The organism is Cellulomonas sp. NEAU-ZC6 (assembly GCF_056844425.1).
On record NZ_JBXFYH010000002.1, the window covers coordinates 524,005 to 581,348 of the forward strand.

Consider the following 57,344-nt stretch of genomic DNA (forward strand, 5'->3'; position numbering starts at 1 on the left):
CAAGAAGCGCGGCACCGCGGTGGTCCCGGAGCAGCTGCGCCGGCAGCTCGACCTCAAGGGCTCCGCCGCGGCGACCGTGGTGCTCACGCGCGTGGCGGGCCAGCAGCAGGTACTGGTGGTCGAGCCGGTCGGCGGCGTCGCGTGACCACGCCGGCCCGGCTCCCGTTCGCCAGCTCCGAGCGGTCCACCGTCGGCCTGGAGTGGGAGCTCGCGCTGGTCGACGCCGACTCCGGCGACCTGCGCCAGGTGGCGAGCACCGTGCTGGACGCCGTGCGGCCGCCCGGCGGCGGGGAGCACCCGGCCATCCGGCAGGAGCTGCTGCTGAACACCGTCGAGGTGGTCTCCGGCGTCTGCCGGACCGTCGGCGAGGCCGGGGCCGACCTGCAGCGCGCGATCGACGAGGTCCGCACCGTCACCGACCCGCTGCGCGTCGAGCTGATGAGCGCGGGCACCCACCCGTTCGCCCGCTGGACCCAGCAGAAGGTCACCGACAAGGAGCGGTACGCCACCCTGATCGACCGGACGCAGTGGTGGGGCCGGCAGATGCTGATCTACGGCGTGCACGTGCACGTCGGCATCGAGGACCGCGCCAAGGTGCTGCCGATCTCCCGGGCGCTGCTGACCTGCTTCGCGCACCTGCAGTCGCTGTCCGCGTCCAGCCCGTTCTGGGGCGGCAAGGACACCGGCTACGCGTCGAACCGGGCCCTGATGTTCCAGCAGCTGCCGACCGCCGGGCTGCCGTTCCAGTTCGAGCGCTGGGAGGAGCTGGAGGCCTACGTCGGCGACATGCTGCACACCGGCGTGATCGACGCGTTCGACGAGGTGCGCTGGGACGTCCGGCCGTCACCGCGGTTCGGCACGATCGAGACGCGGATCTGCGACGGGTCGCCCAGCCTGCTCGAGGTGACGGCGATGGCGGCGCTCACGCACTGCCTCGTCGAGCACTTCTCCACGCTGCTGGACCGGGGCGAGCCGCTGCCGACCATGCCGCCGTGGTTCGTGCAGGAGAACAAGTGGCGCTCCGCCCGCTACGGGATGGACGCGATCATCATCACGGACGCGGCCGGCGACGAGGAGCTCGTGACCGACGCGGTCGCCCGGCTGCTGGTGGACCTGGAGCCCGTCGCGGAGCGGCTGGCCTGCTCCGCCGAGCTCGACGCCGTGCGCGTCGTCCTGCGCAAGGGCGCGTCCTACCAGCGGCAGCGGGCCGTGGCCCGGCGGAACGCGGGCGAGCTCGACGCGGTCGTCGCGTCCCTGGTCGCCGAGATGCGGGCGGGCCGCCCGCTCTGAGGCCGGCCGCCGCTGGCCGCCTCCGGGCCGCCCCGGCTGCTCCGGGACGCGCCGGGAACCAGAGACGACGAGGCCCCCGGCGCACGCGCGCGGGGGCCTCGTCGTCGTTGATGGTGACCGGGCGGTATCGCACCGCCGTGGGTCACCACGTCTCGGGGGTCAGACCACCTGGGCCTGGGTCTTGCCGGCGCGGCTGGCGAGGAGCGCGGAGCGCTCGTCCTCCGACAGCCCGCCCCACACGCCGTACGGCTCGCGCACGGCCAGCGACTGCTCGCGGCACTCGTTCAGCACCGGGCAGCTCGCGCAGATCGCCTTGGCCGCCTCGGCGCGGCGGCGGCGCGCCGCGCCCCGCTCGCCCTCGGGGTGGAAGAACAGGTCCTGGTCGGCGTCGCGGCAGGCACCCTGGTACTGCCACTCCCAGAGCTCCATGACGGGTCCCGGGAGGCGGGAGATCTCGGCCATGTGGTCCTCCATCCGTTCGACGGCGGACGGCCGTCGGGCGTTCGTCCTGGTCGACAGCTCCACCGGTGCTCCCGGGACCTCGGTCCCTGGTGCTCCGTGGCGGCTGCACTGATGAGGACAGTACAACCGCGCCAGCAGTTGTTCAAGACCGTGTCGCGATCCGGTCGAAACGCGTCACCCATGCACCGCTGACCAGCGCTGGCGCGATTCGGTCGGCACCCTGGCGCGGTTCGGGACGATCCGGGCCACGGTCGCTGGCAACCGCGCCAGATCCTCGGCACAATCGACCCAGGCGCCAGGACGGCGGCCGACGACGAGACGGACGAGATGCAGCACACCGAGGACGACCGGCCCGCCGGCGACGCGGGCGACGCCGGCGACGACGAGCGGGTGGCGGGCGACGTCGACCTCGGCGAGCTCGACGGCCCGATCCTCACCGTGGCCGCCGTCGCCGCGCGGCTCGGGGTGGCGCCCGCGACGCTGCGCACCTGGGACCGCCGCTACGGGCTCGGGCCGTCGGAGCACACCGCGGGCGCGCACCGCCGGTACAGCGCGGTCGACCTCGCCCGCCTCATGACGATGCGCTCGCTCACGCTGGACGGGGTCCCGCCGTCGGACGCCGCCCGGCTCGCCCGCGAGGGCACGCCGGCGGCGGCGCCGGTCCTGGCGCCGGTGCGGCACCTGACCACCGTGCCCGACGCGCCCGAGCCCGACGCCACCGACGCGTCCGGGCCGGGAGGCGAGCACGAGGAGCCGGACGCGCCGGGGGAGCGCAGCCCCTCCGGCGCCGCGGCACCCGCGCTCCGGGCGGCGCCCGCCCCGGCGGCCACGACCTCGCGGCGCGACCGCCCCGCCAGCCCCACCACGGTGATCGACGCCGCCCTGCGCGCCGACGCGCCGGAGGTCGCCCGCCTGCTCGCCCTGGCGGCGGACGGCGACCTGGTCCGGTGGTGGTCCGACCTCGTGGCGCCCGCCCGGGCGGGCATCGCCTCGCGCACCGTGCTGGCCCGCCCGGGCGACGAGCCGGACGCCCTCGTGGTGGCCGCCGCGCTGGCCGTCCTGCGGCACCGGTCCGGCCGCGTGCCGGGCCACCCGTCGCGCCGCCGGATCGTGCTGCTGCTCGCGGCGCCGGGTGAACCCCGGCCGCTGTCCCTGCACGTGCTCGCGGGCGCGCTCGCCGACGCCGGCGTGGACGCGCGGGTCGTCGCGGGGCCCACGGGGCGGCACCGGCTGCTCGAGATCGCGGCGATGACGTCCCCCTCGGCGCTGGTGCTGTCCAGCGAGCTGCCCGCCCCCGACCTGGCCCTCGTCGCCGCGGTGGCGGAGCAGCACCCCGAGCTGCCGGTGTTCGTGATGGTCCCCGACGAGGCCGCCGCGGAGGTCCCGCTCGGGCGCCAGGTGCACCGCGTCCGGACGGTCCCGGGCCTGGTGCACGAGGTCGTCGCGGTCTGCCGCTGACACGAACTGTGACCCCCGGACGCTAACGTCGGGCCCGATCCGGCCGATACAGGAGGGAAGCCGGATCCGCCAGGGTCCTGGCACGGGCTGGAAGGCGGAGGTCGATGGCTGGCGTCGTGGTGTGCCACGGATCGACGGCGGTGCGGGAACGCATCGTCCTCACGGCACTCGGTGTGCCCTCGTTGGCACCGGTCCGCGCTGCGGCCTCCGTGGACGAGCTGGTCACGCTGGCGCGGCGGGTGCCGCCGACCATCGTGCTGCTGGACGCGCACCTGCCCTCCCCGGGGCCGGTCGAGGCGATCCGCCGGCTGCGCGCCGTGCCGTCGCAGTCGACGGTGGTGATGCTGGCCGTGCCGGGCGACGAGATCGCGCTGGACCGGGCCATCGCCCTGGGTGCCCGCGGCTACCTCGCCCCGGACGTCGGTCGCGCCGAGCTGGCCGCGGTGGCCGCGCACATCCTCGCCAGCCCCGCGCTGCCGTCGGGCGCCGGCGGCGTCGCCGTGCAGGACGGTCTCGTGGCGCACGGCGCGGTGGCCAGCGCCCCCACGCCCGTGGTGACCCGGACCGAGCTGCCCGCGCAGAGCACCGGCGGCACCGAGGTGTCGCTGACCAAGCGCGAGGTCGAGGTGCTGGTCGGCATGAGCAACGGGCGGTCCAACGCCCAGATCGGCCAGGAGCTGTTCCTGTCCGAGGACACGATCAAGACCCACGCCCGCCGGCTGTTCCGCAAGCTCGGCGCCGCCGACCGCGCGCAGGCCGTGGCGATCGGGCTCCGGCGCGGCCTCATCCGCTGACGCGGGGGTCGCGCAGGTCACGTCACCGGCCGCCGAGAGGCGCGAGAGGTGGCCGTATCATCGGGGGATGACCGACCTGGGTACCCCTGGATCCGCCGCGCCTGCCGACCCGTTCGGCTTCATCGGTCTCACCTACGACGACGTCCTCCTGCTCCCGGGCGAGACCGACGTCATCCCGAGCGAGGTCGACACCACGACCCGCCTCACGCGTGAGATCTCCCTGTCGATCCCGCTCGTGTCCGCCGCCATGGACACCGTCACCGAGTCGCGGATGGCCATCGCGCTCGCCCGCCAGGGCGGGATCGGCGTGCTGCACCGCAACCTGTCGATCGAGGCGCAGGCCCACCAGGTCGACCTGGTGAAGCGCTCCGAGTCCGGCATGGTGTCCGACCCCGTGACCGTGGGCCCGGACGCGACGCTCGCCGAGCTCGACGCCCTGTGCGCGAAGTACCGCGTGTCCGGCCTGCCGGTCGTCGACGCGGACCGCCGCCTGCTCGGCATCATCACCAACCGCGACCTGCGGTTCGTGCCCCCGGGCGAGTTCGACACCCGGCGGGTGCGCGACGAGATGACGTCGATGCCGCTCGTCACCGGCCCCGTCGGGATCTCCAACGCCGACGCCGCCGCGCTGCTCGGCAAGCACAAGGTCGAGAAGCTGCCGCTGGTGGACGAGGCGGGCCGCCTGCAGGGCCTCATCACCGTCAAGGACTTCGTGAAGTCCGAGCAGTACCCGATGGCCACCAAGGACGCGAGCGGCCGCCTGGTCGTCGCCGCGGCCGTGGGGTTCTTCGGCGACGCCTGGGACCGCGTCACCGCGCTGGTCGAGGCCGGCGTGGACGCGCTCGTCGTCGACACCGCCAACGGGCACGCCCGCCTGATGCTCGACATGGTGCGACGGATCAAGTCCGACCCCGCCACGAAGCACGTCCAGGTGATCGGCGGCAACATCGCCACCCGGGCCGGCGCGCAGGCGCTGGTCGACGCGGGCGTGGACGCGGTCAAGGTCGGTGTCGGCCCCGGCTCCATCTGCACCACCCGCGTGGTCGCCGGCGTCGGCGTCCCGCAGGTCACCGCCGTGTACGAGGCGTCGCTCGCCGCGAAGCCGGCCGGCGTGCCGGTCATCGCCGACGGCGGCCTGCAGTACTCCGGCGACATCGCCAAGGCCCTCGTCGCCGGCGCGGACAGCGTCATGGTCGGCGGCCTGATCGCGGGCTGCGACGAGTCGCCCGGCGACCTGGTGTTCGTCAACGGCAAGCAGTTCAAGCGCTACCGGGGCATGGCCTCGCTCGGCGCGATGCAGAGCCGCGGCGACCGCCGGTCGTACTCCAAGGACCGCTACTTCCAGGGCAACCTCAGCGACGACGAGATCATCACCGAGGGCATCGAGGGCCAGGTGCCCTACCGCGGCCCGCTGTCCGCGGTCGCGCACCAGCTGGTCGGCGGGCTGCACCAGTCGATGTTCTACGTCGGCGCGCACACCGTCCCCGAGCTGCAGGCGCGCGGGAAGTTCGTCCGGATCACGCCGGCGGGGCTCAAGGAGAGCCACCCGCACGACGTCCAGATGATCTCGGAGTCCCCGAACTACTCCGTGCGCTGACCTCGGCACGAGCGACGGGCCCGGCGCGATCGCACCGGGCCCGTCGTCGTCCCTGCCCGAGCCCCGTCCGGTGCGCGCGCGCCGCGGCACCGCGAGGTCGTCGGGCGCGTGGCGACGAGGTCGTCACACGACGACGAGGTCGTCACTCGTGAGTGACGACCTCGTGCGCGCGCGCTGACCTCGCGGTCGCGGGCGGTCGCGGGCGGTCGCGGGCCGGTCGCGGCCCGGTCAGTCGCGGAAGGTCTCGATCCGCGCGCCGAGCTCGACCAGGCGCTCCTGCAGCCCCTCGTAGCCGCGGGCGATGATGTCGACGTTGCGCAGGACGCTCTCGCCCTTGGCCGCGAGCATCGCGAGCAGGATGACGACCGCCGGGCGCAGGGCGGGCGGGCAGGACACCTCCGCGCCGGACCAGCGGGTGGGTCCGGACACCTGCAGCCGGTGCGCGTCGAGCAGCCGCACGTCGGCGCCGAGCCGGGTCAGGTCGGTCAGGTGGATGGCCCGGCCCTCGTAGACCCAGTCGTGCACCAGGGTGCTGCCGGTCGCGCACGCGGCGATCACCGCGAAGAACGGCAGGTTGTCGATGTTCAGCCCGGGGAACGGCATCGGGTGGATCTTGTCCAGCGGTGCCCGCAGGTCGCTGGGGTGCACGGTGATGTCCACCAGCCGGGTGCGGCCGTTGTGCGCCGTGTACTCCTCGGACAGCGTGTACCGCAGGCCCATCTCGGACAGCGTCGCCAGCTCGATCTCCATGAACTCGACCGGGACCCGCCCGACCGTGATCTCGGAGCCGGTGACGATGCCCGCGGTGAGCAGGCTCATCGCCTCGACCGGGTCCTCGGACACCGCGTACTCCACGTCGGCGTCGATCTGCGCCTTGCCGTGCACCCGCAGGGTGGTGGTGCCGATGCCCTCGACGCGGACGCCGAGCAGCTCCAGGTAGAAGCAGAGGTCCTGCACCATGTAGTTGGGGCTGGCGTTGCGGATCGTCGTGACGCCGTCGCGGCGGGCCGCGGCCATCAGGGCGTTCTCGGTGACCGTGTCGCCGCGCTCCGTCAGCACGATCGACAGGTTCTCGGTGCCCGGGTCGGTGACGCGCGCCAGGTAGCGGCCGCCGCTGGCCGTCACGGACAGGCCGAACGGGCGCAGCGCGATCATGTGCGGCTCGACGGTCCGGCTGCCGAGGTCGCAGCCGCCGGCGTAGGGCAGGCGGAACTCGGACTGCTGCCCCAGCAGGGGGCCGAAGAACATGATGATCGACCGGGTGCGCCGGGCGGCGTCGACGTCGATGGCCTCGAGGTCGAGGTCCTTCGGCACGACGATCTCCAGGTCGCGGCCGTCCGCCGACCAGGTGGCGCGGACGCCGACCGAGCGCAGCACGTCGACGATCCGGTCCACCTCGACGATGCGCGCGACGTTCTTCAGCCGCGTCGTGCCGCGGTTGAGCAGCGAGGCGCACAGCAGCGCCACGGCGCCGTTCTTCGAGGTGTTCACGTCCAGCCGGCCGCTCAGGCGCGCGCCGCCCTGCACCCGCAGGTGGGTGTGCTGCGGGCCGCCGAGGGTCACGATCGGGGAGTCGAGCGCGGCGCCGATCCGGGTGAGCATGTCGAGGCTGACGTTCTGCGCGCCCTGCTCGATGCGGTGCACGGCGGACTGGCTGGTGCCGAGGAGCTCGGCGAGCTGGGTCTGCGTCAGGCCGCGGTGGCGGCGCGCGGACCGCACGAGCGAGCCGACGTGGGCGAGCTGCTCGGGGAGGGTGGGCGTCACGGTGGGGAGGGACGAGGTCGCCGTCGGGACGGTTCCGGTCGTCGGGGTCGTGGTCACGTAGACGACGCTAACTCATCCATGAGATATCTGCTCGGCCCAAGATGCGGAGATCGTGTGTCCTCGCGAGCACGGCGCCCCCGACGCAACTCACGGACGGGATAGCGCCCCAGGTCAGCAGGCGATCCCGTCACGCCCAGCGATCCCCCGGCCACCAGGTGGGCTCAGGCGATGAGCGCGTCCTGCACGGGCACCCCGGCGAACCGGCGGTCCCGCTCGGGGTCGTGCGCGATCGCGACCGGCTCGGGCTGCGCCGGGACGTCGAGGAGCGTGGCCACCGGCACCGTGGGCACGTCGGACATCGTGGGCGCCGGCACCGCCGCGCGCGCACCGCGGCTCGGCCACGTCGCCTCCGCGCCGGGCCCGGTGTGCCCGCGCTCGGCCCGCCAGGCGTTGAACGCCTCCGCCCAGGCCCGGTGCGCGGTCACCTGGTAGTCGTGCAGCGAGACCAGGTCCAGGTCGCCCAGGTGCGGGAACCGCCCGACGATCCGGTCGAGCACGTCGAGGGTCGCCACCACGTCGACGTCGGCGGTGTGCAGGCTGCCGGTGTCGACCACCTGGTACACCCCGCACAGGTCGACCAGCTTGCGCTTGCCCTTGCGGAACCGGTCCTCGGCGCGGTCCAGCACCAGCGGGTCGATGACCGGCTGCACGGCGCCGCCGAGCCGGTCCTCGACCGTCGGCAGGCCGTGCCGGCGCAGCTCCGCCTCCAGCAGGCACAGGTCGTACGAGGCGTTGTACGCCACGACCGGCGTGCCGTCGCGCATCGCCTCGGCGATCGCGGCCGCGATCTCGTCCAGGGCCGGTCCGGGCTGCACGCCGTGCTCCCGCGCGTGCTCGGTGCTGATGCCGTGGATCGCGCTGGCGCCCTCCGGGATCTCGACGCCGGGGTCGATCAGCCAGGTCCGCACGTGCGTGCCCTCGCGGTCCCGGCGGACCAGGGCCGCGGTGACGATGCGGTCGTGGTCCACGTCCACGCCGGTGGTCTCGGTGTCGAACCCCAGCAGCGGGCCGTCCGTCCAGGTCATGCGGCGCTCCTCCCCACGCGGCCAGCATCGCACCGGCCACCGACGTGCCCCGGGAGGTGGCCCGGCGTGCCCGGGATGCGCCGCCGGCGCCGCGGGGCGAGGGTGGACGAGGCCCCGCCGACCGCGGGGCGCACCCGAGCAGAAGGAGTCGTCATGGCCCGCCTGACCGGCCGCACCGTCGCGTTCCTGACCAGCAGCAAGGGCATCGAGGAGCCCGAGCTCACGACCCCGTGGCAGACGGTGGTCGACGAGGGCGGCACCCCGGTGCTGGTCTCCGCCGAGCCCGGCACCGTGCGCACCGTGAACAACGACCTCGACCCGGGCGGCGAGTACCCGGTCGACCGCACGCTGGACCAGGTGTCCGCGGACGAGGTCGACGCCCTGGTGATCCCCGGCGGCACCGTGAACGCCGACACCCTGCGCACCCAGGACGGCGCCCAGGCCCTCGTCACGGCCGTGCTCGGCGCCGGCAAGCCGGTCGCCGCGATCTGCCACGGGCCGTGGACGCTGATCGAGGCCGGCGTGGTGGACGGCGTGACCCTCACCTCCTACCCGTCGCTCGCGACCGACCTGCGCAACGCGGGCGCCACCTGGGTCGACCAGGAGGTCGTGGTGTCGCAGGCCGCGGGCGCCACCCTGATCACGTCGCGGAACCCGCAGGACCTGCCGGCGTTCAGCGCGGCCGTCGTGGACGCCGTGGCCGGCTGACCACGCAGCGGACCGACGCGGGCCCCGTCGCGACCGGCGGCAGGGGCCCGCGCCGGTAGCCTGTCCCGGTGAGCAACGAGATCGAGATCGGCCGCGGCAAGCGGGGACGGCGCGCATTCTCCTTCGACGACGTCGCCGTCGTCCCCTCCCGGCGCACCCGGGACCCCGAGGAGGTGTCGGTCGGCTGGCAGATCGACGCCTACCACTTCGAGCTGCCCGTGCTGGCCGCGCCGATGGACTCCGTGATGAGCCCGGCGACCGCCGTCGCCCTGGGCCGCGCGGGCGGGCTCGGCGTCCTGGACCTCGAAGGCCTGTGGACCCGGTACGACGACCCGGAGCCGCTGCTGGCGCAGGTCGCGCAGCTGCCCGACGCCGAGGCGACCGCGCGGATGCAGGAGATCTACGCCGCGCCGATCCGGCCCGAGCTGATCCGCCGCCGCATCGGCGAGATCCGCGAGGCCGGGGTGACCGCCGCCGGCGCGCTGTCGCCGCAGCGCACGCAGGAGTTCTGGAAGGACGTCGTCGAGGCCGGGGTCGACCTGTTCGTCATCCGCGGCACCACCGTGTCGGCCGAGCACGTCTCGGGCCGGGCGGAGCCGCTCAACCTCAAGCGGTTCATCTACGAGCTCGACGTCCCGGTGATCGTCGGCGGCGCGTCCACCTACACCGCCGCCCTGCACCTCATGCGGACCGGCGCGGCGGGCGTGCTGGTGGGCTTCGGCGGCGGCGCGGCGCACACCACGCGCGTCTCGCTCGGCATCCACGCCCCGATGGCCACGGCCGTCGCGGACGTCGCCGCCGCGCGCCGCGACTACCTGGACGAGTCGGGCGGCCGGTACGTGCACGTGATCGCGGACGGCGGCGTGGGCCGGTCCGGGGACCTGGTCAAGGCCATCGCCTGCGGTGCGGACGCGGTCATGCTGGGTGCCGCGCTGGCCCGGGCCACGGACGCGCCCGGGCAGGGCTGGCACTGGGGCCCCGAGGCGCACCACCCGCACCTGCCGCGCGGCGAGCGGGTGCACGTCGGCCAGGCCGGCACGCTGCAGCAGGTGCTGTTCGGGCCCGGGCACACCGCCGACGGCACGCTCAACCTGATCGGTGCGCTGCGCCGGGCGATGGCCACCACCGGCTACTCGGACCTCAAGGAGTTCCAGCGGGTGGAGATCGTGGTCTCCCCGTACCAGCCGCGCTGACGCCGGCCGCCGCTCCGAGGGCCGCTCTCCCCACCCGGGGGAGGGCGGCCCTCGGCGCTCCCGGGTGGGTGCCGGCGCACGCCGATGTTTGTTTGAGCGTGGTTTCAAGTCCGGATCGCTTTGGATGCTTGCGTTTCGCCGGGTGCACAGGGCATGCTGGGAACCGCAGCACCCCAGCGTCGGGGACCCCGGCGCAGCCACGACCACGGAGCCGACGTGTACGCAACGGAGCGCCAGCAGCAGATCCTCGCCGCAGCGCGGCGGGACGGGCGCGTGGACGTCGCCTCCCTCGCCACCACCCTGGACGTCACGCCGGAGACGGTGCGCCGCGACCTCACCGTGCTCGAGCGGCACGGTCTCGTCCGCCGGGTGCACGGCGGTGCGATCCCGGTCGAGCAGCTCGGGTTCGAGCCCGGGCTCGCCCAGCGCGAGGGCCTGCTGTCGGGGGAGAAGGACCGGATCGCGAAGGCCGCCCTCGAGGAGCTGCCCGACGGCGGCGCGATCGTGCTCGACGCCGGCACCACGACCGTCCGGCTGGCCGAGCTGCTGCCCACGGACCGCGAGCTGACCGTCGTCACGCACGCGCTGCCGGTCGCCACCGTCCTCGCCACCCGGCCCGGGATCACCCTGCACCTGGTCGGCGGGACCGTGCGCGGCCGCACGCTCGCCTCCGTCGGCACCTGGGCCCTGCGGGCGCTCGCGGACATCCACGTGGACGTCACGTTCCTCGGCACCAACGGGCTCAGCGTCGAGCACGGGCTCACCACGCCGGACCTGGCCGAGGCGGCCGTGAAGCGGGCGCTGGTCAAGGCGGCCCGGCGCACGGTCGTCCTGGCCGACCACACCAAGCTCGGCCGCGCGGACTTCGCGCACGTCGCCGCGCTGGACGAGGTCGACACGCTGGTCACCGACTCCGGCGTGCAGCCCGAGCTCGCGGACGAGGTCGAGGCCGCCGGACCGCGGGTGGTGCGCGCATGATCGTGACGCTCACGCCCAACCCCAGCCTGGACCGGGCCCTGCACCTGGAGCGCCTGGCGCCCGGCGAGGTCAACCGCGCCGCCGCCACCCACCTGCACCCCGGCGGCAAGGGGATCAACGTGTCCCGGGCGCTCGCGGCCCACGCCATCGCCTCCCGCGCGGTGCTGCCGTCCGGGGGCCCCGACGGCGCCCAGGTCGTCGCGCTGCTCGCCGCGCAGGGCGTCGACGCCCGGCCCGTGCCGGTCGCGGGGGACACCCGGTCCAACATCACGCTGACCGAGTCCAGCGGGGCGACCACGAAGATCAACGCCCCGGGCCCGGCGCTCGACGCGGAGGAGGTCGCCGCGCTGCTGGGCGCGGTCGAGGCCGAGGTCGCCGCCGGCGCGGTCGCGGTGGTCGCCGCCGGCAGCCTGCCCGCCGGCGTGGACGACGACTTCTTCACCCGCGTGGCCGACCTCGGTGCCCGGCACGGCGTGCCGGTGGTGCTGGACACCTCGGGGGCGCCGTTCGCGGCCGCCGTGCGGCACGGCGGCCTGGCCCTGGTGAAGCCGAACGACGAGGAGCTGGCCGAGCTGGCCGGGCACGAGCTGGTCACGGTCGGCGACGTGCTGGCGGCGGCGTCCGCGGTCCGGGCGGCCGGCACGGCCGCCGTGCTGATCAGCCTCGGCCCGCACGGGGCGCTGCTGGTCGCCGAGGGCGGCTCCTGGTGGGCCGGCGGTCCCGCGCTCGTGCCCGTGTCCACGGTCGGCGCGGGGGACTCCACCCTCGCCGGCTACCTGTCCGGCGCGGGGGACCCCCCCGAGCGCCTGCGCCGCGCGGTCGCCTGGGGCCGCGCCGCCGTCCTGCTGCCCGGCAGCGCCGTGCCCCGCCCGTCCGACGTCCGCACCACCGAGGTCGACGTCGTCGCCGACCCCGATCCCTCCCTCGCCCTCAAGGAGCTGTGACATGAGCCAGCCGCTGACCTCCGCCGACCTCGTCGGCGTCGACGTCGTCGCCCGTGACCGGGACGACGCCACCGCCCAGCTGATCGCCCTGCTCGCCGCCGCGGGCCGCGTCACCGACGCCGAGGGCTTCCACGCCGACGTCCGGGCCCGCGAGGCCCAGATGGCCACCGGCATGCCCGGCGGCGTCGGCCTGCCGCACGCGCGGTCCGAGCACGTGACCGCCCCGAGCCTGGCGGTCGGCAAGCTGCACGACCCGGTCGACTGGGGTGCCCCGGACGGGCCCGCGCGCCTGGTGTTCCTCATCGCCGCCCCGGCCGGCGGCGACGCCGACCACCTGCAGATCCTCGCGGCGCTGGCCCGCCGCCTGGTGCACGAGTCGTTCCGGCAGTCCCTGCTCGACGCCCCGGACGCCGCCACGGTGGCCGAGATCGTCACGCGAGAGGTGGTCCCGTCATGAAGTTCGTCGCCGTCTCCTCGTGCCCCACGGGGATCGCCCACACCTACATGGCCGCCGAGGCCCTCGAGCAGGCGGGCAAGGCCGCCGGCCACGAGGTGCACGTCGAGACCCAGGGCGCCGCGGGCTCCACGCCGCTCGACCCGGCGGTCATCGCCGCCGCCGACGGCGTCATCTACGCCGCGGACCTCGAGGTGCAGCAGCGTGAGCGGTTCGCCGGCAAGCCGTTCGTCGACGTCGGCGTCAAGAAGGCCGTGCACGACCCGACCGGCGTGCTCGCCCAGGCCGTCGAGGCCGTCGAGCGCGGCGTCCCCGAGCCGGCCGCCGGCGCCGGCGCCGGCCCCGCGCCGACGACGAAGGTCGACGCGAACGCCGGCGTGGGCACCCGGATCCGGCAGTGGCTGATGACCGGGGTGTCGTACATGATCCCGTTCGTCGCCGCGGGCGGGATCCTCATCGCCCTCGGGTTCATGATCGCCCAGGCGGCGTGGGGCGAGGACGGCGCCGTCCTGGTCACGCAGGTGCCCGTCGAGGACCTCATCACCAGCTTCAGCATCACGTCCGGGCAGGACTGGGCGGTGCTGATGTTCCAGACCGGTTCCGCCGCGTTCGCCTTCCTGGTGCCCGTGCTGTCCGGGTTCATCGCGTACGGCATCGCGGACCGTCCGGGTCTGGTGCCCGGGTTCGTCGGCGGCGCCGTGGCGGGGGTCGTGGGCGCCGGGTTCCTCGGCGGCCTGGTCTCCGGGTTCGTCGCCGGCTTCCTCGCCCTGTGGATCAGCCGGTGGCGGGTGCCCAAGGGCGTGCGCGGCGTGATGCCGGTCGTGGTCACCCCGCTGCTGTCGTCGCTGGTGACCGGCTTCCTCATGTTCGTCGTCATCGGCCGCCCGATCGCGAACGTGATGGACGGGCTGACCAGCTGGCTGAACGGGCTGTCCGGGTCGAACCTCGTGCTGATGGGCGCGCTGCTCGGCGCGATGATGGGCTTCGACCTCGGCGGCCCGATCAACAAGGTCGCGTACACCTTCGCGATCACCGGGCTGGCGACCGGGGGCCTGGCGGCGGACGCCGTGCAGTACCGGATCATGGCGGCCGTCATGGCCGCCGGCATGGTGGCACCGCTGGCGATGGCCGTCGCGACGTTCGTCCGCAAGCGCCTGTTCACGCACGCGGAGCAGGAGAACGGCAAGGCGGCCGTGCTGCTGGGGCTGTCGTTCATCTCCGAGGGCGCCATCCCGTTCGCCGCCGCCGACCCGTGGCGCGTCATCGTGTCGTCGCTGGTCGGGTCGAGCGCCGCCGGTGCGATCACGATGGCGGTCGGCTCGGGCGTCCGCGCGCCGCACGGCGGCATCTGGGTGCTGCCGCTGATCTCCAACCCGCTGGGCTTCCTGCTCGCCGTCGCGGTCGGCACGGTCATCACGGCGGGGATCGTCGTGGTCCTCAAGGGCCTGAAGCCGAACCCGCTCGTGCAGGCGGAGCGCGCGGCGGACGTCGCCGCCGCGCAGTCCGGCACCCCGCAGCCCGCCGCCGCGTGAGACCTCGGTCCCACGCAGCACCCCGTCTCCCGGAGGGACCCTGGCACGCATGACGACACGAACCGAGCCGACCGCACCGCCCGCCGCGGGCACGGTGCTGCAGGGAGTGGGCGTGGGCCGCCGGGTGGCGGTCGGGCCGGTGGTCCGGGTGCAGCCGGCGCCCGCGGTCCCCGGCGACACCCCCGTGGTCCGGGACGGCGCCGTCGTGCCGCCCGGCGAGGTCCCGGACGCCGTGGTCGCGGCGTTCGCGGCAGTGGCCGCCGCTCTGCGCGAGCAGGCGGACCGGGCCACCGGCACGGTCGCCGAGGTGCTCGGTGCGACCGCGATGATGGCCGACGACCCCGCCCTGCGGGACCAGGTGCTCACGAAGGTGCGGGACGGCGAGCCGGCCGTCGCCGCGCTCGACGCCGCGGTCGGGGCGTTCGCCGCCATGTTCGAGGCGGCGGGCGGGTACCTGGCCGAGCGGGTCACCGACCTGCGCAGCGTGCGGGACCGCGTCGTGTCCCGGCTGGCGGGGCTGCCCGACCCGGGTGTGCCCGAGCTCCGCGAGCCGTCCGTCGTGGTGGCCCGGGACCTCGCCCCGGCGGACACCGCCGCCCTCGACCTCGCCCGGGTGCTCGCGCTGGTCACCGAGGAGGGCGGCCCCACCGGGCACACCGCGATCATCGCCGGGCAGAACGGCATCCCGTGCGTGGTCCGTGCGTCCGGGGCGGCGGCGCTGGCCGACGGCGCGGTGGTCGCCGTGGACGCGGCGCACGGCACCGTCACCGTCGAGCCCGACGCCGCGCTGCGCGCGGAGCTCGGGGCCCGGGCCGCCGCCGAGCGGGCCCTGGAGCAGGACACCGCCCCCGGCGCGACCGCCGACGGCCACCGGGTCCGGCTGCTCGCCAACATCGGCACCGCCGAGGACGCCGAGAAGCTCGCCGACGTCGCCGTCGAGGGCGTCGGGCTGTTCCGGACCGAGGTGCTGTTCCTCGGCCGGCAGCAGGCGCCCGCCGTCGCCGAGCAGGCCGCCGCCTACGCCCGGGTGCTGCGCGCCCTCGGGCCGGAGCGCAAAGTCGTCGTCCGGACCCTGGACGCCGGGGCGGACAAGCCGCTCGCGTTCGCCAACCTGCACCCGGAGGAGAACCCGGCCCTCGGCGTGCGCGGCTACCGGCTGGTCCGGTCGGCGCCCGGCCTGCTGCACGACCAGCTGGCCGCGCTGGCGCAGGCCGGGGCCGAGACCGGGACCGAGCCGTGGGTGATGGCACCGATGATCGCCACGCCCGCCGAGGCCCGCGCGTTCGCGGCGGCCGTCCGGGAGGCCGGGCTGCGCACCGCCGGCGTCATGGTCGAGGTGCCCGCGGCCGCGCTGCGGGCCGGCGCCGTGCTGGACGAGGTCGACTTCGTCTCGCTCGGCACCAACGACCTCGCGCAGTACACGATGGCGGCCGACCGGCTCATGGGGGAGCTGGTCGACCTGCTCGACGCCTGGCAGCCCGCCGTGCTGGACCTGGTCGCCGCGACCGCGCGGGCCGGTGCCGAGCGGGACCGGCCCGTGGGGGTGTGCGGGGAGTCCGCGGGCGACCCGCTGATGGCGCTGGTGCTGACCGGGCTGGGTGTCACCAGCCTGTCGATGTCGCCCGCCGCGCTGCCCGCGGTCCGCTTCGCGCTGCGCCGGCACACGCTGGAGCAGTGCCGGGCGATGGCCGCGGCGGCGCTCGCGGCCGCGGACCCCGCGGCGGGCCGGGCGGCCGTGGCCGCGCTGCTGGCGCAGGACGTGCGGGCGACGCTCGGGGTGTGACCTCGGGTCAGGCGGCCGGCACCCGCGCGCGCCGGGCACGGCGCCGGGTGCGGTCGGGCGTCTCGCCGACCACCTGCCGGTACCGGCGCGTGAAGTGCGCCTGGTCCGCGTAGCCGAGGTCCGCTGCGAGCGTGGCCAGGTCCGTGGCCGGCTCGGCGTGCAGCGTCGTGGCCGCGACCTGCAGGCGGCGGCACTCGATCAGCCACTTCGGCGTCAGGCCCGTCTGCTGGCGCACCACGCGGCTCAGCGTCCGGGTGGTCGTCCCGAGCGCGCGGGCGAGGTCCGCGACGCGCTGCACGTCCGCGTCCTCCTCCGCGACCCGGCAGGCCGCGTTCGCGAGCCGCCCGGCGTCGTCGACCTGCGCCGCGAGCGGGAGCAGCCAGGCCCGCAGCGGTCCGGCCAGGTCGGCGCCGCTGTGCACCGCCGCGGCCACCTCCCGGTCGGGGGACCCGGTCAGCCGCTCCCGCCGTCCCGCCAGCCGCACCGGGTCCGTCGTCGTCAGCAGCCGGGTCGCGGCGGGGCGCAGCAGCACGCCGACCACCCACGACCGGCCGGACAGCTCCCGCACGGACAGCACCCGCTCCGGGCCGTGCAGCGTCGCGCCCGCGGGCCCCAGCACGACGTTCGCCGCCGGGTACGTGAGCACCCGCTGCGGCCGCACCCGGCCCGGCGGGACGTCCCAGCGCGCCACCCAGACGTGCCGGGCGACCTCGTCGAGGTCCGCGCCGAGGGTGAACCGGTCGAACCGCACCTCCGGGTCGCCGGGGTTGAGGTGCCCTCGCGACTCGACCACCGCCACCCCCGGGTGTCCCGTTCGTACAAGACCGTGCCGCCGCGCCGCGCGACGGTGGGGGCATGACCGAGAGCACCGCGCCCGCCACGGGCGCCCACACCACGAACGGCATCCCGCACGGGCGGACGTCCCTGACGCCGCACCTGGTCGTGCACCCCGCCGAGCGGGCGATCGCATTCTACGAGGAGGTGTTCGGCGCGCGGGTCCTCGACGTGACGCGCATGGGCGACGGCGGCCCCGTCGGCGAGGCCGCGCTCGACCTCGGGAACGGCTGCCTGACGCTCGGCGACCCGATGGACGCCTACGGCATCGTGGCGCCCGACCCCGCGCGGGCGACGTACTCGCTCGCGCTGCACGTCCCGGACGTCGACGCGGTCGTGGCGCGCGCGGTCGCCGCCGGGGCCACCCTGCGCGAACCCGTGCAGACCTTCGTGTCGGGGGACCGGTACGGGTCGCTCGTCGACCCGTTCGGCGTGCGGTGGTCGGTGCTGACGCGGGTCGAGGACCTGTCGCCGGCCGAGAGCGGGCGGCGCGTGGCTGAGTGGGCCGCGGCGCAGGGGGCTGCGGCGCAGGAGGCCACGGCACAGGGCTGACGCGTAGCCTGGCCCGCATGGTGCCCGACCACGGCGTGCTGGACCCGGAGACCGACCCGCTCGCCACCCTCGTGCTCGAACCCGACGACCTGCGGACGCTCGCGCGCCGCGTCGTGACGTCGCCCGCCGGCGGGACCGCGACGCACCACGCCCCGTGGACCCGCGCCCCGCTGGCGACGCTGCCGCAGTCGACGCCCGACGACGTCGCCCGCGCGGCGCGGCGGGCGCGGGCGGCGCAGCGGCTCTGGGCCGCCGTGCCCGTGCGCCGGCGCGCGCGGCTGCTGCTGCGGGTGCACGACCTGCTGCTGTCCCGGCAGAGCGACGTCCTGGACCTCGTGCAGCTGGAGAACGGCAAGGCGCGCGCGGCTGCCTTCGAGGAGCTCGCCGACGTCGCGCTGGTCGCCCGGCACCTCGGCGTGCGCGCACCGCGGTACCTCGCGCCGGCCCGCCGGGCCGGCCTGGTCCCCGGCCTGACGTCCGTGCGGGTGCACCGGGACCCGGTGGGCGTGGTCGGGGTCGTCGCGCCGTGGAACTACCCGCTCAGCCTCACCCTCGGCGACGTGCTCCCGGCGCTCGCGGCCGGCGACGCCGTGCTGCTGCGGCCCGACCCGCAGACGCCGCTGACGGCGCTGTGGGCGGTCGAGCTGCTCGAGGACGCGGGGATGCCGCCGGGGCTCGTGCAGGTCGTCCTGGGCGACGGGCCCACGGTGGGCGCCGCCGTCGCGGACCACGTCGACCACCTGGTGTTCACCGGGTCCACCGCCACCGGCCGGGTGGTCGCGGCCCGGGCGGGGGAGCGGCTCGTGCCGAGCACGCTCGAGCTCGGCGGCAAGAACGCGATGTACGTGGCCGACGACGTCGACGTCGAGGTGGCCGCCGAGGGGGCGGTGCGCGCGTGCTTCGGCGGGACCGGGCAGCTGTGCGTGTCCGTCGAGCGGCTGTACGTGCACGAGGCCGTGGCGGACTCCTTCGTCGCCGCCCTGGTCCGCCGCACCCGGGCGCTGCGCCTCGGCACCGGGCTGGACTACCGCGCCGACCACGGGTCGCTGACGTCTCCCGAGCAGCTGGCGCGCGTGGTCGAGCACGTCGAGGACGCCCTGTCCGGCGGCGCGCGGGTGCTCGTCGGCGGCGCGCACCGCACGGACCTGGGGCCGTACGTCTACGAGCCGACCGTGCTGGAGGGCGTGGGACCGCACGCGCGCGCGTTCCGCGACGAGACCTTCGGGCCGGTCGTCGCGCTGACCCGCGTGGCGTCCGACGACGAGGCCGTGGCGGCGGTGAACGACACGGCGTACGCCCTGAACGCGTCCGTCTGGACCGGGTCCGCGCGGCGCGGGTCCGCGCTGGCGGCCCGGCTGCGGGCCGGGACCGTGAACGTCAACGAGGGCTACGCCGCCGCCTGGGGCTCCGTGGCGGCGCCGCAGGGCGGCCGGGGCGCGTCCGGCTGGGGCAGCAGGCACGGGCGCGAGGGGCTGCTGGCGCTCACCGCGGCGCGGACCGTCGCGGTGCAGCGGGCCGCGCACGGCGTGCGGGTCGCGGGCCGCACGGTGGTCCCGCCGGCCGGGCCGGGCCGGGTGCTGTCCGGCGACCCGGAGCGGTGGACCGCCGGGGTGACCGCTGTGCTGCGGGCCGCGCGGCGGGCGCGGCTGCGCTGACCCCGGTCCGCCCCCGCCCGTTGAAAGCGCACAACCGCGCCCCATTTCGCCCGTTCTGTCCCGCGAGTTGTCCGCTTTCAACGCCCGCTCGCGGGTTCGGGCGCGCACGCGAGCTGGCGGGCAGGGCGTCAGACGCCGACCGGGACCGGGGCGCCGTCCGGCTGCCCCAGCGGCTCGCCGTCGAACCGGACCTGGTTCCGGCCGTGCCGCTTGGCGCGGTAGAGCGCGGCGTCGGCGCGGGCGGCCAGGGTGTGCGCGGCCTCGTCCGGCGCCGCCATCGCGCCGCCGAAGCTCATCGTCACCCGCAGGTCCGGCGACAGGTCCTGCCACGGAAAGCCCGCGATGGTGGACCGGATCCGCTCGCACACCGCGGTGGCCTGCTCCTGCGGGGAGTCCAGCAGCACCAGCGTGAACTCCTCGCCGCCGACCCGGGCGACGACGTCGCCGACCCGGACGGCGCCGGTCATGATCTGCGCGACCCGGCGCAGCACCTCGTCGCCGACCGGGTGCGAGTGGAGGTCGTTGACCGACTTGAACAGGTCGAGGTCGCCGACGACGTACGCCAGCTCGGCCTCCTGACCCAGGCGCGCGGCGAGGATCGCGTCCAGCCCGCGGCGGTTCAGCAGCCCGGTGAGCGGGTCGTGCGCGGCGTCGTGCTGCAGCGTCTCGTTGAGGGCCGCGAGCTCCGTGGCGCGCTTGCGGGCCTGGTCGCGGGCCTGGCGCACCCGCTCGACGTCCAGCTGGGCGTTGACGACGATCCCGCGGCGCTCGGCCGCCTGGTCCCGCTGCATCATCACGGCCTCGTGGTACCGGCGGTGCGTCTCGAGGGCCGCGCGCAGGTCGCCCGCGTCCTCGTGCACCTGGACCAGCTCGAGCAGCACGTCGGCGCGCTCCATCGGCCGCAGCGACTGCTCGGTCAGCAGCAGCCCCGTCATCAGCGTCGCCCGCGCGCCCGCGTAGTCGCCCCGCAGCCGGCACAGCCGCCCGTGCGCCGCGTGGTACCGGATGGTCAGGTAGCGGGCCGCCACCCGCGGCAGCGCGACGGCGACCGCGGCCAGAGCGGCCTCGGCGGCGTCGAGGTCGCCGCGGGCCATCTGCGCGCGGGCGATCCGGACCTGCGCCTCGGCGGCCATCCGGGGGTTGCCCGTGTCGCCGCCGTCGGCGTCCGGCACGCCGTACGCGGCCTCGAGCCCCTGCGTGCCCAGGCGGACGGCGCGCTCGGCCAGGGCGCGGGCGCGCACCGGGTCGGTCGCCCGCAGCGCCTCGCTCTCGTCGGTGTCCAGCTTGGCCAGCCCGGACAGGGTCGCGCACGTGCCGTCCGGCCGGTTCAGCTCGGGCCACAGCTGCGCGGCCTCGTCCAGCAGCTCCCGGGCCTTCTCCGGGAACCGGCCCATCGAGATGTACGTGTCGGCCAGGTTGTTCAGCGCCGCGGCGAGGCCCTCGGTGTCGTTCAGCTCGCGGCGGATCATCAGCGACCGGTCCAGCAGCTCCAGCGCCGAGAGGTTGTCGCCGAACCCGTTGTAGACCGCGGCCAGCCCCTGCAGCAGGCGCCCCTCCCACGCCCGCAGGCCGTGGGTGGTGCTCAGCTCCAGCGCGCGCTCCATCGAGGCGAGCGCGAGCGCGTCCTCGCCCAGCAGGTGGTACGCCCACCCGCCGTTGTACTCGAGCTCGATCTCCTGCGGCACGGCGCGCTCCGCGCGGGCCAGGTCGAGCAGCTCGGGCAGCGCGGCGACGCAGAGCGCGGGAGCGGCGTCGCACAGCCGGTCGACGCGTTCCAGCTCCGAGCGCCAGAAGGACGCGCGGTCCTCCTGGGGAACCCGGGCAGTCGTCATGCCCGTGTGTATCGGCCCCGGCCTGAGCGCGCTGGAGAGGTCGTCCGGGTGAAACCTCCCGCGCCCGCCCGCTCCGGGACGGCCGAGGTGGCTGACACGGCAGGAATCCGCGGGTGCGCCGGTTCCCGCGCCGGCACGGTTCCCTCGTCCGGGGGTCACCCGGACGACGCACGCGCCCGGGCCGACGGCCGCCGCGGGGCACCTGCGGCGGGGACGCGCGAGGGCCCGCACCCGAGGCGGGTGCGGGCCCTCGCGGCGTGCGGTGCGGCGTCAGGCGATCGCGGCGACCGACTGCCGGGCGATCTCGAGCTCCTCGTTGGTCGGGATCACCAGCACGGTGACCTCGGCGCCGTCGGGGGAGATCACGGTCGGCTCCTTGATCCGGCCCGCGTTGCGCTCCGGGTCGACCTGGATGCCGAGGCGCTCCAGGCCCTGCAGGGCGTTGAGGCGGACGATGTCGTCGTTCTCGCCGATGCCGGCGGTGAACGTGATGGCGTCGACGCGGCCGAGCTCGGCGTAGTACTTGCCGACGTAGCCCTTGATCCGGTGGTAGTAGACGTCCAGGGCGGTCCGGACGCGCTCGTCGCCCGCGGCCACGGCGTCGTGCACGTCGCGCATGTCGGTGTAGCCGGACAGGCCGAGCATGCCGGACCGCCGGTTCAGCAGCTCGTCGAGCTGGTCGATGGAGTACCCGCCGACCCGCGCCAGGTGGAACAGCACGGCCGGGTCGATGTCGCCGGACCGCGTGCCCATGACCAGGCCCTCGAGCGGGGTCAGGCCCATCGAGGTGTCGATGCACGCGCCGCCGCGCACGGCCGACGCCGAGGCGCCGTTGCCGAGGTGCAGCACGATGGTGTTGACCTCCTCGAGCGGCCGGCCCAGGAACTCGGCGGTCGCGCGGGACACGTACAGGTGCGACGTGCCGTGCGCGCCGTACCGGCGGATCTTGAACTCCTTCGCGACCTGCTCGTCGATCGCGTACGTGTACGCGGCCGGCGGCATGGTGCGGTGGAACGCGGTGTCGAAGATCGCGACGTGCGGGATGTTCGGGAACGCGTGCCGCGCGGCCTGGATGCCGGCGACGTTGGCCGGGTTGTGCAGCGGGGCGAGCGGGGACAGCTCGTCGATCTGCGCGAGCACCTCGTCGTCGATGACGGCGGGGCCGTCGAAGACGTCGCCGCCCTGGACGACGCGGTGGCCGACGGCGGTGAGGTCCGCCTCGCGGAGCTGCGGGCCCTGCTGCTCGAACAGGTCCAGGACCAGGCGCATGCCGGTCTCGTGGTCGGGCACGGGCTGCTCGAGCACGGTCGCCCCGGAGGGGCCCTCGTGCTTGACCTTGCCGACCTCGAGGCCGATGCGCTCGACGATGCCGCTGGCGAGGGCGTCGCCGCTGGTCACGTCGACCAGCTGGTACTTGATCGACGAGGAGCCGGAGTTGATGACGAGGACGTGGTTCACTTCGAGCCTTCCGAGGTCGCGGTCAGGGCCTGGGCCTGGATCGCCGTGATGGCGACGGTGTTGACGATGTCCTGGACGAGGGCGCCGCGGGACAGGTCGTTGACGGGCTTGCGCAGGCCCTGGAGCACGGGGCCGACGGCCACGGCGCCGGCGGAGCGCTGCACGGCCTTGTAGGTGTTGTTGCCGGTGTTGAGGTCGGGGAACACGAAGACCGTGGCCCGGCCGGCGACGGCGGAGTCGGGCATCTTGGTCTGGGCGACCGAGGCGTCGACGGCGGCGTCGTACTGGATCGGGCCCTCGACGGACAGGTCGGGGCGCCGCTCGCGCACGAGCTCGGTGGCGGTGCGGACCTTGTCGACGTCGGCGCCGGAGCCGGAGGACCCGGTGGAGTACGACAGCATCGCGATGCGCGGCTCGATGCCGAACTGCGCGGCGGTCTCGGCGGAGGAGATCGCGATGTCGGCCAGCTGCTCGGCGGTCGGGTCCGGGTTGACGGCGCAGTCGCCGTAGACCAGGACGCGGTCCTCGAGGCACATGAGGAACACCGAGGACACCACGGACGTGCCGGGCACGGTCTTGATGATCTCGAACGACGGCTTGATGGTGTGCGCGGTGGTGTGCGCGGCGCCGGAGACCATGCCGTCGGCGAGGCCGAGCTGGACCATCATCGTGCCGAAGTAGGAGACGCTGGACACGATCTCCCGGGCGCGCTCGACGGTCATGCCCTTGTGCTTGCGCATCTGGGTGTACTCGGCGGCGAACCGCTCGAGCAGCTGGCCCGACTTCGGGTCGACGACGCGCGCCGCGGACAGGTCCAGGCCGAGCTCGGTGGCGCGGCCGCGGATGGCCGCCTCGTCGCCCAGGATGGTCAGGTCGGCGACCTCGCGCTGCAGCAGGGTCGACGCGGCACGCAGGATGCGGTCGTCGTTGCCCTCGGGCAGGACGACGTGCTTGCGGTCGCCGCGGGCCCGGTCGAGCAGCTCGTACTCGAACATCAGCGGGGTGACGACCTCGGGGGCCGGCACCTCGAGGGCAGCCAGGGCCTCCTCGGCGTCGGTGTGCTTCTCGAACAGCGCGAGGGCGGTGTCGACCTTGCGCTGGGAGTCGGCGGACAGCCGGCCGCGGGTGCCGGCGGCGGCGCTGGCGGAGGCGAAGGTGCCGAGCCCGGTGCGCATGATCGGCAGCCGGCTGTGCAGGCCGTCGACCAGGCGGGACACGGTGGCCGGCGGCTCGAAGCCGCCGTTGAGGATGATCCCGGACAGCGACGGGAACCCGTCGGCGGCGTGCGCCATCAGCAGGCCGAGCAGGATGTCGGACCGGTCGCCGGGGACGATCACGACGACGCCGTCGGACAGGCGCTCCAGCAGGTGCTCGACGGACATGGCGCCGACCAGGACCTCGGTGGCCTCGCGGGACAGCAGCTGGGCGTCGCCCCCGATCAGCGTGCCGTCGACGGAGTCCATCAGCTGGCGCACGGTGGGCGCCACGAGGAACGGCTCCTCGGGCAGGGCCCACGCCGTGGCGCGGGTGGACAGCTCGGCCCGGACGGCGTCGAGGTTCTCCGGGTCGCAGCGGTTGGCGACGATGGCGACGACCTGCGCGTGCCCGGCCTCGAGCTCGGACGCGGCGACCTCGGCGACCTGGCGGACCTCCTCGGGCGTGCGGCCCTGGCCCTTGACGCAGAGCAGCACGGGGGCGCCCAGGTTGGCGGCGATCCGGGCGTTGAACCCGAGCTCGGCGGGGCCGGCGATGTCGGTGTAGTCGGTGCCGACGATGACGACGACGTCGCACTGCCGGGCGACGGCGTGGTACCGCTGCACGATGGTGGCGAGCGCGGCCTCCGGGTCGGCGTGGACGGCCTCGTAGGTGGTGCCGATGCAGTCCGCGTAGGACAGGTCGACGCCGTCGTGGGCGAGCAGCAGCTCCAGCACGTAGTCCGGGGTCTCGGTGGACCGGGCGATCGGCCGGTAGACGCCGACCCTCTGCACGGTGCGGGTGAGCAGGTCGACCAGGCCGAGCGCCACGGTCGACTTGCCGGTGTCCCCCTCGGGGGACGTGACGTAGATGCTGCGTGCCACGGGTGGGCTTCTTCCTTCTCGAGGGTCCGGGTTCGCCGGGGTCGTCAGGTGATGGGATGAATTCTGCCGGACCTGGGGCACTGAGTGGTGCGTGCGGGTCGTGATGCTGGCCACCCGCCGGCCGGGTGGGTGCCGCGCCCGGGACGGCCGATGGCCCGCACCGGCGGTGCGGTGCGGGCCATCGGCCACGAGGGGCTGCTACTCGTTGTCCCCGCCGGTCACGGCGGCGGCGTTCTGCTGCGGCCCGCCGACCTCGGTGCCGGTCTCGCCGGCGTCGGGCCACACCCAGTCGCGCACCTCGGGGATGTCCTCCCCGTGCTTGCGGGTGTAGTTGTGCGCCTTCAGCCGCGCGTCGACCATGCGCTGCCGGAGCCCGGCGTGCTTCGAGCCGAGCGACGGCGTCTGGTCGATGACGTCGATGACCAGGTGGTACCGGTCCAGGTCGTTGAGCATCACCATGTCGAACGGCGTGGTGGTCGTGCCCTCCTCCTTGTACCCCCGCACGTGCAGGTTCTTGTGCCCCTTGCGGCGGTAGGTCAGGCGGTGGATGAGCCACGGGTAGCCGTGGTACGCGAACACGATCGGCTTGTCGGTCGTGAACAGCGTGTTGAAGTCGCGGTCCGACAGGCCGTGCGGGTGCTCCCGCTCGTCCTGCAGGCGCATGAGGTCGACGACGTTGACCACGCGCACCTTGAGGTCCGGCAGCTCCTGGCGCAGGATGTCGGCCGCGGCCAGCACCTCGAGCGTCGGGACGTCGCCGGCGCAGCCGAGGACCACGTCCGGGTCCTCGCCCTCGACCTCGGTGCCGGCCCACTCCCAGATGCCCAGGCCGCGGGTGCAGTGCGCGACCGCCTCGTCCATCGTGAGGAAGTTCGGCGCGGGCTGCTTGCCGGAGACCACGACGTTCACGTACTGCCGGCTGCGCAGGCAGTGGTCGTACGTGGACAGCAGGGTGTTGGCGTCCGGCGGCAGGTACACCCGGACGATCTCGGCCTTCTTGTTGACCACGTGGTCGATGAACCCTGGGTCCTGGTGGCTGAAGCCGTTGTGGTCCTGGCGCCACACGTGGCTGGACAGCAGGTAGTTCAGCGAGGCGATCGGCCGGCGCCACGGGATGTGGTTGGTGACCTTGAGCCACTTGGCGTGCTGGTTGAACATCGAGTCGACGATGTGGATGAACGCCTCGTAGCTGGTGATCAGCCCGTGGCGGCCCGTCAGGAGGTAGCCCTCCAGCCAGCCCTGGCACTGGTGCTCGGACAGCATCTCGACGACCCGGCCCATCCGGGCCAGGTGGTCGTCGACGTCCGTCGGCAGGTACTCGGCGTTCCACACCTTGTCCGTGACGTCGAACACCGCCTGCAGGCGGTTCGACGCCGTCTCGTCCGGGCCGAAGATCCGGAAGTTGTCCGGGTTCCGCCGGATGACCTCGGTGAGGTACTGGCCGAGCACGCGGGTCGCCTCGGAGATCGAGCCGCCCGGAACGGGCACCTCGACGGCGAAGTCGCGGAAGTCGGGCAGCCGCAGGTCCTTGAGCAGCAGCCCGCCGTTGGCGTGCGGGTTGTCGCTCATCCGCAGGGTCCCGGGCGGGGTGAGCGCCCGGATGTCCTCCTTGATCGAGCCGTCCTCGTCGAACAGCTCCTGGGGCCGGTAGGACTGCAGCCAGCCCTCGAGCACCTGCAGGTGCTCGTCGGTGTCGCGTGCGCTGGCCAGCGGCACCTGGTGCGACCGCCAGGACGCCTCGACCTGCTTGCCGTCGATGACGGGCGGGCAGGTCCAGCCCTTGGGGGTCTTGAAGATGATCATCGGCCAGGACGGCCGGGTCTCGTCGCCGGCGGCGGCGCGGGCCTTGATCTCCGCGATCTCGTCCATCACCTCGTCGAGCAGCGCGGCGAACCGGGCGTGCACGGCCGCGTGGTCCTCGCCGTCGAACCCGCCGACGAACAGGTGCGGCTTGTGGCCGTACCCGCGCATGAGGTCGAGCAGCTCGTCCTCGGGGATGCGGGCCAGCACGGTCGGGTTGGCGATCTTGTACCCGTTGAGGTGCAGGATCGGCAGCACGACGCCGTCGTGCCGGGGGTCGATGAACTTGTTCGAGTGCCACGACGTGGCGAGCGGGCCGGTCTCGGCCTCGCCGTCACCGACGACGGCCGCGACCAGCAGGTCGGGGTTGTCGAACGCGGCACCGTAGGCGTGCGACAGGGCGTAGCCGAGCTCGCCGCCCTCGTGGATGGAACCGGGGGTCTCCGGCGCCACGTGGGACGGGATGCCGCCCGGGAACGAGAACTGCCGGAACAGCCGGCGGACGCCCTCGGCGTCGGGGGTGATGTCGGAGTAGACCTCGGAGTAGGTGCCGTCCAGGTACGCGGACGCGACGAGACCGGGGCCGCCGTGGCCCGGGCCGGTCAGGTACAGCGTGGACTGCTCGCGCTCCGCGATCACCCGGTTGAGGTGCGCGTACAGGAAGTTCAGACCCGGGGTGGTGCCCCAGTGCCCCAGCAGCCGCGGCTTCACGTGGTCGCGCGTCAGCGGCTCGCGGAGCAGCGGGTTGTCCAGCAGGTAGATCTGCCCGACGGACAGGTAGTTCGCCGTCCGCCACCAGGCGTCGATGCGTCGGAGCGTCTCGTCGGTGACGGTCTGGCCGGAGCCGGTCCGCCACGTGGCGAGCTCGGACGTCGTCGTTGTCATGTCTCTCCCCGTTGTCGCACAACCACGGATGTGCCGTGGGTCCGGACGAGCACCCCCCGCCGGACCTCTCCAGCCTTGCGGCGCGACGCGTCGCGAACCGGGACGAACGACCTGGGTCCCGGGGCCGGGCGAGCAGCCGCGCAGCCGTGATCCATCCAACCCCATCGGGTTGCGCGCTGCATGGGCGGGACGGGACCGCACCACCTGCGCGGACGTCCGGGGCCCGGCCGCAGGGGTTCGGGTGCGCCCAGGTCCGCCAGGTACCGTGCTGCGGTGCCCCCGACCCCGCCCACGGAGCAGCAGGCCCCCGCGCCGCGACCGACCCTGTGGAGCGTCGCGCGCACGCCCCGGATGATCGCCCTGCTGGTGCTGTTCCTCGCGGCCGCCGCCGTCTGCGCCCGGCTCGGGGCCTGGCAGCTGGAGCGGGCGGAGGTCCGCGGTGCCTCGGCGCAGGCCGCGCGGCTGGCGGAGATCGAGGCCCAGGAGCCGGTGCCGCTCGAGGAGGTGCTCGCGCCGCAGTCGACGTTCGACGGCGCGCTGGTTGGCCGCCGCGTCGAGGTGACGGGCCGGTACGAGGCCGACGGGCAGCTGCTGGTGGTGGACCGCGCGCTGGACGGCAGGACCGGCTACCTGGTGCTGACGCCGCTCCGCGTGGCGTCGGCGGACGCCGAGGCCGACGGCGCGGTGCTGCCGGTGGTGCGCGGGTGGGTGCCGGACGGCGACGTCGACGCCGAGCTGGTCGAGGTCCCGGCGGGGGACGTCACGGTGACCGGCTACCTGCAGGGGTCGGAGAACTCCGGCCAGGCGCACGGTGCGCTCGCGCCCGGCACCACCGACTCGATCTCCTCCGCCGAGCTGCTCGGGGTCTGGGGCGGGCCGATCTGGACGGGCTACGCGGTGCTGACCACCGCCGAGCCCGCGCAGCCGGCCGGGATCGAGCTGCTGCCGCCGCCGACCCGGTCGGGCACGGGGCTGAACATCCAGAACCTCGGGTACGCCGCGCAGTGGTTCGTGTTCGGCGGGTTCGCGGTGTTCCTCTGGGTGCGGCTGCTCAAGGACGAGCTGCTGCGCGAGTCCGGCGAGCTCGACCCGGACGACGACGAGCCGGGGCCCGCCCCCGCACCGTGAGCGCCGTCGGCTACTCCCGCTGCCAGGAGTGCCACAGGGCGGCGTAGTCCCCGCCCGCGGCGACCAGGTCGTCGTGCGGCCCGATCTCGCTGATCCGGCCGGCGTCCACCACGGCGACGCGGTCGGCGTCGTGCGCGGTGTGCAGGCGGTGCGCGATGGCCACCACGGTGCGGCCCTCGAGCACGGCGGACAGCGACCGCTCCAGGTGCCGCGCGGCGCGCGGGTCCAGCAGCGAGGTCGCCTCGTCGAGCACGAGGGTGTGCGGGTCCAGCAGCACCAGCCGGGCGAGCGCCACCTGCTGCGCCTGGGCGGGGGTCAGGGCGACGCCCCCGGAGCCCACCTCCGTGGCGAGGCCCTGCGGCAGCGCCCCGGCCCACTCCCACGCGTCCACGGCCCGCAGCGCCCGCTCGAGCGCGGCGTCGTCGGCGTCGGGGTCGGCCAGGCGCAGGTTGTCCGCGAGCGGGCCCACGAAGACGTGGTGCTCCTGGGTCACCAGCGCCACGTGCCCGCGCAGCTCGTCGAGCGGCAGGTCGACCAGCGGGACGTCGCCGACGGTGACGCGGCCGCCGGTGGGCGGGTGGATCCCGGCGAGCATCCGGCCGAGGGTCGACTTGCCGGCGCCGGACGGCCCGACGACGGCCAGCCGCTCGCCCGGCCGCAGCGTCAGGTCGACGCCGTGCAGCACGTCGTGGCCCGGGCGGTAGGCGTACCGGACCGCCGTCGCCTCGACGTCCTCGCCGTCCGGGCGCGCGTCCCGCGCGGTGCGGTCGGGCGCCACGTCGGCCACGCCGATGATCCGGGCCAGCGAGGTCGCGCCGACCTGGATCTCGTCGAGCCAGAAGATCAGCTCGCCGATCGGGTGCATGATCTGGGTCGCGTACAGGGCGATCGTGGTGACGGCGCCGATCGTGGCGTCGCCCGTCGAGACCAGGTACGCGCCCCATGCGAGCACGGCGACGACCGGCAGGACGAACGACAGGTCCACCCCCGGGAACAGCACCGAGCGCAGGTTCAGCGTCGCGCTCTCGGCGGCGAACGCCTCCCGCAGGTCGGCGTCCACGCGGGCGCGCCGGCGGGCGCCGAGTCCCAGGGCGTCGACGGTGCGGGCACCCTCGACGGACTCCGTGATGGTGCCGTTGAGCGTGGCGTAGGCGGCGGACTCGCGCAGGTAGGCCGGGGCCGCGCGGCGCAGGTACCACCGGGTCACCGGCAGCAGCAGCGGCAGCCCGGCGAGCAGGCCGAGCGCCACCAGCGGGCTGGTCAGCACCGCGGCGACGGCGGTCAGCGTGATGGTGGCGGCGGTGACCAGGATCCGCGGCACCCCGAACCGGACCGTGTACTGCACCCGGTCGATGTCGGTCGTCGTCCGCGCGACGAGGTCGCCGGTGCCCGCCCGCTCGACCGTGGACAGCGGCAGCCGCGTGACCGTGGCGACGAACTCCTCGCGGAGCTGGGCGAACACGGTCTCGCCGAGCACCATCGCGGCGCGCTGGGCGTACCGGATCAGCACGGTCTGCGCCAGCACGGCGACGACGAGCACGGCCACGGTGCGGTCGACGGCCGACGTGGTGGTGCCGTTGACGACGCCGTCCACGAGGCGGCCGAGCAGCCACGGCCCGGCCAGGCCGGCGGTCGCGGCGAGGACGTGCAGCAGCACGACCACCGTCAGGCCGCGGCGGTGCTGCCGCAGGAGCGCCGTGGTGTGCCGGCGCAGGGCGGGTCCGTCAGCGACGGGCAGCTTCACGGCCGGCCTCCTGGGGGTTCGGGACGTGGTCCAGGGTGGGGGCGGGCGCGTCCTCGGTGCGGGACACGACCGCGCGGTACGCGGCGCCGGCGCCGTCGGTCGCGGTGACCAGGTCGCGGTGCGTGCCGGTCGCGACCACGCGGCCGCCGTCGACCAGCGCGACCTCGTCGACCACGTCGAGCACCAGCGGGCTGGCGGTGACGACCACGGTGGTCGCGCCGCGGCGCGCGTCGGCGAGCCGTCGGGCGATCCGCGCCTCGGTGTGCGCGTCGACGGCGCTGGTGGGCTCCACCAGCACGAGCACCTCCGCGCCGGTCAGCAGCGCGCGGGCGAGCGCGACCCGCTGGCGCTGGCCGCCCGAGAGCGAGCGGCCCTTCTCCTCGACGTCGCCGTCCAGGCCGCCGGGCACCGAGTCGAGCACGTCGTCCGCATCCGCCACGGCCAGGGCGTCGAGCAGCTCCTCGCGGTCGGCGCCGCCGCGGACGTCGAGCTCGTCGACCAGGGTGCCGGTGAACAGGTGCGGGGTGGACTCCGCGACCACGACGCGACCGCGGACCTCGGTGAGCGCGAGCTCGTGCAGCAGCGCCCGGCCCCAGCGCACCACCGACAGCGGGGCGTCGTCGGCCGTGCTCGCACCGTCCTCGTCGTCCGCACCGCCGCGCCGCGCCGGGCCCATCCGGCCGAGCCGCAGCGCGATGCGCGCGGTCTCGTCCGGGTCGGCGGACACCAGCGCGGTGATCCGCCCGGGCCGCACGACGACGCCGCTGGCCTCGTCGACCAGCGGCTCGCCGGTGGCCGGCGGGGCGGCCGGCGTGGCCGGGTCGTCCGAGCCCGCCTCGGGCACGGACAGCACCGTGATGATCTTGCGCGCCCCGACGACGGCCCGGGTGACGACCCGGATCGCCTCGCTCGCCGTCCACAGCGGCTGGGTCAGGAACGCCGCGAACCCGTAGAACGCCACGAGCTGGCCGGGCGTGATCTCCCCGCTGAGCGCCAGCCGGGCGCCGGCCCACACCACCACGGCGAGGAACAGCCCGGGCAGCAGGGTCTGCAGCGCGTCCAGCAGCGACTGGGTCTGCGACACCCGGACGCCCGCGGCGCGCACCAGCTGGGACTGCGCCCGGTACCGGTCCGTGAACACGTCCTCGCCGCCGATGCCCCGCAGGATGCGCAGCCCCGAGACGGTGTCCGCGCCCAGGGTGGTCAGCCTGCCGGTGGCCTCGCGCTGCGCCGACTGCCGCCGCTGCAGGGGCTTGACCAGCAGGGACAGCGCCGCGACGACGACGGGCAGCCCCAGCAGCACCAGCAGCCCGAGCGGCACGGAGGTGGCGAGCAGCACCGCGCCGAGGGTCAGGTAGGCCGCGATCCCGCCGACCAGCCGGGGCAGGATGGCGAACACCTCGCCCATGCGCAGCGCGTCGGAGGCGACGGTCGCGACGACCTCGCCCGTGGGCAGCGTCTCGGTGACCCGGTCCCCGGTGCGGGTGACGTGGTGGCCGATCTGCTGCGAGGACCCGAACGCCGCGCGCAGCCAGTTCTCCACGTCCAGCCGGTGGCCCCAGACGTTGGTGACCACCTGCACCAGGCCGAGCCCGGCGACGCCGAGGCAGCCGAGCCACAGGGCGCTGCCCAGCCCGTCGTCGAGGCCGTCGTCCACCACGCGGCCGAGCTGCCACGGCACCAGCGCCGCAGCGACGTTGCCCACGACGGCGACGGCGATCGCGCCGAGCAGCACGCCGAGCTGCCGGCGGCCCTGCCAGAGCATCAGACGGTAGGGGCCGGTCAGCGGCGGTCGGCCGGGATCGGGCAGGGGAAGGGGTCGCACGTCGGCCAACGGTACGGGTGACCCCCGACACACGGGCAAGGTCATTAGCCTGCGCAGGGCCGGCGGATGCGGGTCCGGCCGCGGACCTGAGCGAGAATCGTCGCCAGCACCCGTGACCGCCGAGAGGACCCCCGCGATGACCGAGCCCACCGGCCAGCCCGCCCCCACGCCCGCGCACCCGACGCCCGCGGCCCCCGCGGGCCCCGCGGGCTCTGCGAGCGCGAAGCCCCGGACCGCCGGCCGGCCGGCGGCCGACGCCCGGGCCCGGCTGACGCGGTACCGCGTGATGGCCTTCGTCACCGGCACGATGCTGCTGGTGCTGTGCCTGGAGATGGTGCTCAAGTACGTGTTCCACGCCGGCGGCGTGGACGCGAGCGGCGCGCCCCAGCCGGTGCTCGGCACCTGGATCGCCATCGTGCACGGCTGGATCTACGTCGTGTACCTGGTCACGGTCGTGCAGCTGTGGTCGGCGATGCGCTGGTCGCTGGGCCGGCTCGTGACCCTGGCGCTCGCGGGCGTCGTGCCGGTGATGTCGTTCGTCCTCGAGCGCAAGGTGCACGCGGAGGCGCTCGCCCGGATCGACGCCGCGCGCTGACCGTCAGGCGGCCGGCGCCGCGCGCCGCTCCCGCCCGGCCTGCTCGGCCAGCCGGGCGCGCGCGGAGCGGCGGGCGCGCCACCGGGCGACGGGGCGCTCGACGAGCCACCAGCTCGCGGTCGCCGCGGCGAGCGTGAGCGCCACCACCGCGATCGTGCCGAGCAGGTCGTCCGGGCCGACCCAGCGGACGATCGCCCCGTTCCACAGGTAGGCGGCGTAGGACACCGTGCCGAGCGCCACGGCCGGGCGCAGCCACCGGGTCGGGAGCCCGCGCCAGCGGCCGGCGTACGAGATCAGCACGACGGTCGCGCAGGCCACGGCGGGCACGCCGAGCACGTACCAGGACGTGTGCGACGCGACGCCCGTCAGCAGGGTCGCGGCGGCCAGGACCACGACGACGCCGACCTGGACCGTCCGGCGCGCCACCGCGGTGCCCGGCAGGATCCGCACCAGGGCGTCCCGGCCGAGGTAGCCGGCGCAGCCGATCAGCAGCGCCGCACCCCACGAGGTCGGCAGCGCGTAGACGCGCGCGGCGTCCGGGGCCACCACCAGCAGGGTGACCATGCAGGCCACGAGCGTCCCGGCGACGGAGAACCCGACGGCCCCGCGCAGCAGGCCGCGGCGCCAGCCCCAGGCGAGCACGAGCGGCCACACCAGGTAGAACTGCTCCTCCGTGGCGAGCGTCCAGAAGTGGTAGAGCGACTCGCTGCCGTGCGGCAGACCCGGGACGTTGATCGTGTAGGTGAGCGCGGCGACCAGCGACTCGGGCACCAGGTGCGCCTCGCCAAGCAGGTCGACCACCCCCTCGACCACCACGTACCCGGTGAGCATGAGCAGCAGCGGCGGGAACAGGCGCAGGGCCCGGGCGGCGTAGAACGCACGGAACCGGACGCGTCCGTGCCGCTCGAGGTCGCGCACCAGCACGCCGGTGATCAGCCAGCCGGACAGCGCGAAGAAGATCGTCACGCCGAGCACGCCCGCCGCGCCGAAGGTGCCCGGGGCGGCGTGGTTGAGCAGGACGAGGGCGACGGCCAGGCCACGCAGGGCGTCCAGGCCGGGCATCCGGGCGGGGCGGGCGGCGGCGCCCAGGTCCGCTGCGGCAGCCGGTGCGCCCGCGACGGCGGCGGCGTGGCCGGTGGCCGGCAGCGCCGCGGCGGACGCCGACGGGCCCCACGGCCCGTCTCCCGACGCGCCGCGGGACGTGCTGTCCCGGATCCCGTCCGGGGCGTCATCCCTCACGTAACGGAAGATATGTCTGATATGTCGCGTTTGGGAACGCCGCTGCGCCAGGCGGGTGACGACCGCCACGGGATCTCCACACCCGGGCACCGACCGTGACGTGAGGGGAGAGTCGCCGGTCGGCGTCCTGACCTGCACCGTCGGTACCGGCGGGTCACGTGGCTATGCTGACGCCGCGCCCGACGGAAGGAGGTGGCCCGTGTCCCTGCACCACATGCAGATCGGCGAGGTCGCCGAGCGCACGGGGCTGTCGCTGCGCACCATCCGCTACTACGGCGAGGTCGGCCTGGTCCGGCCCTCGGCCCGCACGCACGGCGGCTTCCGCCTGTACACCGAGCCCGACATCGCACGGCTGGAGCTGATCAAGCGCATGAAGCCGCTCGACTTCTCCCTCGACGAGATGGGTGACCTGCTGGGCGTCCTCGACCGGATCAACGAGCCGGGGATCAGCCAGGAGGAGCACGACGCGCTGCTGGAGCGCCTGGGCATGTACCGGCTGGCCGCGGAGGAGCGCTCCCGGGCGCTGCGCGAGCAGCTGGCCGTCGCCGAGGACTTCCACGAGAGCCTGCGCACGGAGATCAGCCGGCAGCGGCGGATCGGCGAGCGCTCCGGCTCCTGACCGGCGCGCCGCGGCGCTCCCGCGGCGCACTACCCTGGTGGGGTGACCGACGCCTCCGCCGTGCCCGCGCCGCCTCCGTCCGACACCCACCCCGCGGACCAGTCCCGCCCCGTCCTGGTCGTCGACTTCGGCGCCCAGTACGCGCAGCTGATCGCCCGCCGGGTCCGCGAGGCGAACGTCTACTCCGAGATCGTGCCGCACTCCGCCTCGGTGGCGGACCTGCTGGCCAAGGACCCCGCCGCGATCATCCTGTCGGGCGGCCCGTCCTCGGTGTACGCCGAGGGCGCCCCGTTCGTGGACCCCGCGCTGTTCGAGGCGGGCGTCCCCGTGCTCGGCATCTGCTACGGCTTCCAGGCGATGGCCAAGGCGCTCGGCGGGACGGTCGCGCAGACCGGGAACCGCGAGTACGGCGGCACCCCGGTCGAGGTCGTCGCCGAGGGCACCGTGCTGGCGGGCAGCCCCGAGCAGCAGACCGTGTGGATGAGCCACGGCGACTCGGTGCACCAGGCGCCCGAGGGCTTCGAGGTGCTCGCGACGTCGGCCGGGTCGCCGGTCGCCGCGTTCGAGGACCGGGAGCGACGGCTGTTCGGCGTGCAGTGGCACCCCGAGGTCAAGCACTCGCCGCTCGGCCAGCGCACGCTCGAGCACTTCCTCTACGAGGGTGCCGGGCTCGCCGCCGACTGGAACCCCAACAACGTCATCGCCGACCAGGTCGAGAAGATCCGCGCCCAGGTCGGCGACGCCCGCGTCATCTGCGGCCTGTCCGGCGGCGTCGACTCGTCCGTCGCGGCCGCGCTGGTGCAGAAGGCCGTGGGCGACCAGCTCACCTGCGTGTTCGTGGACCACGGGCTGCTGCGCACCGGTGAGGCGGAGCAGGTCGAGCAGGACTTCGTCGCCTCGACCGGCGTCAACCTCAAGATCGTCGACGCGCGGGAGCAGTTCCTGCAGGCGCTCGCCGGGCACACCGACCCCGAGACCAAGCGCAAGATCATCGGCCGCGAGTTCATCCGCGTGTTCGAGGCCGCCGCGCGCGAGGTCGTCGAGGAGGCGGGCGCCCACGGCGAGGAGGTCAAGTTCCTCGTGCAGGGCACGCTGTACCCGGACGTCGTCGAGTCCGGCGGCGGCGAGGGCGCGGCCAACATCAAGAGCCACCACAACGTCGGCGGCCTGCCGGACGACCTGCAGTTCGAGCTGGTCGAGCCGCTGCGCACGCTGTTCAAGGACGAGGTGCGCGCCGTCGGCCTGGAGCTCGGCGTGCCGGAGGCCATCGTCTGGCGCCAGCCGTTCCCGGGCCCCGGCCTGGGCATCCGGATCATCGGCGAGGTCACCCAGGAGCGCCTCGACGTGCTCCGCGCCGCGGACGTCATCGCCCGCGAGGAGCTGACCCGGGCCGGCCTGGACCGCGAGATCTGGCAGTGCCCGGTCGTGCTGCTGGCGGACGTGCGGTCCGTGGGCGTGCAGGGCGACGGCCGCACCTACGGGCACCCGGTCGTGCTGCGGCCCGTGTCGTCGGAGGACGCGATGACCGCCGACTGGACCCGCCTGCCGTACGACGTGCTGGCGACGATCTCGACGCGCATCACGAACGAGGTGCCCGAGGTCAACCGCGTCGTGCTCGACGTGACGAGCAAGCCGCCGGGCACCATCGAGTGGGAGTGACGCCGCGGTAGCGGCGACGACGGCCCGGCACCTGCACGGCAGGTGCCGGGCCGTCGTGCGTGCGGGGCCGGTGCGGCGCGGGCTCAGGCCGGGTGCAGCACCGCGAGCGCGGCCCGGAGCGCGCCCAGCTCGACCTGGCCGGGGGCCGACGCGGCACCCACGGTGCCGAACGTCGCGGACGAGCCGAACGTCCCGCCCGCGACCCGGCTGGCCACGCCGAGCTCGCCCATCGCCATCGTGATCAGCGGGCGGTCGGTGCGCCGCGCGGTCTCGAGCGTCGCGGCGAGCAGGCGCAGCACGTCCTCCGGTCGGTGCGGCATCACGGCGATCTTGAGCACGTCCGCGCCGACCTCGGCCATGCCGAGCAGGCGCGCGACGATCGCGTCCGCGTCCGGTGTCCCGGAGAAGTCGTGGCTCGACCCCACGACGGGCACGCCGGCGTCGTGGGCGCGCGCGACCAGCTGCGCGACCGTGCCCGCGTCGCGACCCACCTCGACGTCGAGCAGGTCCACGACGCCCGCGTCGAGCACCGCCAGCAGCAGCGCCGCGTAGCCCGCGTCGTCGACGTCCGCGCGACCGCCCTCGGCCGCCGTGCGCACCGTGACGAGCAGGGGCAGCCCGCCGAGCGCCTCGACGAGCGCCCGGCCCGCGGCGGCGGCCCGCTCCGGCGCGAGGTCGGCCAGGTGGTCGACGCGCCACTCGACGACGTCCGGGCCGGCGGCGACGACGGCGGCGGCGTCGACGAGCAGCGCACCGGGCGTCGCCGACGTGAGCGGCACGACGACGACCGGCCGGCCGGCGCCGATGCGGACGCCGCGGACGTCGACCGGGGTGCGCGGCGGCACGGGGCCGTGCGCGGACGGGGCGTCTGGGGTGCGGGTCATCGGGGCCTCCTCGGTCCGCGGCCGAGGCTAGCCGACGACTCGGGGCGCCGTGCACCTGCCCGCGACCAGGACCTATGTCCTAGGCTGAACGAGTACGAGAGCGTGGGACGAAAGGCCCGATCGGCAGGAATCCGGGCTTTGTGCACCGCGTCACGAAGCGGGTCCGGGCGCCCTGCATGACCTACGTCCCACATCGCGGCCGGCGGGGGCAGCAGGCTTTTCCCCGTGGGGCCCACAGGTTCCACCGGGCCGACCGACGGCCGGCCCGCACCGGGGGTATCGAAGGGAACACCACATGTCTACCGTGGCAGCGACGGGCGGCTCGAAGGCTGCTCGCGTCATCGGCCTCATCTCCGCGATCGCCGGCGTCGTCCTGATCATCGCGGGCGGTGTCACCTGGGGCATGGTCTCCAGCGAGCTCGCCGACCAGAACATCACCGTCTCCGACGACGCCGCGAACTTCGCGGGCCAGCCGGTCACCAGCCCGTGGACCGCGTACGCCCAGGCCGACATCATCGACCACCACGCGCTCGAGGCGACCGGCGGCAAGACGTACGCCGAGCTCGAGCAGGACGACCCGCTGCGCGAGGTGGCGATGAACGCCTCCTTCCTCCGCGGCTCGCTCTTCACCTCGGTCGTGGCGTTCGGCGTCGCCGCCCTGGTCATGGGCCTCGGCGTCATGTTCATCCTCATCGGCTACGCCCTGTGGGCCCTGGCCGGTCGCAAGGTCGCCACGGTCGTCGACACGCACCGCCCCACGTCGTCGGTGGACGAGCCCGCTCGCTCCTGACCACCACGCAGCACGGAGGCCGGGACCCGCACGGGTCCCGGCCTCCGTCGTGCGTGCGCCTCAGCGACCGGCGCGCTGCTCCCGGTTCTTCCGCCGGGCGGCGGTGAGCAGCGAGCCGACCAGCAGGGCGACGCCCGCCGCGGCCAGCAGCACGATCAGCGCGAGCTGGACGTCGATCCGGGCCCCCGCCGCGACGGCCAGGACGCCGACGCCGAACACGGCCACGACCAGGCCCCACACGACGGTGCCGGAGCGGGGACCGCGGTCCTCGGGGACCGGTGCCGGGGTCGGCGCCGGGGCCGCCGTCGCGGTCGCCGCGGGCCGGGGCGGGGCGTCCTGGCCGGCGGCGGGCGACGGCGCGCCGGGGACGGGCCCGGCGGGCGACGACGTGGCGGGCGACGACGTGGCGGGCGACGACGTGGCGGGCGACGGAGCGGCCGGCGCGGGGGCCGTGTCGTCCGGACCCGCCGAGCTCGTGCTGCCGTACGCCGGTGCCGGTGCCGTAGCGGCGGGCGCCGGGGCCGGAGCGGCCGCGAACGTCCGGGTCGCCGGGGTCTCGAACGCCCGGGTGTCGTCGTCCCGGCCGGTGTCGTCGACCCGGCCGATCTGCTCGGTCGCGTCGACCGGGTCGAGCGTCTGGGTGGTGTCGTCCTGAGCCTCCCCGCCGGCGGCCTGCTCGTGCTCGGCCGCGTCCGCGAGGTCGATCTGCTCGGTCACGTCGTCGCGGTCGGTCGGCCGCGCGATGCGCTCGGTCTGGGGCTCGGACGTGTCGTCCGGTCCGGTGCTGGTCATCAGTCCTCCTCGATGGTGATGCTGCCGAGGCCGACCTCGATCTGCAGCGCGATCTGGGCGTCCCGGCCGTCGGCCATGGCCTCGCTGGTGAAGCGGCGGTCGTGCCCGACGCCGTCGGCGCGCTCCTGCTCGCCGTCGACGAGCCACTCGATGTTGCCGGCGCCCGAGGTGACCTCGGCGCTGACGGCGGCGCCCTCCGGCACGGTGACGGTCACGTCGCCCACGCCGCCGCTGATCGGGACGACGAGCGTCTCGTCGGTCAGGCGGACGCGGGTCAGGTCGACGTCCGCGTTGCCGACGCCGAACCGGTAGCCGGCCTCGGCGGCCGCCCGGCTGGTCGGCTCGACGTCGATGCTGCGCACCGGCCCGCGATCGCCCTCCCACCGGTCGCCGTCCTGGAAGACCGCGGCCGGACCGGCGACCACCATGCCGATGATGGCCAGCGCGGTGAGCCCGCCGGCCGTGCGACCGCGCAGACCGGCGACGATGATCCCGAGGCCGACCAGCAGCAGGCCGCCGCCGACGACCACGGCCGCGATCGGCCCGTCGTAGATCCCGGCGCGGTCGGCGGCCAGCAGCGCGGCCAGGCCGATGAGGATCACGGCGACGACGACCCCGGTCAGGGCGGCCCCGGGACCGCGGCGCGGCGGCTTGGGTGCCCGCGGCGGGACCGGGGGCACGGGCGGCGTGGGCGGCGGCGGGTTCCAGCCGCGACCCGGCGGCGGGGGCACGGGGGAGCCGTGGTGCCCGCCGTAGGGCGGCCGGGGGCTCGTCGGCGCGGGAGCGGGTGCGGACGCCCACGGGGCCGCGGACGTGGCGGCCGGGTCGAACCGGCCCGTCTGCGCGGCGGGCGCCGGCGGCACCGGGGTGCTGGGGCTGGTCATGGGACGCTGTCCTTCCGGGTACGGCGGGTTCCACGTGGGCGCTGTGGGCGCTGCGGGGGCTGCCGGGCCGGACGCGCGCCGGTCCCTGCTGCCGCGCAGGGCGTTGACGACGATCACGACGCCCGCGACGACGACGGCGACCCAGGCCAGGCCGCGGATCCACTCGACGCCGAACGGCCCCCAGCTGAACCACCAGTCGCCGGCACTCATCCCGATGACGACCAGCGCGATCGCCCCGAGCAGGGCGATGTCGAACCGCCCGCGGATGGTCTCCTCGAGGTGGATCCGGCCGTCGGACCGCTCGGGCAGCAGCGCCCAGGCGAGGCCGTAGAGGGCGAACCCGAAGCCCATCAGCATCGTCACGCCGATGACGCCGCGCGCCAGCAGCGGGTCGATGCCGAACCGGTCGGCCAGGCCGCCGGCGACGCCGCCGACCCAGCGGTCGTCGGAGCGGGTCACCCCCATGCGGCGGATCGCGTCGAAGAAGCCGTTCATCCCGTGGCCGTCGGACGGGGGAGCCGCCGGGGGCGGCACGGGGCCGGGGGCACCGGGGCCGCCGGGCGGCGTGCCGGTGCCCGACCCGAGGTCGGCGCTGTCGTTCGTCATGGCTCGATCCTGACGCCCGGGGGTGCCCCGGCGGCATCGGGTACCCCCCTGACCCGCCCCTGAATGTCCCCCGGGAGTCCCTAATCCTGGGGCCCCGAGGGGGTCCGGGGGTGCTCCGGCGTGTGACGATCAGGTCATGGAGACCCCGTCCCGCCTGCCGCTGCGCCGCCCGGACCGCGGCCGCGTGCTCGGCGGCGTCGCGGCCGGCCTCGCGCTGCACCTGGGCGTCTCGGTCCGGCTGGTCCGCGTCCTGCTCGTGCTGCTCGTGCCGTTCGGCGGCGTCGGCGTCGGCCTGTACGTGTTCTGGTGGGTGACGATCCCGGTCGGCGACCCGCTGGCCGTCGTCGGCGCCGAGCGCCCGCCGGCGCTGTCCCGGCTGTCCCGCCCGCAGGACAGCGACACCGTCCGGCGGCTGCGACGGCTGCCGTGGACGGAGATCGCCGTCGGGCTGGCCCTGCTGGCCGGTGCGGTGGCGCTGCTGCTGGCCCGCGCCGGCACCGACGTGGTCGGCAGCTGGGTGGTCCCGGTGCTGCTGCTGGTCGCGGGCGCGGCACTGGCGTGGAGCCAGCTCGACGCCGTGCAGCGCGGTCGCCGCTCGGGCACCCGGGGCACCGTCAGCGTCCTGCGGCTCGCCGGGGGGCTGGTCATCGCCGGCACCGGCGTGCTGCTGCTGGTCGGGCAGGGCGGCCCGCCCGGCGCGCTGGTGCAGTCGACGATCGCCGCGGTCGCGGTGCTGGCCGGCGTGGCGCTCGTGCTCGCGCCGTGGTGGCTGCGCCTGGTCCGCGAGCTCGGTGACGAGCGCGCGGCGCGCGCCCGGGAGTCCGAGCGCGCCGACATCGCCGCGCACCTGCACGACTCCGTGCTGCAGACGCTCGCCCTGATCCGGGCCCGGGCCGACGACGCCACCGAGGTCGCGCGGATGGCCCGGGCGCAGGAGCGCGAGCTGCGGGCCTGGCTGTACGACGACCGGCCCGAGCCCGGCACCTCGGTGGCCGTCGTGCTCGCCGGGATCGTCGCCGAGATCGAGGACACCCGGACCGGGCCCGAGGGGGAGGCCGTCACCATCGAGACGGTCGTGGTGGGCGACACCGAGCCCGACGCCAGCACGGACGCGCTCCTGCAGGCGACCCGCGAGGCGCTGCTCAACGCCGTCCGGCACGGCCGCCCGCCCGTGTCCCTCTACCTGGAGGCCGGCCCCGACGAGGTCGAGGTGTTCGTCCGGGACCGCGGCGACGGGTTCGACCCGGACGCCGTTCCCGACGACCGGTTCGGCGTGCGGGAGTCCATCCTGGGGCGGGTGCGCCGCCGCGGCGGGACCGCCGCCGTGGTGTGCAAGGACGGCGGCGGCACCGAGGTGCGGCTGCGGATGCCGCTGGTGCGCGAGCGCGCGACGGCGGACGACGAGAGGACGATGCAGGCATGAACGACGCTCCGGTCGACGTGGTGCTGGTCGACGACCACCTGATGTTCCGCGCGGGCGTGAAGGCGTCCCTGGACGGCCGGGTGCGCGTCGTCGGGGAGGCCGCCACGGTCGACGAGGCGGTGCAGGTCGTGCGCGCCACCAAGCCGCCGGTCGTGCTGCTGGACGTGCACCTGCCCGGCGGCGACGGCGGGGGCGGCGCCGAGGTGATCCGCGTCTGCACCGACCTGCTCGGCGAGACCCGGTTCCTCGCGCTGTCGGTGTCCGACGCCGCCGAGGACGTCGTCGCCGTCATCCGGGCCGGCGCGCGCGGGTACGTCACCAAGGCGATCTCCGGGCCGGACCTGTGCGACGCGGTGCTCCGGGTCGCCGGCGGCGACGCCGTGTTCTCGCCGCGGCTCGCCGGGTTCGTGCTGGACGCGTTCGGCGCGGCCGCGGGCGACATCGCCACCGGCGACGACGAGCTGGACCGGTTGTCGGCGCGCGAGCGCGAGGTGATGCGGCTGATCGCGCGCGGGTACTCCTACCGCGAGGTGGCGGGGGAGCTGTTCATCTCGATCAAGACCGTCGAGACCCACGTGTCGGCGGTGCTGCGCAAGCTGCAGCTGTCGTCGCGGCACGAGCTCACGCGGTGGGCGGCGGCGCGCCGGCTGCTCTGACGGCGCGCCCGCCGCACCCGTGCCTCACACGTCGCAGGTGTACGTGACCCCGTCCACCTGGTGCACGCCGTCGCCCAGCTCGGCGCAGGTCTGCCACAGCGCGGTGAAGCCGAACGCGAACGCCGCTACGACCGCGAGCACCCAGAGCGTGCCGACGACGATGCCCGCGATCGCGAGCCCCTTGCCCGCGCCGCCGCGACGGGACCGCACGAGCGCGACGATGCTGAGGACGATCCCGACCAGGGCGGTGCACGGGATGATCGCCGTCACCAGGCCGATGATCGCGAGCGTCGCGCTCGGCGCCGGCTGCGGCGGCACCGGGTACGGGCCGGGCTGCTGGCCGTACGGCGCGGGGTAGGCCGACGGGTACGGCTCGGGCTGGTTCGGGGGCTCGGGGGTGGTCATGACATCCTCAAGTCGGCACGTCGGAGGCGCGGTGCTCGGCCGGCGGCCGCCGCAGGGGGATCCTGCCACCCACCGGGCACCGAGCGAGGGACGAGACGACGATGGACACCCTGTACGGCCTGCTGGTCGTGCTGCACCTGGTCGGCTGGGCGATCGTGCTGGGCGGCTGCCTGGTCACGCTGCGGCAGCCGGCGTTCCCCAAGGGCGCGCTGCACGGCGCGCTCACCGCGCTCGTGACCGGGCTGATCATGGTCGGGCTGCGCTCGGCCGAGGTCGGCGACCTGGAGCCGCCGGACAACGCCAAGATCGCGGTGAAGCTGGTCGTCGCCCTGGTGGTGACCGGGCTGGTGTGGTTCGGCACCCGGCGTCCCGAGCGGGTGACCCGCGGCCTGGTCGGCGCGACGCTGGGGCTGACGCTGGTGAACGTGCTGGTCGCCGTGCTCTGGCGCTGACGCGCGGGTGCGGCGTGCGCCGGGAGCCCCTGGGACACCCGGTGCCCGGGCCGTCGGGCGCCCGCGGGTGTCGGTGGGGGCGCCTAGGCTTGTCCCGCCATGACGTCGCTCTTCGAGAACCTCCCGCTGCCCGGTCTCGCCCTCTCCGACCTCGGTGACCGCCTGCCGGCCGCCGTCCCGCCGCGCGCGGACACCGACGGTGCCGACGACGGCGCCGACCGTCGTGAGCAGCGCGGACGCGCCCCGTCCATCGACGCCGACGCGCTGCTGGTGGGGCTGAACCCGCAGCAGCGCGCCGCCGTGCTGCACCACGGCGGGCCGCTGCTGATCGTCGCCGGCGCCGGGTCGGGCAAGACCCGCGTGCTGACGCACCGGATCGCGCACCTGCTGGCGACCCGGCAGGCGCGGGCGGGGGAGATCCTCGCGATCACGTTCACCAACAAGGCCGCGGCGGAGATGCGCGAGCGGGTGGCCTCGTTGGTCGGGCCGTCCGCCCGGATGATGTGGGTGTCGACGTTCCACTCGGCGTGCGTGCGGATCCTGCGTCGCGAGGCGGCGACGCTCGGGATGCGCCAGTCGTTCTCCATCTACGACTCGGCGGACTCGCAGCGGCTGCTGACGCTGGTGGCCCGCGAGCTGGACCTGGACCCGAAGAAGTACCCGCCGAAGGCGCTGGCGTCCAAGATCTCGAACCTCAAGGACGAGCTGGTCGACCCGGACGCGTTCGCCGCGACGGCGAGCGGGTCGAACGACTTCGACCAGGCGCTCGCGCAGGTGTACACGCGGTACCAGCAGCGGCTGCGCCAGGCGAACGCCCTCGACTTCGACGACCTCATCATGACGACGGTGCACCTATTGCAGGCGTTCCCGGCCGTGGCGGAGCACTACCGCCGCCGGTTCCGGCACGTGCTGGTCGACGAGTACCAGGACACGAACCACGCCCAGTACGTGCTCGTGCGCGAGCTCGCCGGCGTCGGCGCGGCGGACCCGGGCGCGGACGCCGCCGTCCCGCGCGGCGAGCTCACCGTCGTGGGCGACGCGGACCAGTCGATCTACGCGTTCCGCGGCGCCAGCATCCGCAACATCATGGAGTTCGAGGCCGACTACCCGGACGCCACGACGATCCTGCTGGAGCAGAACTACCGTTCGACGCAGACCATCCTGTCGGCGGCGAACGCGGTCATCAGCAAGAACCCCGGCCGCAAGCCCAAGCGGCTGTGGACCGACTCGGGCGCGGGTCCGAAGATCGTGGCCTACGTCGCGGACAACGAGCACGAGGAGGCGCGGTTCGTCGCGGAGGAGATCGACCGCCTCGGCGACTCCGACCAGGTCCGCCCCGGCGACGTCGCGATCTTCTACCGGGCCAACGCGCAGTCGCGCGCCCTGGAGGAGGTGCTGATCCGCGTCGGCCTGCCCTACAAGGTGGTCGGCGGCACCCGGTTCTACGAGCGGCGCGAGATCAAGGACGCGGTGGCGTACCTGCGCGCCATCGCGAACCCCGACGACGACGTGAACCTGCGCCGCATCCTCAACGTGCCCAAGCGCGGCCTGGGCGACCGGTCCGAGTCGATGGTGGCGGCGTTCGGCGAGCGGGAGCGCATCTCGTTCGGCGCGGCGCTGGACCGGATCGACGAGGTCCCCGGGCTCGGCACCCGCGCGATCACCGGCCTGCGGGCGTTCGCCGAGATGATGGCCGACGTACGGGCGCTCACCGAGTCGGGAGCGGGCCCGGCGGAGGTCCTGTCCGTGGTGCTCGACCGCAGCGGCTACCTCGCGGAGCTGCGCGCGAGCGAGGACCCGCAGGACCAGACCCGCGTGGAGAACCTCGCCGAGCTGCACGCGGTGGCCAGCGAGTTCGAGCAGTCCGACCCGGACGGCGACCTGGCTGACTTCCTGGAGCGGGTGTCGCTCGTGGCGGACTCCGACCAGATCCCGTCCGACGACGGCGGCGACGGCGAGGCCAAGCCGGACCAGGGCGTGGTCACGCTGATGACCCTGCACACGGCCAAGGGGCTCGAGTTCCCGGTCGTGTTCCTCACCGGCATGGAGGACGGCACGTTCCCGCACATGCGGTCGCTCGCCGACACCGACCAGCTGGCCGAGGAGCGCCGCCTCGCCTACGTGGGCCTCACCCGCGCCCGGCAGCGGCTCTACATCTCCCGCGCCGCGGTGCGCACCGCGTGGGGCGTGCCGAACGAGTTCCCGCCGAGCCGGTTCCTCGACGAGCTGCCCGACGAGCTGCTCGACTGGCGCCGGCGCGAGTCGTCCAACGACCGGCTGCGCGGGCCCGGCGGGTTCCTCGGCGGGCGGTCCGGCTACGCGTCCGGCTCCGGCGGCTACGGGTCCGGGGGCGGGTCGTCGACGCAGACCAGCTGGAAGAAGAGCTCCGCGGCGTCCCGCGCCGGCGAGCCGCCGCGCACGGCGCCCGGCTCCGGCGGGGCGACGTTCGGCTCGGCGACCCCGCGCCCGGACGCGGCGATCCCGACGCTGTCGGTCGGCGACCGGGTGACGCACGACGCCTACGGGCTCGGCACGGTCGTCGCGGTCGAGGGCGGCGGCCCGAACGCGGTCGCCAAGGTCGACTTCGGCACCGAGGGGACCAAGCGGCTGCTGCTGCGGTACTCGCCCGTGACCAAGCTCTGATCAGGGGCACCACCGGCGCGCGCGCCGCCGATCGGGCATGATCGGCGGCATGCGCAGCTCCCTGTTCGACCAGGTCAACACCGAGGTCCAGACCGCCGAGCGGTACGCCCTGCAGAGCACCAAGATGCTCAAGGTCACGCTCGGTCCCGACGTGCTCGCGGCGAAGGGCGCGATGGTCGCGCACCAGGGCCAGGTCACGTTCAACCACGAGTCGTCCGGCTCGCTGGCGAAGTTCGTCAAGCGCGCCGTGAGCTCGGACGACCAGTCGCTGATGCGCGCCTCCGGCCCCGGCGAGGTGTTCTTCGCCCGCGCGGCCGAGCACGTGTTCCTGCTCCAGCTCGAGGGCGACGCGATCAGCGTGGGCGGCAAGTCGCTGCTGGCCTTCGACGCCGAGCTGCACTGGGACATCCACCGCACCAAGGGCGCGGGCATGATGACCGGAGGCTTCTTCAACACCCTGATCCAGGGGCACGGCATGGTCGCGCTGACGTCGCACGGCCAGCCGATGATCCTCGACTGCTCGCAGCAGCCGACCTTCGTCGACCCGAACGCCGCCGTCTGCTGGTCGGCGAACCTGACGCCCGGGGTCGTGTCGAGCATGAACGCGAGCTCGCTGCTGCGGGGCGGCACCGGCGAGGCGTTCCAGTACGCGTTCCACGGCCCGGGCTTCGTCGTCGTGCAGCCGTCCGAGGGCTACCCGGTCCCGACCGCCTGAGGCGGCGGCGCCCCGGCGGTCAGCCGACGCGCTCCGTCAGCTCGACGGCCTCCGTCAGCGACAGCCAGGGCGCCTGCCGGCGCACCTCCCGCACCGCGGCGGCGTGCCCGCCCTGGCGACCCATCGCGCGGACCCGCTCGGTGTCGAGCGGCGGGTTCGCACGCACGGCCGGGTCGGCGGGGGCGAGCGCGTCGGCCCGGCGCCGGTCCGCCGCGCGCAGCACGGCCCCGACGACGGTCACGACCAGCCCGAGGCCGAGCAGCGCCAGTGCCGCCGGGACGCTGACCCGCGCGGTGACGACCGCCAGGACGGCGACCAGCGGGACGCCCACGACGACCGGGACGACCCACCGCAGGACGCGGCGCCGGCGGGACCGGCGCTCCGCCGGGGTGGGCTCGGCGGAGGTGGCCTCCGTGGGGTCCGGCTCGGCGGGCGGGTCGGGATCGCAGCGCTCACCGGGCCACGGTAGCCGCGACCGAGCAGGTCACCGCCCCGCGGACCGGCTCAGGCGGCGGACGCGTCCCGCAGCCGGGCCGTCACGTCGGCGGCCAGCGCCGTGGGGTCGACGCCGCAGCGGCGCAGCAGCGCGTAGCCGTCGGTGTCGTCCAGCCGGACGATCGCGAGCAGCACGTGGCCGGCCTCGATGCGCTTGTGCCCGAGGCGGATCGCCTCCCGCAGCGCGACCTCGAGCGTCTTCTTGGCGTCGCGGGTGAACGGCAGGTGCCCGGCCGACCGCTTGCCGGCACGCCCGGTCGCCCGGTCGCGGTCGGCCCGGTCCAGGGCGCCCGCGCCGAACACGGTGTCGGCCCGGCGGCGCACGGCGTCCAGGTCGATGCCGAGAGCCGCCAGCGCGGCGGGGTCGAGCCCGTCGCCGTCGAACCGGTCGAGCAGGGTCTCCCGGTCGGCGCCGTGCCCGGCGAGCACGTCGGCCACCGGGTCGCCGACGGTGGCCAGGGCGACCAGCAGGTGCGCGGGGGTGATGCGCGGGTCGCCGAGGTCGCGCGCGACCTCCTGCGCGCCGACGACGGCCTGGCGGGCACCGGCGGTGAATCGCTCGAACATGGCGGTCTCCTTCTGCGGTCAGGGGGTGCGGCGGTGGTGCTTCTGGTGGACGGCCTGGCGGCTGACGCCCAGCGCGTCCGCGATGTCCTGCCAGGACCAGCCGAGCTCGCGTGCGCGGCCGACCTGCAGGGTCTCCAGCCGGTCGGCCAGCACGCGGAGCGAGCGCACGGCCCGCAGCCCGGTCGCCGGGTCCTCGGCGGTGGCGGCGGCCAGAGCGCCGTCGGCGGAGTCGGTGGTGTCCATGCGTCAACCTTGCTTGACACGACTACGGCTGTCAAGACGCGTTGACATCGTCGTTGCGACCTGGGTCACATCTCTCGACGTGAAGAGACCCACCCCCGGCCCCGGGCTACGATCGTCCGCGGCAGAGCAGCCGATCCCGCCAGGGGATGCAGGGCGACGGAAGGACCGCAGCAGGTGGACCTGTTCGAGTACCAGGCACGTGACATCTTCGAGCGCCACGGGGTGCCGGTTCTGGGAGGGCTCGTCGCGACGACGCCCGCCGAGGCCCGCGCCGCCGCGGAGACGCTGCTGGCGGCCGAGGGCGCCACCGGCGTCGTGGTCGTCAAGGCGCAGGTGAAGACGGGCGGTCGCGGCAAGGCGGGCGGCGTCAAGCTCGCGCGCTCCGCCGAGGAGGCCGAGCAGCGCGCGGCCGAGATCCTCGGCATGGACATCAAGGGCCACACGGTGCACCGCGTGATGATCGCGGCGGGCGCCAGCATCGCCACCGAGTACTACTTCTCGCTGCTGCTCGACCGGGCCGAGCGCCGGTACCTCGCCATGGCGAGCGTCGAGGGCGGCATGGAGATCGAGCAGCTCGCGGTCGAGCGGCCCGAGGCGCTGGCCAAGGTCGCGGTCGACCCGCGGGTCGGCATCGACGCGGCCAAGGCCGACGAGATCGTGGCGGCCGCCGGCTTCGACGCCGACGTGGCGCCGAAGGTCGCGGCGGTCCTCACCAAGCTGTGGGACGTGTACCGCGAGGAGGACGCCACGCTGGTCGAGGTGAACCCGCTGGTGCTCACCGAGGACGGCCGGGTCGTCGCGCTCGACGGCAAGGTGACGCTCGACGGCAACGCGGAGTTCCGGCACGAGGACCACGCGGCCCTCGAGGACGCCGCAGCGGCGGACCCGCTGGAGGCCCGCGCCAAGGAGAAGGACCTCAACTACGTCAAGCTCGACGGCGAGGTCGGCGTGATCGGCAACGGCGCGGGGCTCGTGATGAGCACCCTCGACGTGGTCGCGTACGCCGGGCAGCAGCACGGCGGCGTGAAGCCGGCGAACTTCCTCGACATCGGCGGCGGTGCCTCGGCCGAGGTGATGGCCGCGGGCCTGGACATCATCCTGTCCGACCCGCAGGTGAAGTCGGTCTTCGTCAACGTGTTCGGCGGGATCACCGCGTGCGACGCGGTGGCCAACGGCATCGTCGCGGCGCTCGGGATCCTGGGCGACCACGCGACCAAGCCGCTGGTGGTGCGCCTGGACGGCAACAACGTCGTCGAGGGCCGCCGCATCCTGCGCGACGCCGACCACCCGCTCGTCACGCTCGCGGAGACCATGGACGGGGGCGCCGCCGAGGCCGCCCGCCTGGCCGCGACCGCCTGACCCGCCGAGAAGAGACGAGAGACAACGCAATGGCGATCTTCCTGACCGCGGAGTCCAAGGTCATCGTGCAGGGCATGACCGGCTCCGAAGGCAGCAAGCACACCACCCGCATGCTCGCGGCGGGCACCACCGTCGTCGGCGGCGTCAACCCGCGCAAGGCGGGCACCAGCGTCGAGTTCCCGCGCGGCGACGGCTCCGGCCTGACCGTCGCGATCCCGGTGTTCGGCTCGGTGCAGCAGGCCGTCGAGGCCACCCGTGCCGACGTGTCGGTCATCTTCGTGCCGCCGGCCTTCACCAAGGCCGCCGTCATCGAGGCCGTCGACGCCGGCGTCCCGCTGATCGTGATCATCACCGAGGGCGTCCCGGTGGCCGACACCGCCGAGTTCTTCGCGTACGCACAGGCCAAGGGCGTGCGGCTGCTGGGCCCGAACTGCCCCGGCCTGATCAGCCCCGGGAAGTCCAACGTCGGCATCATCCCGTCGGACATCACCGGCCCGGGCCGCATCGGCCTGGTGTCCAAGTCCGGCACGCTGACCTACCAGATGATGTACGAGCTGCGGGACCTCGGGTTCTCGACGGCGGTCGGCATCGGCGGCGACCCGATCATCGGCACCACGCACATCGACGCCCTCGCGGCGTTCGAGGCGGACCCCGAGACCGACCTGATCGTGATGATCGGCGAGATCGGCGGCGACGCCGAGGAGCGGGCCGCCGCGTACATCAGCGAGCACGTCACCAAGCCGGTCGTCGGCTACGTGGCGGGCTTCACGGCGCCCGAGGGCAAGACGATGGGCCACGCCGGCGCCATCGTGTCGGGCTCCGCGGGCACCGCGCAGGCCAAGAAGGAGGCGCTCGAGGCCGCCGGGGTCAAGGTCGGCACCACGCCGACCGAGACGGCCGAGCTCGCCCGCGCGCTGCTCTCCTGACCCGACCCGCCCGGCCCCCGCGCCGAGCCCTCTCGCCGAGGTCGAGCGATCCCGCCGAGGTAGTGCGTCCTGACGCACTACCTCGGCGGTTCTGCTCGACCTCGGCGCCGTCGTGTGCGGGCCGGGGCGGGGCGGGGCCGGACGCGCGGGGCCGGACGCCCCGGGCCGGCGGCCCGTGGGGGACGCCACGCGCGGCGCGCCGGGGCGGGTCGGCCCGCATCGGCGCGGCGGCGGGGACGATGGACCGGTGAGCAGCACCCCCGGCACCCGCCCCGACGGACGCGGCTCCGGCGCGCCCGGCGGTCGCCCGCGCCGCCGCGTGCTGGACGACTCCGCGCCGCCGCGGTTCTTCGTCAGCGACCTGGACGGAGCGCCGCGCTGGGTCGGCGGCATGCTGGCCGGGCTGCAGGCGGCGCTGCTGTCGCTGCTGGTCGTGGTGCTGCCCGCCGTGGCGGCGTACGTGGCGACCTCCGCCGCCCCCGCCACGACCGGCGTCCCGTGGACCCGTGCCGTCTCCGTGGCCGCCGGGCTGTGGCTGCTCGGGCACGGCGTGCCGCTGACCACCGCCCCGAGCGTCACGCTGGTGCCGCTGGGGCTGACGGCGCTCGCGCTGTTCGGCTGCTACGCCTCCGCGCGCCGCTCGGGCTACGCCACCCGGTCCGCCTACGGCGCCGGCGTCGCCGCCTACGTCGGGGTCGTGCTGGTCACGGGCCTGTCGACGGGGGTGTCGCTGCTGCACCTGGGGGCCGGGCTGCTCGGCGCCGCGGTCGTCGCCGCGCTCGGGCTCGGCGCGGGGCTGCTGCGCCGGCCGGAGGCGCCCCGGCTGCGCGACGTGCTGGCCCCGGTGCAGGACCGGCTGCCCGCGCCGGTCGCGCACGGGGTCGCGGCCGGGACCGCGGCGCTGGCCACGCTCGTGCTGGCCGCCGCGCTGCTCGCCACCGTCTGGGTGGTCACGGGCCGCAGCGCGATCGCCGAGGTCGTGGGAGGCCTGCGCCTGGACGCGGTCGGCGGTGTCGTGCTCGCCCTCGCCGAGCTGGCCTACGTACCCACGCTCGTGCTCTGGGCGTTCGCGTGGCTGGCAGGGCCCGGGTTCGCCGTCGGGACGGGGACCGGGTTCAGCGTGCTCGAGGTCCAGGCGGGGGCGCTGCCGGCCGTGCCGCTGCTCGGCGCGCTGCCTGCCCCGGACGTCGCGGGCGGTGTGCTGGTGCTGGTGCCCGTCGTGACGGCGCTCGCGGGCGCCGTGGCGGCGCTGGTGCTGCGCCGGCGGCTGCGGACGGAGCGGGCGCTGGACCCGCTGGTCGCCGGCCTGGTGTGCGCGGCGACGGCGGGGCTCGGCGCGCTCGTGCTGGCCGCCCTGGCCCGCGGCGGCATCGGGCCGGGCCGGATGACCGAGCTCGGGCCGCAGCCGTTGCTGGTGGCCGTCGCGGTCGCCGCGGGCGTGCTGGTGGGTGCGCTGGTCGTGCTGCTGCCGGGTGACGCGCACGTGCGGGCCGCGGTGCGCCGGGTCGCCGGGCGGGCGCGCGACGGCGTCGTCGGGGCCGGCCGCCGGGGCTGAGTCAGCCCCGGCTCGCGCGGGACGTGAGCCGCTCGGTCAGGTCGTCCAGGCCGTCCCGGTACTCCCGCTCGCACGCGGCCTGCGCCGTCCGGGTCAGGGCGCCGTCCAGGCATGCCTGGCGGTCGGCGTCGACCGACCAGGTGGCCAGCGAGCCGAGGGACCCGACCAGCACCATGCCGGTCAGCAGCAGTCCTGCGGCGAGCATCGCGGGGAGCCCGCCGCGCAGCGGGGACCGGACCACCGCCCGGAGCGCGCGCACGCCCGTCACGGCCGCCCCGACCAGGAACGCGATCGCCGCGACCCGCCAGGGCAGCGGCAGCAGGGTGACCAGCACGCCGGCGACCAGCCAGACGCCGAACTGCCGGATCAGCCGCCCCACGCGCAGCAGCGTCTCCGGGTCCGGCGCGGGCGCTGGCTGGCCGGGGTGCGGCGGCCGCGGCGGGTGCGGGCCGGGCACGGGGTGCGGCGGGTGCGGCGGCTGCGGGCCGGGCGCCGGGTGCGGCGGCAGCGGGGGCGGGCCGGACGGGTCGACCGGGTCCGTGGGCCGGGCGCCCGTGCCGGACCGGTCCGCGGGGGCCGCGGGGGGCCGGTCGGCGGAGGGCGGGGCGTACGGGTTGCTCACCGGGCCATTCTCGCGCACCGGGGCCCGGACCGGGCCGTTAGGGTGTGCGCCCATGGCCGACCGCGCTCCCGACGCCCCGCCCTCCGCCGACCGCCCCGCGACCCGGACGGGCGGGCGCCTCGTGGTGCTGGTGTCCGGCGGGGGGACGAACCTGGCCGCGCTGCTGGCCGCGCACGCCGAGGCCGGCTACCCGGCGCGGGTCGTCGGCGTGGTGGCCGACCGGGCGTCGGCGGGCGGCCTGGACCTGGCGCGCGAGGCCGGCGTGCCGACGGCGGTGGTCGCGCCGGGCGACTTCCCGGACCGCGCCGCGTGGGACGCGGCGCTGGCCGAGGCGATCGGCGTGTTCCGGCCGGACCTGGTGGTCTCGGCCGGGTTCATGCGGATCCTCGGGGCGCCGGTGCTCGCGCGCTGGGACGGCCGGGTGGTCAACACGCACCCGGCGCTGCTGCCGTCGTTCCCCGGGGCGCACGCGGTCCGGGACGCCCTCGCGTACGGGGCCAAGGTCACCGGGAGCACGCTGCACGTGGTGGACGCGGGCGTCGACACCGGGCCCGTGATCGCCCAGGTCGCCGTGCCCGTGCAGGACGGCGACGACGAGGCGACGCTGCACGAGCGGATCAAGGTGGCCGAGCGGCGGCTGCTGGTCGACTGGGTCGGCCGGATCGTCGCGGGCGGCATGCGGGTCGAGGGGCGCGTCGTCACCGTCGGCTAGGCTCGGCAGGCGGGCCGTGACTGGCGAGAGGTGGAACTGACCACCGGGGAGCGACCCGCAGCAGTCCCGCCGACGCACCGATCGCCTGGGTGCAGGGTCCCGACACCGGCGCACCCCCCGTGGTGCCCTGACGACCCCGGAGGACGCCATGTCCCACGCCTCGCCGCCCCCGACGACGCCCGTCGCCGACCCGACGGCCGACGCCACCCGCCGCCCCGTCCGCCGGGCGCTGCTGTCCGTCTACGACAAGTCCGGCCTGGTCGAGCTCGCCACCGCCCTGCACGAGGCCGGCGTCGAGCTGGTCTCGACCGGGTCGACCGCCGCCACCGTCGCCGCCGCCGGGGTGCCGGTGACGCGGGTCGAGGACCTGACCGGGTTCCCCGAGTGCCTGGACGGCCGGGTCAAGACGCTGCACCCGCGCGTGCACGCCGGGATCCTCGCCGACACCCGGCGCCCGGAGCACCTCGCGCAGCTGGACGAGCTCGGCGTCGCGCCGTTCGAGCTGGTCGTGGTGAACCTCTACCCGTTCACGCAGACGGTGGCCTCCGGTGCGACCCCCGACGAGTGCGTCGAGCAGATCGACATCGGCGGGCCCTCGATGGTCCGCGCCGCGGCGAAGAACCACCCGAGCGTGGCCGTCGTCGTCGAGCCGGGGGCGTACGGCGCCGTGGTCGAGGCCGTCCGTGCCGGCGGGTTCACGCTGGCCGAGCGCACCCGGCTCGCCGCGCAGGCGTTCGTGCACACCGCGACCTACGACGTCGCGGTGGCGTCCTGGATGGGCAGCGTCGCGTCCAGCACCGACGAGGTCGACGGCGTCGCCACCGGGTTCCCCGCCTGGGTGGGCGCCACGTGGGAGCGCGCCGACGTGCTGCGGTACGGCGAGAACCCGCACCAGCGCGCCGCCGTGTACACCCAGGGCCACGGCACGGCCGGGCTCGCGCAGGCGACGCAGCTGCACGGCAAGGCCATGAGCTACAACAACTACGTCGACGCGGACGCCGCCTGGCGCGCGGCGCACGACCACGACGGCCCGGCGGTGGCGATCATCAAGCACGCCAACCCGTGCGGCATCGCGGTCGGCGCGGACATCGCCGACGCCCACGCCCGGGCGCACGCCTGCGACCCGGTCTCGGCGTTCGGCGGCGTCATCGCGGCCAACGGCGTCGTCACCCTGGCCGCGGCGGAGCAGATCGCCGAGGTGTTCACCGAGGTCGTCGTCGCGCCGGGCTACGAGCCCGCGGCGCTCGAGGTGCTGCAGCGCAAGAAGAACATCCGCCTGCTGACCGTCGAGGGCGCGCCGTCCGCGGCCGTGGAGCTGCGCCCGATCAGCGGCGGCCTGCTCATGCAGCAGGTCGACCGGGTGGACGCCCCCGGGGACGACCCGGCCACGTGGACGCTGGCGGCGGGGGAGGCCGCCGACGCGGCGACCCTCACCGACCTGGCCTTCGCGTGGCGGGCCGTGCGCGCGGTGAAGTCGAACGCGATCCTCCTGGCGGACGGCGGCGCCTCGGTCGGCGTCGGCATGGGCCAGGTCAACCGGGTCGACTCCTGCCGCCTGGCGGTGGAGCGCGCGAACTCCGGCGACACGGAGCGGGCACGCGGGGCGGTGGCGGCCTCGGACGCGTTCTTCCCGTTCGCCGACGGCCTGCAGGTGCTGCTCGACGCCAGGGTCCGCGCGGTGGTCCAGCCCGGCGGCTCCGTCCGCGACGAGGAGGTCGTCGCCGCGGCCGCCGCGGCCGGCGTCACGCTCTACCTGACGGGCACCCGGCACTTCGCGCACTGACGCGCCGGGCACCGGGACCGCGCCCGGACTCCTCGCGCACGGGACCCGCCGGTCCGCACGCGCCCTCGATCCGTCGGGCGGCGTGCTGCGGGCCGGCGGGTCTCGTCGTCCCCGGGACCCGGGACCCGGGACCCAGGACCGGCACCGAGGTCGAGGGGCGTTGCCGCAAGTTTCTGCAAGCCGATACAGTCGCTGGCAGCCGCGCTGATGCACACCGACGATGGAGTCCCTGATGCCGCACGCCCGACTGCGCCCTGCCCGGTCACCCCGGCCGGCGCGCCGTCTCCTCGCCCTGACCGCCACCGCCGCGCTGCTCCTGGGCGGCGCCGCCACCGCCGGCGCCGTGCCGGCCGCCGACGGACCGCCCGGTGCCGTGGCCGCACCCGGGTCCGCGCCCGATCCCGCAGCGGACCCGGTCCGGGTCGCCGCGGCCGACCCGCTCGCCGCCACCTCGGTGTCCGTCCCCGGGACGCACGACCTCGCGATCGGCTGCGACGCCGACCGGCAACCCGACTGCCCCGCGAACCAGCTGACCGAGCGCCCCGACGGCGTCTGGGAGGGCACCCTCACGCTGCCGCCCGGCGACTACGCGTACCGGGTCGCGCTCGACGGCACCGGGGACGTGGCGTACGGCGCGGGCGGGGTGCTCGGCGGCCCCGAGGTCGCGTACACCGTCCCGGGGAGCGCCCCGGTCCCGGTCACGTTCTACTGGGACCCGGTGTCCGGGGACTTCCAGAACACCGCGCAGGGGCCGGTCGTCACGCTGCCCGGGTCCTTCCAGGCGGCGGTCGGCTGCCCGGCGGACTGGGCGCCGGACTGCCTGGCCACCTGGGCGAAGGACCCGGACGGCGACGGGATCTACACGTGGGCGACCACCGCGATCCCGGCGGGCTCGTACCAGGTCAAGGCCGCCCACGGGCTGTCGTGGGCGGAGAACTACGGCCAGGGAGGGACGTTGGACGGCGCGAACCACACGTTCAGCACGCAGGACGGCGAGCAGGTCGCCTTCCGCTACGACGTCGCGACGCACCTGCTCCAGGTCGACGTGGCGAACCCGCCCCTGCCCGGCGCGGGCACGCAGTCCGCGCACTGGGTCCGCGACGACCTGGTGGCCTGGCCGCGCGACCTGCTGGCCGGTGCCGACCCCGCGGCGCTGACCTGGACGCTGCACCACGCGCCCGACGGCGGGCTGGCCGTCGCGGACGGCGCCGTCACCGCGCCCGCGGGTGGCGGCACCCTGGCCCTGACCCGCGACCCGGCCGGGCTGCCCGCCGACGTGCTCGCCGACTTCCCGGCGCTCGCGGACGCGGTCGCGCTCCGGCTGGATCCTGCCGACGCGGCCCGCGCCGGCGACCTGCTGACGGGCGAGGTCCAGGTGGCCCAGGCCGACGGCTCCACGCTGACGGCCGTCACCGGCGTGCAGGTGCCCGGCGTGCTGGACGACCTGTACCCGGCCGCGACAGAGGCCGCCCTGGGCACCACCTGGGCCGGCGGTGCGCCGACGTTCCGGCTGTGGGCGCCGACGGCGCGCGCGGTCACGCTGCTGCGCTGGGCGCCCGGCGCCGACCTCGCGACCGCACCGGAGCGGGTGGCCGCCGAGCGGGCCGCCGACGGCACCTGGTCGGTCGTCGGCGACGCCGGCTGGTCCGGCGTGCGCTACCGCTACGAGGTGGAGGTCGTCGTGCCGTCGACCGGCGCCGTCGAGACCAACGTGGTCACCGACCCGTACGCCGTCGCTCTCACCCTGAACTCGACGCACGCGGTCGCGGTGGACCTGGCCGACCCGGCGTTCCGGCCCGCGCTGTGGGCGGACACCCCGGCCCCCGTCGTCGAGCGCGCGGTGGACCACACGATCTACGAGCTGCACGTCCGGGACTTCTCGATCGGCGACGCCGGCGTGCCCGAGGCCGAGCGGGGCACGTACCTCGCCTTCGCCCGTGACTCCGACGGCACCCGGCGCCTGCGCGCGCTGGCCGACGCCGGCCTGACCACGGTGCACCTGCTGCCCACGTTCGACATCGCCTCCATCGAGGAGGACCGGGACGCCCAGCTCGAGCCCGCGGGGGACCTGGCGTCGTACGCGCCGGACTCCGACCAGCAGCAGGCGGCCGTGGACGCGGTGCGCGCGGGGGACGGTTTCAACTGGGGCTACGACCCGTGGCACTTCACGGCGCCCGAGGGCTCCTACGCGGTGGACGCCGACGGCGGTGCGCGGGTCGCGGAGTTCCGGACCATGGTCGGCGCGCTGCACGACATGGGCCTCGGGGTGGTGCTGGACCAGGTCTTCAACCACACCGCCGCCAGCGGGCAGGACGCGAGGTCGGTCCTGGACCGGGTCGTGCCCGGGTACTACCACCGGCTGGACGGCACCGGCCAGGTGCAGACCAGCACCTGCTGCCAGAACGTCGCGACCGAGCACGCCATGGCCGAGAAGCTCATGGTCGACTCGGTCGTCACCTGGGCCCGCGACTACCGGGTCGACGGGTTCCGGTTCGACCTGATGGGTCACCACTCCCGCGCCAACATGCTCGCGGTCCGCGCAGCGCTGGACGAGCTGACGCTCGCGGCGGACGGCGTCGACGGCTCGGCGGTGTACCTGTACGGCGAGGGCTGGGACTTCGGCGAGGTCGCCGGGAACGCGCTGTTCGAGCAGGCGACGCAGGGGCAGCTGGGCGGCACCGGGATCGGCACGTTCTCCGACCGGCTCCGCGACGCCGTGCACGGCGGGTCGCCCGTCGACGGCGCGACCGTGTTCCAGCAGGGCTACGGGACCGGCCTGGCCACCGACCCCAACGGGCAGCCGGCGCGCACCGGGGACCCGGGCACGGTCAACGCGGGCACCGCGGCCGAGTTCGCGGAGCTCGGGCACGCCACCGACCTGGTACGG

49 protein-coding genes and 1 riboswitch (2 of these 50 only partly in view) are annotated in these 57,344 nt (G+C 75.3%); of the genes, 30 read left to right on the plus strand and 19 right to left on the minus strand.

The annotated features are described in order from the left end of the window. On the plus strand, positions 1-145 hold the end of the coding sequence (locus AC1050_RS12565) for a THUMP-like domain-containing protein (RefSeq protein WP_482387724.1). It extends 1,061 nt beyond the left edge of the window; the window shows 145 of its 1,206 coding nt (coding positions 1,062-1,206); its start codon lies beyond the left edge, outside the window; it ends in the stop codon at positions 143-145. Further along, positions 142-1,290, plus strand: coding sequence for a glutamate--cysteine ligase (locus AC1050_RS12570; RefSeq protein ID WP_482387725.1), 1,149 nt, complete (start codon positions 142-144; stop codon positions 1,288-1,290). The genes AC1050_RS12565 and AC1050_RS12570 overlap by 4 nt, the downstream gene beginning before the upstream one ends. Before the next feature lie 159 nt (positions 1,291-1,449). Here the strand turns inward: AC1050_RS12570 and AC1050_RS12575 are convergent, their stop codons facing one another. Then, complete coding sequence (locus AC1050_RS12575; RefSeq protein WP_454049643.1) at positions 1,450-1,752, minus strand: WhiB family transcriptional regulator; 303 nt, start codon at positions 1,750-1,752, stop codon at positions 1,450-1,452. A gap of 327 nt (positions 1,753-2,079) precedes the next feature. Here AC1050_RS12575 and AC1050_RS12580 point away from each other — a divergent pair, with 327 nt between their 5' ends. The 3 genes from AC1050_RS12580 (at position 2,080) to guaB (ending at position 5,601) form a co-directional block, all read left to right on the plus strand. Beyond that, a complete protein-coding gene (locus AC1050_RS12580) occupies positions 2,080-3,210 on the plus strand; it encodes a MerR family transcriptional regulator (RefSeq protein WP_482387726.1) in 1,131 nt (376 codons plus the stop codon). 104 nt (positions 3,211-3,314) lie between these two features. Then, positions 3,315-4,004 carry a response regulator transcription factor gene (locus AC1050_RS12585; protein WP_482387727.1) on the plus strand — a complete coding sequence of 230 codons (690 nt, stop codon included), beginning with the start codon at positions 3,315-3,317 and terminating at the stop codon, positions 4,002-4,004. A gap of 67 nt (positions 4,005-4,071) precedes the next feature. Further along, positions 4,072-5,601: an IMP dehydrogenase gene (guaB, locus tag AC1050_RS12590; RefSeq protein ID WP_482387728.1), complete on the plus strand. Its 1,530-nt coding sequence runs from the start codon at positions 4,072-4,074 to the stop codon at positions 5,599-5,601. Positions 5,602-5,829: 228 nt separating this feature from the next. Here guaB and AC1050_RS12595 read toward each other — a convergent pair whose 3' ends face one another. Further along, positions 5,830-7,365 carry a helix-turn-helix domain-containing protein gene (locus tag AC1050_RS12595; RefSeq protein WP_482387937.1) on the minus strand — a complete coding sequence of 512 codons (1,536 nt, stop codon included), beginning with the start codon at positions 7,363-7,365 and terminating at the stop codon, positions 5,830-5,832. 221 nt (positions 7,366-7,586) lie between these two features. Continuing rightward, entirely contained in the window at positions 7,587-8,450 is an 864-nt protein-coding gene (locus AC1050_RS12600; protein WP_482387729.1) for an exonuclease domain-containing protein, read from the minus strand. Positions 8,451-8,603: 153 nt separating this feature from the next. Here AC1050_RS12600 and AC1050_RS12605 point away from each other — a divergent pair, with 153 nt between their 5' ends. From AC1050_RS12605 to ptsP, 7 genes are all read left to right on the plus strand, one after another. Next, the gene (locus AC1050_RS12605) at positions 8,604-9,158 is read left to right on the plus strand and encodes a type 1 glutamine amidotransferase domain-containing protein (RefSeq protein WP_482387730.1); all 555 of its coding nucleotides are present in this window, start codon (positions 8,604-8,606) and stop codon (positions 9,156-9,158) included. A gap of 68 nt (positions 9,159-9,226) precedes the next feature. After that, positions 9,227-10,351, plus strand: coding sequence for a GuaB3 family IMP dehydrogenase-related protein (locus AC1050_RS12610; protein ID WP_482387731.1), 1,125 nt, complete (start codon positions 9,227-9,229; stop codon positions 10,349-10,351). A 216-nt stretch (positions 10,352-10,567) separates the two neighbouring features. Continuing rightward, the gene (locus AC1050_RS12615; RefSeq protein WP_482387732.1) at positions 10,568-11,329 is read left to right on the plus strand and encodes a DeoR/GlpR family DNA-binding transcription regulator; all 762 of its coding nucleotides are present in this window, start codon (positions 10,568-10,570) and stop codon (positions 11,327-11,329) included. Next, complete coding sequence (pfkB, locus tag AC1050_RS12620) at positions 11,326-12,273, plus strand: 1-phosphofructokinase (protein WP_482387733.1); 948 nt, start codon at positions 11,326-11,328, stop codon at positions 12,271-12,273. Before AC1050_RS12615 ends, pfkB begins: the two co-directional genes overlap by 4 nt. Position 12,274: 1 nt before the next feature. Beyond that, positions 12,275-12,730: a PTS sugar transporter subunit IIA gene (locus AC1050_RS12625; protein ID WP_454049634.1), complete on the plus strand. Its 456-nt coding sequence runs from the start codon at positions 12,275-12,277 to the stop codon at positions 12,728-12,730. Further along, a complete protein-coding gene (locus AC1050_RS12630) occupies positions 12,727-14,259 on the plus strand; it encodes a PTS fructose transporter subunit IIC (protein ID WP_482387734.1) in 1,533 nt (510 codons plus the stop codon). The genes AC1050_RS12625 and AC1050_RS12630 overlap by 4 nt, the downstream gene beginning before the upstream one ends. Positions 14,260-14,308: 49 nt before the next feature. After that, positions 14,309-16,042 (plus strand): phosphoenolpyruvate--protein phosphotransferase, encoded by a 1,734-nt coding sequence (gene ptsP, locus AC1050_RS12635; RefSeq protein ID WP_482387735.1) that lies wholly within the window; start codon positions 14,309-14,311, stop codon positions 16,040-16,042. 7 nt (positions 16,043-16,049) lie between these two features. Here ptsP and AC1050_RS12640 read toward each other — a convergent pair whose 3' ends face one another. After that, complete coding sequence (locus AC1050_RS12640) at positions 16,050-16,835, minus strand: AraC family transcriptional regulator (protein ID WP_482387736.1); 786 nt, start codon at positions 16,833-16,835, stop codon at positions 16,050-16,052. A gap of 62 nt (positions 16,836-16,897) precedes the next feature. Between AC1050_RS12640 and AC1050_RS12645 the strand changes: the two genes are divergently transcribed. Both AC1050_RS12645 and AC1050_RS12650 read left to right on the plus strand, forming a co-directional pair. After that, on the plus strand, positions 16,898-17,428 hold the full coding sequence (locus AC1050_RS12645) for a VOC family protein (RefSeq protein WP_482387737.1): 531 nt from the start codon (positions 16,898-16,900) through the stop codon (positions 17,426-17,428). A 17-nt stretch (positions 17,429-17,445) separates the two neighbouring features. Next, entirely contained in the window at positions 17,446-19,083 is a 1,638-nt protein-coding gene (locus AC1050_RS12650; RefSeq protein WP_482387738.1) for a succinic semialdehyde dehydrogenase, read from the plus strand. A gap of 128 nt (positions 19,084-19,211) precedes the next feature. Here AC1050_RS12650 and AC1050_RS12655 read toward each other — a convergent pair whose 3' ends face one another. The 4 genes from AC1050_RS12655 to AC1050_RS12670 all read right to left on the minus strand — a co-directional run bounded on the left by AC1050_RS12655 (position 19,212) and on the right by AC1050_RS12670 (position 27,136). Beyond that, entirely contained in the window at positions 19,212-20,915 is a 1,704-nt protein-coding gene (locus AC1050_RS12655; protein WP_482387739.1) for a tetratricopeptide repeat-containing diguanylate cyclase, read from the minus strand. 270 nt (positions 20,916-21,185) lie between these two features. Next, the gene (locus AC1050_RS12660; protein ID WP_482387740.1) at positions 21,186-22,373 is read right to left on the minus strand and encodes an acetate/propionate family kinase; all 1,188 of its coding nucleotides are present in this window, start codon (positions 22,371-22,373) and stop codon (positions 21,186-21,188) included. Then, positions 22,370-24,451 (minus strand): phosphate acetyltransferase, encoded by a 2,082-nt coding sequence (gene pta / locus AC1050_RS12665; protein WP_482387741.1) that lies wholly within the window; start codon positions 24,449-24,451, stop codon positions 22,370-22,372. Before pta ends, AC1050_RS12660 begins: the two co-directional genes overlap by 4 nt. Positions 24,452-24,649: 198 nt before the next feature. After that, complete coding sequence (locus AC1050_RS12670; RefSeq protein WP_482387742.1) at positions 24,650-27,136, minus strand: phosphoketolase family protein; 2,487 nt, start codon at positions 27,134-27,136, stop codon at positions 24,650-24,652. Between the two features lie 273 nt (positions 27,137-27,409). On the opposite strand from AC1050_RS12670, the gene AC1050_RS12675 reads away from it, so the two are divergent. Beyond that, positions 27,410-28,264, plus strand: a complete 855-nt coding sequence (locus tag AC1050_RS12675) for an SURF1 family protein (RefSeq protein WP_482387743.1) — start codon at positions 27,410-27,412, stop codon at positions 28,262-28,264. A gap of 10 nt (positions 28,265-28,274) precedes the next feature. Here the strand turns inward: AC1050_RS12675 and AC1050_RS12680 are convergent, their stop codons facing one another. Then, positions 28,275-30,008: an ABC transporter ATP-binding protein gene (locus AC1050_RS12680; RefSeq protein ID WP_482387744.1), complete on the minus strand. Its 1,734-nt coding sequence runs from the start codon at positions 30,006-30,008 to the stop codon at positions 28,275-28,277. Next, positions 29,989-31,773, minus strand: a complete 1,785-nt coding sequence (locus AC1050_RS12685; RefSeq protein WP_482387745.1) for an ABC transporter transmembrane domain-containing protein — start codon at positions 31,771-31,773, stop codon at positions 29,989-29,991. Before AC1050_RS12685 ends, AC1050_RS12680 begins: the two co-directional genes overlap by 20 nt. A 196-nt stretch (positions 31,774-31,969) precedes the next feature. Between AC1050_RS12685 and AC1050_RS12690 the strand changes: the two genes are divergently transcribed. Next, a complete protein-coding gene (locus tag AC1050_RS12690) occupies positions 31,970-32,428 on the plus strand; it encodes a DUF3817 domain-containing protein (RefSeq protein ID WP_482387746.1) in 459 nt (152 codons plus the stop codon). A 3-nt stretch (positions 32,429-32,431) separates the two neighbouring features. Here the strand turns inward: AC1050_RS12690 and AC1050_RS12695 are convergent, their stop codons facing one another. After that, a complete protein-coding gene (locus AC1050_RS12695; protein ID WP_482387747.1) occupies positions 32,432-33,667 on the minus strand; it encodes an acyltransferase family protein in 1,236 nt (411 codons plus the stop codon). Positions 33,668-33,866: 199 nt separating this feature from the next. Between AC1050_RS12695 and AC1050_RS12700 the strand changes: the two genes are divergently transcribed. Both AC1050_RS12700 and guaA read left to right on the plus strand, forming a co-directional pair. Continuing rightward, the gene (locus AC1050_RS12700) at positions 33,867-34,286 is read left to right on the plus strand and encodes a MerR family transcriptional regulator (RefSeq protein ID WP_482387748.1); all 420 of its coding nucleotides are present in this window, start codon (positions 33,867-33,869) and stop codon (positions 34,284-34,286) included. Between the two features lie 60 nt (positions 34,287-34,346). Next, positions 34,347-35,945 (plus strand): glutamine-hydrolyzing GMP synthase, encoded by a 1,599-nt coding sequence (guaA, locus tag AC1050_RS12705; RefSeq protein ID WP_482387938.1) that lies wholly within the window; start codon positions 34,347-34,349, stop codon positions 35,943-35,945. Positions 35,946-36,028: 83 nt separating this feature from the next. Here the strand turns inward: guaA and aroD are convergent, their stop codons facing one another. Beyond that, on the minus strand, positions 36,029-36,829 hold the full coding sequence (gene aroD / locus AC1050_RS12710) for a type I 3-dehydroquinate dehydratase (protein WP_482387749.1): 801 nt from the start codon (positions 36,827-36,829) through the stop codon (positions 36,029-36,031). Positions 36,830-37,124: 295 nt separating this feature from the next. On the opposite strand from aroD, the gene AC1050_RS12715 reads away from it, so the two are divergent. After that, positions 37,125-37,619 carry an aromatic ring-opening dioxygenase LigA gene (locus AC1050_RS12715; protein ID WP_482387750.1) on the plus strand — a complete coding sequence of 165 codons (495 nt, stop codon included), beginning with the start codon at positions 37,125-37,127 and terminating at the stop codon, positions 37,617-37,619. Positions 37,620-37,679: 60 nt separating this feature from the next. Here the strand turns inward: AC1050_RS12715 and AC1050_RS12720 are convergent, their stop codons facing one another. Both AC1050_RS12720 and AC1050_RS12725 read right to left on the minus strand, forming a co-directional pair. After that, positions 37,680-38,411 (minus strand): hypothetical protein, encoded by a 732-nt coding sequence (locus AC1050_RS12720; RefSeq protein ID WP_482387751.1) that lies wholly within the window; start codon positions 38,409-38,411, stop codon positions 37,680-37,682. Further along, positions 38,411-39,901: a PspC domain-containing protein gene (locus tag AC1050_RS12725; RefSeq protein WP_482387752.1), complete on the minus strand. Its 1,491-nt coding sequence runs from the start codon at positions 39,899-39,901 to the stop codon at positions 38,411-38,413. Before AC1050_RS12725 ends, AC1050_RS12720 begins: the two co-directional genes overlap by 1 nt. Before the next feature lie 136 nt (positions 39,902-40,037). Here AC1050_RS12725 and AC1050_RS12730 point away from each other — a divergent pair, with 136 nt between their 5' ends. Together AC1050_RS12730 and AC1050_RS12735 are read left to right on the plus strand one after the other, a co-directional pair. After that, positions 40,038-41,324 (plus strand): PspC domain-containing protein, encoded by a 1,287-nt coding sequence (locus tag AC1050_RS12730; RefSeq protein ID WP_482387753.1) that lies wholly within the window; start codon positions 40,038-40,040, stop codon positions 41,322-41,324. Further along, positions 41,321-41,980, plus strand: a complete 660-nt coding sequence (locus tag AC1050_RS12735) for a LuxR C-terminal-related transcriptional regulator (protein WP_482387754.1) — start codon at positions 41,321-41,323, stop codon at positions 41,978-41,980. Before AC1050_RS12730 ends, AC1050_RS12735 begins: the two co-directional genes overlap by 4 nt. Before the next feature lie 24 nt (positions 41,981-42,004). Here the strand turns inward: AC1050_RS12735 and AC1050_RS12740 are convergent, their stop codons facing one another. After that, entirely contained in the window at positions 42,005-42,385 is a 381-nt protein-coding gene (locus tag AC1050_RS12740; RefSeq protein WP_482387755.1) for a DUF4190 domain-containing protein, read from the minus strand. 101 nt (positions 42,386-42,486) lie between these two features. Here AC1050_RS12740 and AC1050_RS12745 point away from each other — a divergent pair, with 101 nt between their 5' ends. The 3 genes from AC1050_RS12745 (at position 42,487) to AC1050_RS12755 (ending at position 46,195) form a co-directional block, all read left to right on the plus strand. Next, positions 42,487-42,837: a hypothetical protein gene (locus tag AC1050_RS12745; RefSeq protein WP_482387756.1), complete on the plus strand. Its 351-nt coding sequence runs from the start codon at positions 42,487-42,489 to the stop codon at positions 42,835-42,837. A gap of 99 nt (positions 42,838-42,936) precedes the next feature. Next, on the plus strand, positions 42,937-45,480 hold the full coding sequence (gene pcrA / locus AC1050_RS12750; protein WP_482387757.1) for a DNA helicase PcrA: 2,544 nt from the start codon (positions 42,937-42,939) through the stop codon (positions 45,478-45,480). Between the two features lie 49 nt (positions 45,481-45,529). Further along, the gene (locus tag AC1050_RS12755) at positions 45,530-46,195 is read left to right on the plus strand and encodes an AIM24 family protein (RefSeq protein ID WP_482387758.1); all 666 of its coding nucleotides are present in this window, start codon (positions 45,530-45,532) and stop codon (positions 46,193-46,195) included. A gap of 19 nt (positions 46,196-46,214) precedes the next feature. Here the strand turns inward: AC1050_RS12755 and AC1050_RS12760 are convergent, their stop codons facing one another. The 3 genes from AC1050_RS12760 to AC1050_RS12770 form a co-directional block, all read right to left on the minus strand. Further along, positions 46,215-46,526: a hypothetical protein gene (locus tag AC1050_RS12760; RefSeq protein WP_482387759.1), complete on the minus strand. Its 312-nt coding sequence runs from the start codon at positions 46,524-46,526 to the stop codon at positions 46,215-46,217. Positions 46,527-46,699: 173 nt separating this feature from the next. After that, on the minus strand, positions 46,700-47,257 hold the full coding sequence (locus tag AC1050_RS12765; RefSeq protein ID WP_482387760.1) for a Clp protease N-terminal domain-containing protein: 558 nt from the start codon (positions 47,255-47,257) through the stop codon (positions 46,700-46,702). Between the two features lie 18 nt (positions 47,258-47,275). Next, a complete protein-coding gene (locus AC1050_RS12770; protein WP_482387761.1) occupies positions 47,276-47,500 on the minus strand; it encodes a helix-turn-helix domain-containing protein in 225 nt (74 codons plus the stop codon). A 174-nt stretch (positions 47,501-47,674) separates the two neighbouring features. On the opposite strand from AC1050_RS12770, the gene sucC reads away from it, so the two are divergent. The 3 genes from sucC to AC1050_RS12785 all read left to right on the plus strand — a co-directional run bounded on the left by sucC (position 47,675) and on the right by AC1050_RS12785 (position 51,340). After that, positions 47,675-48,859 (plus strand): ADP-forming succinate--CoA ligase subunit beta, encoded by a 1,185-nt coding sequence (gene sucC / locus AC1050_RS12775; protein WP_482387762.1) that lies wholly within the window; start codon positions 47,675-47,677, stop codon positions 48,857-48,859. Between the two features lie 29 nt (positions 48,860-48,888). Beyond that, a complete protein-coding gene (gene sucD / locus AC1050_RS12780; RefSeq protein ID WP_482387763.1) occupies positions 48,889-49,785 on the plus strand; it encodes a succinate--CoA ligase subunit alpha in 897 nt (298 codons plus the stop codon). Positions 49,786-50,032: 247 nt separating this feature from the next. Continuing rightward, a complete protein-coding gene (locus AC1050_RS12785; RefSeq protein WP_482387764.1) occupies positions 50,033-51,340 on the plus strand; it encodes a cell division protein PerM in 1,308 nt (435 codons plus the stop codon). A gap of 1 nt (position 51,341) precedes the next feature. On the opposite strand, the gene AC1050_RS12790 is transcribed toward AC1050_RS12785, so the two are convergent. Beyond that, the gene (locus AC1050_RS12790; RefSeq protein ID WP_482387765.1) at positions 51,342-51,962 is read right to left on the minus strand and encodes a hypothetical protein; all 621 of its coding nucleotides are present in this window, start codon (positions 51,960-51,962) and stop codon (positions 51,342-51,344) included. Between the two features lie 52 nt (positions 51,963-52,014). On the opposite strand from AC1050_RS12790, the gene purN reads away from it, so the two are divergent. The 3 genes from purN to pulA form a co-directional block, all read left to right on the plus strand. Beyond that, positions 52,015-52,674 (plus strand): phosphoribosylglycinamide formyltransferase, encoded by a 660-nt coding sequence (gene purN, locus AC1050_RS12795; RefSeq protein ID WP_482387766.1) that lies wholly within the window; start codon positions 52,015-52,017, stop codon positions 52,672-52,674. 6 nt (positions 52,675-52,680) lie between these two features. After that, positions 52,681-52,772, plus strand: a riboswitch (ZMP/ZTP riboswitch). A gap of 50 nt (positions 52,773-52,822) precedes the next feature. Beyond that, positions 52,823-54,457, plus strand: a complete 1,635-nt coding sequence (gene purH, locus AC1050_RS12800) for a bifunctional phosphoribosylaminoimidazolecarboxamide formyltransferase/IMP cyclohydrolase (protein ID WP_482387767.1) — start codon at positions 52,823-52,825, stop codon at positions 54,455-54,457. 232 nt (positions 54,458-54,689) lie between these two features. Further along, positions 54,690-57,344: the 5' portion of a pullulanase-type alpha-1,6-glucosidase gene (gene pulA, locus AC1050_RS12805; RefSeq protein WP_482387768.1), read on the plus strand. It continues 1,143 nt past the right edge of the window; 2,655 of the gene's 3,798 nt are visible here — the first part of the coding sequence; it begins with the start codon at positions 54,690-54,692; the stop codon falls past the right edge of the window.

Coding starts and splice junctions, on each gene's coding strand:
- AC1050_RS12655 (WP_482387739.1), bottom strand. CDS start 20,915: ATGACGACTGCCCGGGTTCCCCAGGAGGACCGCGCGTCCTTCTGGCGC.
- AC1050_RS12580 (WP_482387726.1), top strand. CDS start 2,080: ATGCAGCACACCGAGGACGACCGGCCCGCCGGCGACGCGGGCGACGCC.
- AC1050_RS12685 (WP_482387745.1), bottom strand. CDS start 31,773: ATGCTCTGGCAGGGCCGCCGGCAGCTCGGCGTGCTGCTCGGCGCGATC.
- AC1050_RS12600 (WP_482387729.1), bottom strand. CDS start 8,450: ATGACCTGGACGGACGGCCCGCTGCTGGGGTTCGACACCGAGACCACC.
- AC1050_RS12740 (WP_482387755.1), bottom strand. CDS start 42,385: ATGACCACCCCCGAGCCCCCGAACCAGCCCGAGCCGTACCCGTCGGCC.
- AC1050_RS12630 (WP_482387734.1), top strand. CDS start 12,727: ATGAAGTTCGTCGCCGTCTCCTCGTGCCCCACGGGGATCGCCCACACC.
- AC1050_RS12645 (WP_482387737.1), top strand. CDS start 16,898: ATGACCGAGAGCACCGCGCCCGCCACGGGCGCCCACACCACGAACGGC.
- AC1050_RS12755 (WP_482387758.1), top strand. CDS start 45,530: ATGCGCAGCTCCCTGTTCGACCAGGTCAACACCGAGGTCCAGACCGCC.
- sucD (WP_482387763.1), top strand. CDS start 48,889: ATGGCGATCTTCCTGACCGCGGAGTCCAAGGTCATCGTGCAGGGCATG.
- AC1050_RS12585 (WP_482387727.1), top strand. CDS start 3,315: ATGGCTGGCGTCGTGGTGTGCCACGGATCGACGGCGGTGCGGGAACGC.
- purN (WP_482387766.1), top strand. CDS start 52,015: ATGGCCGACCGCGCTCCCGACGCCCCGCCCTCCGCCGACCGCCCCGCG.
- AC1050_RS12605 (WP_482387730.1), top strand. CDS start 8,604: ATGGCCCGCCTGACCGGCCGCACCGTCGCGTTCCTGACCAGCAGCAAG.
- AC1050_RS12690 (WP_482387746.1), top strand. CDS start 31,970: ATGACCGAGCCCACCGGCCAGCCCGCCCCCACGCCCGCGCACCCGACG.
- AC1050_RS12720 (WP_482387751.1), bottom strand. CDS start 38,411: ATGACCAGCACCGGACCGGACGACACGTCCGAGCCCCAGACCGAGCGC.
- AC1050_RS12715 (WP_482387750.1), top strand. CDS start 37,125: ATGTCTACCGTGGCAGCGACGGGCGGCTCGAAGGCTGCTCGCGTCATC.
- guaB (WP_482387728.1), top strand. CDS start 4,072: ATGACCGACCTGGGTACCCCTGGATCCGCCGCGCCTGCCGACCCGTTC.
- AC1050_RS12765 (WP_482387760.1), bottom strand. CDS start 47,257: ATGTTCGAGCGATTCACCGCCGGTGCCCGCCAGGCCGTCGTCGGCGCG.
- AC1050_RS12735 (WP_482387754.1), top strand. CDS start 41,321: ATGAACGACGCTCCGGTCGACGTGGTGCTGGTCGACGACCACCTGATG.
- pcrA (WP_482387757.1), top strand. CDS start 42,937: ATGACGTCGCTCTTCGAGAACCTCCCGCTGCCCGGTCTCGCCCTCTCC.
- ptsP (WP_482387735.1), top strand. CDS start 14,309: ATGACGACACGAACCGAGCCGACCGCACCGCCCGCCGCGGGCACGGTG.
- AC1050_RS12725 (WP_482387752.1), bottom strand. CDS start 39,901: ATGACGAACGACAGCGCCGACCTCGGGTCGGGCACCGGCACGCCGCCC.
- AC1050_RS12625 (WP_454049634.1), top strand. CDS start 12,275: ATGAGCCAGCCGCTGACCTCCGCCGACCTCGTCGGCGTCGACGTCGTC.
- AC1050_RS12770 (WP_482387761.1), bottom strand. CDS start 47,500: ATGGACACCACCGACTCCGCCGACGGCGCTCTGGCCGCCGCCACCGCC.
- purH (WP_482387767.1), top strand. CDS start 52,823: ATGTCCCACGCCTCGCCGCCCCCGACGACGCCCGTCGCCGACCCGACG.
- aroD (WP_482387749.1), bottom strand. CDS start 36,829: ATGACCCGCACCCCAGACGCCCCGTCCGCGCACGGCCCCGTGCCGCCG.
- AC1050_RS12670 (WP_482387742.1), bottom strand. CDS start 27,136: ATGACAACGACGACGTCCGAGCTCGCCACGTGGCGGACCGGCTCCGGC.
- AC1050_RS12650 (WP_482387738.1), top strand. CDS start 17,446: ATGGTGCCCGACCACGGCGTGCTGGACCCGGAGACCGACCCGCTCGCC.
- AC1050_RS12730 (WP_482387753.1), top strand. CDS start 40,038: ATGGAGACCCCGTCCCGCCTGCCGCTGCGCCGCCCGGACCGCGGCCGC.
- pfkB (WP_482387733.1), top strand. CDS start 11,326: ATGATCGTGACGCTCACGCCCAACCCCAGCCTGGACCGGGCCCTGCAC.
- AC1050_RS12575 (WP_454049643.1), bottom strand. CDS start 1,752: ATGGCCGAGATCTCCCGCCTCCCGGGACCCGTCATGGAGCTCTGGGAG.
- AC1050_RS12745 (WP_482387756.1), top strand. CDS start 42,487: ATGGACACCCTGTACGGCCTGCTGGTCGTGCTGCACCTGGTCGGCTGG.